Source organism: Sanguibacter sp. TS_SC_8 (assembly GCF_055361235.1).
The window spans coordinates 288,358-344,106 of sequence record NZ_CM143955.1 but is presented as its reverse complement, the minus strand read 5'-3'; the positions used below and the strand labels follow the sequence as shown (position 1 = coordinate 344,106).

Annotated in this window: 55 protein-coding genes, 1 pseudogene and 1 riboswitch (1 of these 57 only partly in view); of the genes and pseudogenes, 25 read left to right on the top strand and 31 right to left on the bottom strand. The window is 71.4% G+C overall.

The window, feature by feature from the left end; genetic code table 11:
* Positions 1–134: 134 nt before the first annotated feature.
* Positions 135–1,127 (top strand): annotated as a pseudogene (locus ACWA15_RS01520) (RNA polymerase sigma factor); the annotation flags it as partial.
* Here ACWA15_RS01520 and yccX read toward each other — a convergent pair.
* From yccX to ACWA15_RS01485, 7 genes are read right to left on the bottom strand one after another with little or no spacing between them, the layout of a single operon-like run.
* Entirely contained in the window at positions 1,115–1,435 is a 321-nt protein-coding gene (gene yccX, locus ACWA15_RS01515; protein ID WP_464057572.1) for an acylphosphatase, read from the bottom strand. The pseudogene ACWA15_RS01520 and the gene yccX sit on opposite strands and share 13 nt — an antisense overlap.
* A gap of 46 nt (positions 1,436–1,481) precedes the next feature.
* Positions 1,482–2,042 carry an Asp23/Gls24 family envelope stress response protein gene (locus tag ACWA15_RS01510; protein ID WP_464057570.1) on the bottom strand — a complete coding sequence of 187 codons (561 nt, stop codon included), beginning with the start codon at positions 2,040–2,042 and terminating at the stop codon, positions 1,482–1,484.
* 8 nt (positions 2,043–2,050) lie between these two features.
* A complete protein-coding gene (locus ACWA15_RS01505) occupies positions 2,051–2,584 on the bottom strand; it encodes a DUF6286 domain-containing protein (protein ID WP_464059366.1) in 534 nt (177 codons plus the stop codon).
* A 5-nt stretch (positions 2,585–2,589) separates the two neighbouring features.
* Positions 2,590–3,006 (bottom strand): Asp23/Gls24 family envelope stress response protein, encoded by a 417-nt coding sequence (locus ACWA15_RS01500; protein WP_464057568.1) that lies wholly within the window; start codon positions 3,004–3,006, stop codon positions 2,590–2,592.
* Positions 3,003–3,191 carry a hypothetical protein gene (locus ACWA15_RS01495; protein ID WP_464057566.1) on the bottom strand — a complete coding sequence of 63 codons (189 nt, stop codon included), beginning with the start codon at positions 3,189–3,191 and terminating at the stop codon, positions 3,003–3,005. Before ACWA15_RS01495 ends, ACWA15_RS01500 begins: the two co-directional genes overlap by 4 nt.
* Before the next feature lie 43 nt (positions 3,192–3,234).
* Positions 3,235–3,591 carry a hypothetical protein gene (locus tag ACWA15_RS01490; protein ID WP_464057564.1) on the bottom strand — a complete coding sequence of 119 codons (357 nt, stop codon included), beginning with the start codon at positions 3,589–3,591 and terminating at the stop codon, positions 3,235–3,237.
* A complete protein-coding gene (locus tag ACWA15_RS01485; protein WP_464057562.1) occupies positions 3,588–4,052 on the bottom strand; it encodes an Asp23/Gls24 family envelope stress response protein in 465 nt (154 codons plus the stop codon). The genes ACWA15_RS01490 and ACWA15_RS01485 overlap by 4 nt, the downstream gene beginning before the upstream one ends.
* 143 nt (positions 4,053–4,195) lie before the next feature.
* On the opposite strand from ACWA15_RS01485, the gene ACWA15_RS01480 reads away from it, so the two are divergent.
* Positions 4,196–4,759, top strand: coding sequence for an RNA polymerase sigma factor (locus tag ACWA15_RS01480; RefSeq protein ID WP_464057560.1), 564 nt, complete (start codon positions 4,196–4,198; stop codon positions 4,757–4,759).
* A 19-nt stretch (positions 4,760–4,778) separates the two neighbouring features.
* Here the strand turns inward: ACWA15_RS01480 and ACWA15_RS01475 are convergent, their stop codons facing one another.
* A complete protein-coding gene (locus tag ACWA15_RS01475; RefSeq protein WP_464057558.1) occupies positions 4,779–5,714 on the bottom strand; it encodes a Gfo/Idh/MocA family protein in 936 nt (311 codons plus the stop codon).
* A gap of 339 nt (positions 5,715–6,053) precedes the next feature.
* Here ACWA15_RS01475 and ACWA15_RS01470 point away from each other — a divergent pair, with 339 nt between their 5' ends.
* From ACWA15_RS01470 to ACWA15_RS01455, 4 genes are all read left to right on the top strand, one after another.
* Positions 6,054–8,033 carry an immunoglobulin domain-containing protein gene (locus ACWA15_RS01470; protein ID WP_464057557.1) on the top strand — a complete coding sequence of 660 codons (1,980 nt, stop codon included), beginning with the start codon at positions 6,054–6,056 and terminating at the stop codon, positions 8,031–8,033.
* A gap of 150 nt (positions 8,034–8,183) precedes the next feature.
* Positions 8,184–8,558, top strand: coding sequence for a MerR family transcriptional regulator (locus tag ACWA15_RS01465; protein WP_464057555.1), 375 nt, complete (start codon positions 8,184–8,186; stop codon positions 8,556–8,558).
* 29 nt (positions 8,559–8,587) lie between these two features.
* A complete protein-coding gene (locus ACWA15_RS01460; RefSeq protein WP_464057554.1) occupies positions 8,588–9,607 on the top strand; it encodes an aldo/keto reductase in 1,020 nt (339 codons plus the stop codon).
* 129 nt (positions 9,608–9,736) lie between these two features.
* Positions 9,737–10,180 (top strand): DoxX family protein, encoded by a 444-nt coding sequence (locus ACWA15_RS01455; protein ID WP_464057553.1) that lies wholly within the window; start codon positions 9,737–9,739, stop codon positions 10,178–10,180.
* A gap of 75 nt (positions 10,181–10,255) precedes the next feature.
* Here ACWA15_RS01455 and ACWA15_RS01450 read toward each other — a convergent pair whose 3' ends face one another.
* From ACWA15_RS01450 to ACWA15_RS01440, 3 genes are all read right to left on the bottom strand, one after another.
* Entirely contained in the window at positions 10,256–11,491 is a 1,236-nt protein-coding gene (locus ACWA15_RS01450; protein WP_464057552.1) for an ABC transporter ATP-binding protein, read from the bottom strand.
* Complete coding sequence (locus ACWA15_RS01445) at positions 11,491–13,110, bottom strand: ABC transporter permease (RefSeq protein WP_464059364.1); 1,620 nt, start codon at positions 13,108–13,110, stop codon at positions 11,491–11,493. Before ACWA15_RS01445 ends, ACWA15_RS01450 begins: the two co-directional genes overlap by 1 nt.
* A 297-nt stretch (positions 13,111–13,407) precedes the next feature.
* Positions 13,408–14,493, bottom strand: a complete 1,086-nt coding sequence (locus tag ACWA15_RS01440; protein ID WP_464057551.1) for a thiamine ABC transporter substrate-binding protein — start codon at positions 14,491–14,493, stop codon at positions 13,408–13,410.
* Positions 14,494–14,544: 51 nt separating this feature from the next.
* A riboswitch (TPP riboswitch) is annotated at positions 14,545–14,649 on the bottom strand.
* A 95-nt stretch (positions 14,650–14,744) separates the two neighbouring features.
* Here ACWA15_RS01440 and ACWA15_RS01435 point away from each other — a divergent pair.
* The 5 genes from ACWA15_RS01435 (at position 14,745) to ACWA15_RS01415 (ending at position 17,229) form a co-directional block, all read left to right on the top strand.
* Entirely contained in the window at positions 14,745–15,008 is a 264-nt protein-coding gene (locus ACWA15_RS01435) for a DUF4235 domain-containing protein (RefSeq protein ID WP_464057549.1), read from the top strand.
* 169 nt (positions 15,009–15,177) lie between these two features.
* Positions 15,178–15,549, top strand: coding sequence for a YbaB/EbfC family nucleoid-associated protein (locus ACWA15_RS01430; protein WP_464057547.1), 372 nt, complete (start codon positions 15,178–15,180; stop codon positions 15,547–15,549).
* A complete protein-coding gene (locus ACWA15_RS01425) occupies positions 15,546–15,935 on the top strand; it encodes a type VII secretion target (RefSeq protein ID WP_464057546.1) in 390 nt (129 codons plus the stop codon). Before ACWA15_RS01430 ends, ACWA15_RS01425 begins: the two co-directional genes overlap by 4 nt.
* Complete coding sequence (locus tag ACWA15_RS01420; RefSeq protein ID WP_464057544.1) at positions 15,932–16,822, top strand: WXG100 family type VII secretion target; 891 nt, start codon at positions 15,932–15,934, stop codon at positions 16,820–16,822. Before ACWA15_RS01425 ends, ACWA15_RS01420 begins: the two co-directional genes overlap by 4 nt.
* Positions 16,819–17,229 carry a YbaB/EbfC family nucleoid-associated protein gene (locus ACWA15_RS01415; protein ID WP_464057542.1) on the top strand — a complete coding sequence of 137 codons (411 nt, stop codon included), beginning with the start codon at positions 16,819–16,821 and terminating at the stop codon, positions 17,227–17,229. The genes ACWA15_RS01420 and ACWA15_RS01415 overlap by 4 nt, the downstream gene beginning before the upstream one ends.
* Positions 17,230–17,267: 38 nt before the next feature.
* Here the strand turns inward: ACWA15_RS01415 and ACWA15_RS01410 are convergent, their stop codons facing one another.
* Positions 17,268–17,882 carry a hypothetical protein gene (locus ACWA15_RS01410; RefSeq protein ID WP_464057540.1) on the bottom strand — a complete coding sequence of 205 codons (615 nt, stop codon included), beginning with the start codon at positions 17,880–17,882 and terminating at the stop codon, positions 17,268–17,270.
* A 109-nt stretch (positions 17,883–17,991) separates the two neighbouring features.
* Positions 17,992–18,849 carry a VOC family protein gene (locus tag ACWA15_RS01405; protein ID WP_464059362.1) on the bottom strand — a complete coding sequence of 286 codons (858 nt, stop codon included), beginning with the start codon at positions 18,847–18,849 and terminating at the stop codon, positions 17,992–17,994.
* Positions 18,850–19,216: 367 nt separating this feature from the next.
* On the opposite strand from ACWA15_RS01405, the gene ACWA15_RS01400 reads away from it, so the two are divergent.
* Together ACWA15_RS01400 and surE are read left to right on the top strand one after the other, a co-directional pair.
* A complete protein-coding gene (locus tag ACWA15_RS01400; RefSeq protein ID WP_464057538.1) occupies positions 19,217–20,248 on the top strand; it encodes a PfkB family carbohydrate kinase in 1,032 nt (343 codons plus the stop codon).
* A gap of 40 nt (positions 20,249–20,288) precedes the next feature.
* A complete protein-coding gene (gene surE / locus ACWA15_RS01395; protein ID WP_464057537.1) occupies positions 20,289–21,053 on the top strand; it encodes a 5'/3'-nucleotidase SurE in 765 nt (254 codons plus the stop codon).
* Positions 21,054–21,111: 58 nt separating this feature from the next.
* On the opposite strand, the gene ACWA15_RS01390 is transcribed toward surE, so the two are convergent.
* The 4 genes from ACWA15_RS01390 to ACWA15_RS01375 form a co-directional block, all read right to left on the bottom strand.
* Positions 21,112–22,896: an alpha/beta hydrolase gene (locus ACWA15_RS01390; RefSeq protein ID WP_464057535.1), complete on the bottom strand. Its 1,785-nt coding sequence runs from the start codon at positions 22,894–22,896 to the stop codon at positions 21,112–21,114.
* Between the two features lie 73 nt (positions 22,897–22,969).
* Complete coding sequence (locus ACWA15_RS01385) at positions 22,970–23,122, bottom strand: hypothetical protein (RefSeq protein ID WP_464057533.1); 153 nt, start codon at positions 23,120–23,122, stop codon at positions 22,970–22,972.
* Positions 23,112–23,825 carry a DsbA family oxidoreductase gene (locus ACWA15_RS01380; protein WP_464057531.1) on the bottom strand — a complete coding sequence of 238 codons (714 nt, stop codon included), beginning with the start codon at positions 23,823–23,825 and terminating at the stop codon, positions 23,112–23,114. Before ACWA15_RS01380 ends, ACWA15_RS01385 begins: the two co-directional genes overlap by 11 nt.
* 99 nt (positions 23,826–23,924) lie before the next feature.
* Positions 23,925–24,716, bottom strand: coding sequence for a DUF2510 domain-containing protein (locus tag ACWA15_RS01375; protein ID WP_464057529.1), 792 nt, complete (start codon positions 24,714–24,716; stop codon positions 23,925–23,927).
* A 199-nt stretch (positions 24,717–24,915) separates the two neighbouring features.
* Between ACWA15_RS01375 and ACWA15_RS01370 the strand changes: the two genes are divergently transcribed.
* The 4 genes from ACWA15_RS01370 (at position 24,916) to ACWA15_RS01355 (ending at position 28,376) form a co-directional block, all read left to right on the top strand.
* The gene (locus tag ACWA15_RS01370) at positions 24,916–25,539 is read left to right on the top strand and encodes an AIM24 family protein (RefSeq protein WP_464057528.1); all 624 of its coding nucleotides are present in this window, start codon (positions 24,916–24,918) and stop codon (positions 25,537–25,539) included.
* Position 25,540: 1 nt separating this feature from the next.
* Positions 25,541–26,209 (top strand): AIM24 family protein, encoded by a 669-nt coding sequence (locus ACWA15_RS01365; protein ID WP_464057526.1) that lies wholly within the window; start codon positions 25,541–25,543, stop codon positions 26,207–26,209.
* A gap of 10 nt (positions 26,210–26,219) precedes the next feature.
* Complete coding sequence (locus tag ACWA15_RS01360; protein WP_464057524.1) at positions 26,220–26,963, top strand: AIM24 family protein; 744 nt, start codon at positions 26,220–26,222, stop codon at positions 26,961–26,963.
* A gap of 567 nt (positions 26,964–27,530) precedes the next feature.
* Complete coding sequence (locus tag ACWA15_RS01355) at positions 27,531–28,376, top strand: glycosyltransferase family 2 protein (RefSeq protein WP_464057523.1); 846 nt, start codon at positions 27,531–27,533, stop codon at positions 28,374–28,376.
* Between the two features lie 450 nt (positions 28,377–28,826).
* Here the strand turns inward: ACWA15_RS01355 and ACWA15_RS01350 are convergent, their stop codons facing one another.
* The 4 genes from ACWA15_RS01350 to ACWA15_RS01335 are packed head-to-tail and all read right to left on the bottom strand — an operon-like array spanning position 28,827 to position 34,661.
* Positions 28,827–32,288 carry an ATP-binding protein gene (locus tag ACWA15_RS01350; protein WP_464057522.1) on the bottom strand — a complete coding sequence of 1,154 codons (3,462 nt, stop codon included), beginning with the start codon at positions 32,286–32,288 and terminating at the stop codon, positions 28,827–28,829.
* Positions 32,289–32,915 carry a DUF4194 domain-containing protein gene (locus ACWA15_RS01345; RefSeq protein ID WP_464057521.1) on the bottom strand — a complete coding sequence of 209 codons (627 nt, stop codon included), beginning with the start codon at positions 32,913–32,915 and terminating at the stop codon, positions 32,289–32,291. It lies immediately after the preceding gene.
* On the bottom strand, positions 32,912–34,423 hold the full coding sequence (locus tag ACWA15_RS01340; RefSeq protein WP_464057520.1) for a DUF3375 domain-containing protein: 1,512 nt from the start codon (positions 34,421–34,423) through the stop codon (positions 32,912–32,914). Before ACWA15_RS01340 ends, ACWA15_RS01345 begins: the two co-directional genes overlap by 4 nt.
* A gap of 58 nt (positions 34,424–34,481) precedes the next feature.
* Complete coding sequence (locus ACWA15_RS01335; RefSeq protein WP_464057519.1) at positions 34,482–34,661, bottom strand: hypothetical protein; 180 nt, start codon at positions 34,659–34,661, stop codon at positions 34,482–34,484.
* A gap of 85 nt (positions 34,662–34,746) precedes the next feature.
* Here ACWA15_RS01335 and ACWA15_RS01330 point away from each other — a divergent pair, with 85 nt between their 5' ends.
* From ACWA15_RS01330 to ACWA15_RS01320, 3 genes are all read left to right on the top strand, one after another.
* On the top strand, positions 34,747–36,033 hold the full coding sequence (locus tag ACWA15_RS01330; protein ID WP_464057518.1) for an ADP-ribosylglycohydrolase family protein: 1,287 nt from the start codon (positions 34,747–34,749) through the stop codon (positions 36,031–36,033).
* A 76-nt stretch (positions 36,034–36,109) separates the two neighbouring features.
* A complete protein-coding gene (locus ACWA15_RS01325) occupies positions 36,110–37,366 on the top strand; it encodes a zinc-dependent alcohol dehydrogenase (RefSeq protein WP_464057516.1) in 1,257 nt (418 codons plus the stop codon).
* Positions 37,367–37,571: 205 nt separating this feature from the next.
* A complete protein-coding gene (locus ACWA15_RS01320; protein ID WP_464059361.1) occupies positions 37,572–38,006 on the top strand; it encodes an Hsp20/alpha crystallin family protein in 435 nt (144 codons plus the stop codon).
* A gap of 203 nt (positions 38,007–38,209) precedes the next feature.
* On the opposite strand, the gene ACWA15_RS01315 is transcribed toward ACWA15_RS01320, so the two are convergent.
* Entirely contained in the window at positions 38,210–41,323 is a 3,114-nt protein-coding gene (locus ACWA15_RS01315; protein ID WP_464057515.1) for an efflux RND transporter permease subunit, read from the bottom strand.
* A 149-nt stretch (positions 41,324–41,472) separates the two neighbouring features.
* On the opposite strand from ACWA15_RS01315, the gene ACWA15_RS01310 reads away from it, so the two are divergent.
* From ACWA15_RS01310 to ACWA15_RS01300, 3 genes are all read left to right on the top strand, one after another.
* Positions 41,473–41,964, top strand: a complete 492-nt coding sequence (locus ACWA15_RS01310) for a MarR family winged helix-turn-helix transcriptional regulator (protein WP_464057513.1) — start codon at positions 41,473–41,475, stop codon at positions 41,962–41,964.
* A gap of 62 nt (positions 41,965–42,026) precedes the next feature.
* Positions 42,027–42,410 carry a hypothetical protein gene (locus tag ACWA15_RS01305; protein WP_464057512.1) on the top strand — a complete coding sequence of 128 codons (384 nt, stop codon included), beginning with the start codon at positions 42,027–42,029 and terminating at the stop codon, positions 42,408–42,410.
* Positions 42,410–42,628: a helix-turn-helix transcriptional regulator gene (locus tag ACWA15_RS01300; protein WP_464057511.1), complete on the top strand. Its 219-nt coding sequence runs from the start codon at positions 42,410–42,412 to the stop codon at positions 42,626–42,628. The genes ACWA15_RS01305 and ACWA15_RS01300 overlap by 1 nt, the downstream gene beginning before the upstream one ends.
* 148 nt (positions 42,629–42,776) lie before the next feature.
* Here the strand turns inward: ACWA15_RS01300 and ACWA15_RS01295 are convergent, their stop codons facing one another.
* The 8 genes from ACWA15_RS01295 to ACWA15_RS01260 all read right to left on the bottom strand — a co-directional run bounded on the left by ACWA15_RS01295 (position 42,777) and on the right by ACWA15_RS01260 (position 52,921).
* On the bottom strand, positions 42,777–44,159 hold the full coding sequence (locus ACWA15_RS01295; RefSeq protein ID WP_464057510.1) for a family 43 glycosylhydrolase: 1,383 nt from the start codon (positions 44,157–44,159) through the stop codon (positions 42,777–42,779).
* Positions 44,156–45,793: a glycoside hydrolase family 32 protein gene (locus ACWA15_RS01290; protein ID WP_464057508.1), complete on the bottom strand. Its 1,638-nt coding sequence runs from the start codon at positions 45,791–45,793 to the stop codon at positions 44,156–44,158. The genes ACWA15_RS01295 and ACWA15_RS01290 overlap by 4 nt, the downstream gene beginning before the upstream one ends.
* On the bottom strand, positions 45,790–46,878 hold the full coding sequence (locus tag ACWA15_RS01285) for an ABC transporter ATP-binding protein (protein WP_464057506.1): 1,089 nt from the start codon (positions 46,876–46,878) through the stop codon (positions 45,790–45,792). The genes ACWA15_RS01290 and ACWA15_RS01285 overlap by 4 nt, the downstream gene beginning before the upstream one ends.
* Complete coding sequence (locus ACWA15_RS01280) at positions 46,875–47,984, bottom strand: ABC transporter ATP-binding protein (RefSeq protein WP_464057505.1); 1,110 nt, start codon at positions 47,982–47,984, stop codon at positions 46,875–46,877. Before ACWA15_RS01280 ends, ACWA15_RS01285 begins: the two co-directional genes overlap by 4 nt.
* Before the next feature lie 3 nt (positions 47,985–47,987).
* Positions 47,988–49,028 (bottom strand): ABC transporter permease, encoded by a 1,041-nt coding sequence (locus ACWA15_RS01275; protein ID WP_464057503.1) that lies wholly within the window; start codon positions 49,026–49,028, stop codon positions 47,988–47,990.
* An 11-nt stretch (positions 49,029–49,039) separates the two neighbouring features.
* On the bottom strand, positions 49,040–50,017 hold the full coding sequence (locus ACWA15_RS01270) for an ABC transporter permease (RefSeq protein WP_464057501.1): 978 nt from the start codon (positions 50,015–50,017) through the stop codon (positions 49,040–49,042).
* A gap of 150 nt (positions 50,018–50,167) precedes the next feature.
* Positions 50,168–51,841 (bottom strand): ABC transporter substrate-binding protein, encoded by a 1,674-nt coding sequence (locus ACWA15_RS01265; RefSeq protein ID WP_464057500.1) that lies wholly within the window; start codon positions 51,839–51,841, stop codon positions 50,168–50,170.
* 66 nt (positions 51,842–51,907) lie between these two features.
* Positions 51,908–52,921, bottom strand: a complete 1,014-nt coding sequence (locus ACWA15_RS01260; protein WP_464057499.1) for a LacI family DNA-binding transcriptional regulator — start codon at positions 52,919–52,921, stop codon at positions 51,908–51,910.
* 394 nt (positions 52,922–53,315) lie between these two features.
* On the opposite strand from ACWA15_RS01260, the gene ACWA15_RS01255 reads away from it, so the two are divergent.
* Positions 53,316–54,266 (top strand): aldo/keto reductase, encoded by a 951-nt coding sequence (locus ACWA15_RS01255; protein WP_464057497.1) that lies wholly within the window; start codon positions 53,316–53,318, stop codon positions 54,264–54,266.
* Positions 54,267–54,465: 199 nt separating this feature from the next.
* On the opposite strand, the gene ACWA15_RS01250 is transcribed toward ACWA15_RS01255, so the two are convergent.
* A complete protein-coding gene (locus ACWA15_RS01250) occupies positions 54,466–54,804 on the bottom strand; it encodes a winged helix-turn-helix transcriptional regulator (RefSeq protein ID WP_464057495.1) in 339 nt (112 codons plus the stop codon).
* Between the two features lie 133 nt (positions 54,805–54,937).
* Between ACWA15_RS01250 and ACWA15_RS01245 the strand changes: the two genes are divergently transcribed.
* Positions 54,938–55,749, top strand: the 5' portion of a protein-coding gene (locus ACWA15_RS01245) for an NADP-dependent oxidoreductase (protein ID WP_464057492.1). It continues 94 nt past the right edge of the window; only the first 812 of its 906 coding nucleotides appear in the window; its start codon is at positions 54,938–54,940; its stop codon lies beyond the right edge, outside the window.

Below are 55,749 nucleotides of genomic sequence, written 5' to 3'. Positions count from 1 at the left end.
TCCACTGGTTCGTCAGGGCCCATTATCCCTGGTGGTAGACGCGCGCACGATTACGTTGGCCCAGATCGGCCAGCACACCAGAGGGGCACGTTTCGATGACCACCACGCACACGCTCACGACCGAGACCACACCGGCGGAGGCCACCCCGGACGAGGAATCGTTCCTCCTCTCCCAGGACGACGAGGACGCTCCCGCGCCCGTCGTCCTCTCAGCGGGTGCGACCAACGACCCGGTCAAGGACTACCTCAAGCTCATCGGACGGGTCGGCCTGCTCTCCGCCGACCAGGAGGTCGACATCGCCCGGCGGATCGAGGCCGGGCTCCTCGCCCAGCACTACCTCTCCGGCGCACCGAGCCACAAGCGGATCTCCAAGCGCGAGCTCGACCTGCTCGCCGCGGACGGGCTCGCCGCGAAGCGGCACCTCATCGAGGCCAACCTGCGCCTGGTCGTCTCGATCGCGAAGAAGTACACCGGTCGCGGGCTGCAGTTCCTCGACCTCATCCAGGAGGGCAACACCGGCCTCATCCGCGCGGTCGAGAAGTTCGACTACGCCAAGGGGTTCAAGTTCTCCACCTACGCCACCTGGTGGATCCGCCAGGCGATCACCCGCGGGATGGCCGACCAGTCCCGGACCATCCGGATCCCGGTGCACATGGTCGAGGTCATCAACAAGCTCGCCCGGATGCAGCGTCAGATGCTCCAGGACCTGGGCCGCGAACCCACCCCCGAGGAGCTCGCCGAGGCGCTCGACCTCACCCCGGAGAAGGTCGTCGAGGTGCAGAAGTACAGCCGCGAGCCGATCTCTCTGGAGACCCCGCTCGGCGAGGACGGCGGCAGCAGCTTCGGCGACCTCATCGAGGACTCCGAGGCGGTCTCCCCGCTCACCGCGGTGAGCTTCACCCTCCTGCAGGACCAGCTCCTGAAGGTCCTCGACACCCTGTCCGAGCGCGAGTCCGGGGTGGTCTCGATGCGGTTCGGCCTCGTCGACGGCCAGCCCAAGACCCTCGAGCAGGTCGGCGTGACCTTCGGCGTCACGCGGGAGCGAATCCGTCAGATCGAGGCCAAGACCATGTCGAAGCTGCGTCACCCCAGCCGGTCCCAGGCCCTGCGCGACTACCTCGACTGACCGCCGGGGCGTTCGTCGGGGCGACGGTCGGGCCTGCCGTCCGGTGCCACCTCGAAGTCGGCGGCGCCCTGTGGCTCGCGGTCACTGACGAGCACCTGGCGCACCCGCGCGTGCGCGGGTCCGTCCTCGAGCCACGTCAGGAGCTGCCCGACGACGTCCGGGTCACCCTCGGCCTCCACCTCGACGCTGCCGTCGGTCAGGTTGCGCACGAACCCGGCCAGGCCCAGCCGCCGGGCCTCCCGGTAGGTGGAGTACCGGAACCCGACGCCCTGGACGGTCCCGGCCACGACGGCGCGCACGCGGATCATCTGACCATCGTCGTCGCGTCGTGGCACCCGATCAAGGGTGGTCTCGTCAGCTGAGGTTTCGGCTGGTGTTCCGGCCCGGGCGGAGCTGGATGACCACGGGCAGGTCCGGATCGTCCAGGGCCTGGCGCAGGTGCGGGACGACCTGGGTCTCCAGCTGGCTGCGGATCTCGGCGACGTCTGCCCGCCGGGTCAGGTCCACGACCAGATCGAACCGAGGTCCACCGCGATCGCGGAGGCGACCGGAGGCGCTCACCACCCCGAGCAGGCCCTCGACCTCTCCGGACAGCGCACGCGTGATCGCCGAGGCGTCCAGGGTCGTGATCCCGTCTCGCGAGTTGTCGGTGAGGTCCACCTCCCGCAGGTGGTCGGTGCGCATCTGGAGCAGCAGCCACTTCAGTCCCACCAGAGCGATCAGGAGCGACACCACCGCCAGCGCGGGCCAGAACCACCACGAGTCCGCGGCCAGGTCCCGCAGCGACTCGGGAAAGACCTCGTCGGCCGCGGTGTCGGAGCCGAAGCCGCCAAAGCTCGCCACGAGCCCGACGGCGCCACAGGCGACCAGGACCAGACCCACCACCGTCAGGCCGGCGCGGTTGGCGGAACTCACCTGAGGACTCATCGCTTCTCCCTGGAGGTGACGCGGACCCTGGTCGACAGCGTGTCGGCCAGCCCGAGGTCGGTCAGCTGGTCGGCGACCGCGGTCTCGATCCCGGCCTGCAGGTCCTGGGGAGCCCGTGTGCTGCTGGTCGCATCGATGGTGGCGCGGCGTCGGGACACCGTCGCCTGGGCCGAGGCGACGCCGTCAGACTCGCGGGCGACCTGGGCCAGAGCGTGCTCCATGCCACGCCTCGAGACGGTGACCGTGACTGCCGCGGGTCCGTCGGGGTGGGAGGCCAGGGTGAAGGCGGCGGGTCGGCCGCGCTTGAGGGCGAGCACGAGCAGCCCGAGGCCGACCAGCACCGCCACGACGAGGATCGCGCGGATCGTGGTGGACTCCCACGTCTCCAGGAACTGGTCCGTCCAGTCAGGGGGCAGCAGCCAGGGATCCCGCTCCAGCAGTGCCAGCACGATCTCAATCGCGCCGAGGAGGCCGCCCAGCAACAGGACCAGGGCCAGCAGGACCGACCCGGCGCGGCGCAGCAGTGTCATCTCGATCACCGGACCCGGGCCTGGTGGGAGGTGTCAGGGGGGAGGTCGACCACGTCGATGTCGACGTGGTCGACCGTGACCTGGGTGATCTCGGCGAGGTCAGCACGGATGCGGATGCGGACCTGCTCGGCGACCGCCCGCACCGAGGCAGGCCACCGGACCCCGATCGTCGCGTGCACGGTGGCGATGCCTCCATGCACCTGGGCTCGGACCTTCGCCTCGTCGTCAGTGTCGCGCTGACCCATGGAGACACCGAGCACCTTGCGCGGGGCGGCGATCGCATCGGGCACCCAGGTGACCGCGTACCCCGCCACCCGCTGAACGACACGGTCGGAGATGTGCAGCTGCCCGCGTGTCTCAGGTTCACCGTCCGTCTCAGGAGCTCTGTGGCCGCTCGGCTGCACTCCGCTCACGGTGCTCATCTCGATGAGCCGCGGCCGCGGCCGCCCAGATACTGGGTCAGATCGATCTCACCTGCAGAGACCTTCCCGACGAAGAAGCCGATGGCACCCAGCAGCGCGGTTCCGACGAACGCGTCGAATCCTCCGATGACCCAGGCCAGACCGAGCAGCAGTCCGGTGAACAAACCGACGATGGTCGGTGACATGGCAACCTCCAGAAGAGCTCGTGGGACCGTGCGAAGGCGGGGCTCAACGCTCGAGCCCGTGGTGGACGTGGGCAGACCCGACCGCGGTGGCTGGTTGGATGTCCGCGACATGCACGTCGACAGGGCGACCGAGTGCGTAGGGGGCGACGGCCCTGCGGACCTGAGCGTCCAGCTCCATCACCGGGACACCCATCACGCCCACCACAGCGATCCGTATCGCGTGGTCGTCCACGTGCACTCCCGACACCAGACGCCCAGGCAGATACGTGGCCACCGGCCGATGCCCGCCAGGGTGCAGCGCCACGACCGCAGGACACCGGAGAACTGCCGCGGCGATGAGGTCGGCGGGCTCGATGGTGAGGGCATCGGCCGAGGGGTCGGACGCGGATGACGCGGTCACTGGACTCGCGCCTCCGGCTGGTTGTCGTCATCGCTGGGGAGGTGGATGTCGTTGACCGAGATGTTGACCTCGGTGACCTCCAGCCCGGTCATCCCTTCGACCGCCGAGATGACGTTGCGGCGCACGGCCCGGGCGAGGTCGGAGATGGACACGCCGTACTCGGTGACGAGGTCGAGGTCGACCGCCGCCTGCGTCTCGCCGACCTCGACGGACACGCCCTGGCTGGCGGACTGCTGGGCGCCGGGGATCCGCTCGCGGAGCGTGCCGATCGCCCGCGCTGCGCCCCCGCCGAGCGCATGCACCCCGGACACCTCGCGGGCGGCGAGGCCGGCGATCTTCTGCACCACACCGTTGGCGATCGAGGTGCGGCCCTGCGCGGTCTGGAGCGGTTCGTGGTTCGACGTCTTCGCCAGGCTCGAGGTGGTGCTGGGAACGGGGCTGGAAGAAATGGGTGTGCTCACGGTGGATCGTCTCCTTGAACAGTGGTCTGCGGGCCGCCCACCGCGCCGGTTCTCCGGCGTCGGTCGATGATGGTGACCAACGCCTAGTTAGACACCGCTGACTGCGAAGGGTTACACCCACATGCTGTTCGACCGGGTCCGTCATGAACGCCATCGGTTCAACGCCGTCTGAGGACTCCGGTCGGCACAGTGCGCTGGTCGCTCAAGCCCGCGTCGGTGACGACGACGCGTTCGAGACGCTCGTCCGTCTCCATCAGGATGTCGCCTACCGGGTCGCGCTGCGCATGACGGGCAGTCCGCAAGACGCCCAAGACGTCGTCCAGGATGCTCTGCTGGCCGCGTGGCGAAGCCTTCCCGCCTTCCGCGGCGACTCGATGTTCGGCACGTGGCTCGTGCGCATCGTCATCAACCGGTGTCACAACCTCAGCCGATCCGGGCATCCGACCCAGCCCCTGAGAGACGAAGAACCCGATACCCGCGGTCCGGCGACCGAGACCGTGGTCGTCAACCAGCACCACCACGACGCGGCCGTCCGAGCGGTGATGGGCCTGCCGTTCGACCAGCGTGCGGCCATGGTCCTCCACACCTTCAGCGGTCACACCTACGCGCAGGTGGGTGACATCCTGGGCATCAGCGAGAGCGCGGCGAAGGTACGCGTGCACCGCGCCCGCCGCGCCCTGGTCGCCCGACTCCAGGAGTGGAGGTGACCGCAGCTCAGGTCCGCGCTCAGATCCGGCGCAGCTGCTCCACCACGTCCTCGCACAGCTGGTGCGTGCGGACGGCGTCGGCGGCGTCGAGCACCCGGCCCGCGGACACCGCGTCGACGAAGGCGCCCACCGCGCCGGCGAACCCACGCTGCACGGCGACCGGCACCCACTCCTGACGGTGGCGGACCGTCGTCGTGCCGCCGGAGGAGTGCGAGACCTCGGCAAGGTCGCGCACCCGGGCGCGGCGGCCGGGGGCGAAGACGTCGAGCTCCTCGGTGGTCGCCCCGCTGTCGCGGTCCATGAACCCGGTGGCGCGCCGCGCGCCGTCGCGCAGGACGACGTGGATGCGGCGCAGCTGGCCGTGCTCGCGGCGTGCGCTGACGTCCACGCCGTCGGCGCCCTCGGCCCCGAGGAAGCGCAGGGTGTCCAGGACGTGGATGAAGTCGTCGAAGACGAGGGACCTGTCGTCGTCGGTGCGCCCGGCCGCGACCTCGGAGACGCGCGGGGAGGGGGCGGCGTAGCGGTGCTTGCCGAGGACGATCGTGTCGCGGTCCGCCCACGTGGCCAGGGCTGCGTACTCGGGGGCGAAGCGGCGGTTGAACCCGACGGCGAGGCTCACCCCGGCGCTGCGCGCCGCCTCGGCGAGGCGGGCGGCTCCCCCGGCGGAGTCGTCGATCGGCTTGTCGACGTAGACGTGCACCCCGGCGGCGATGAGCTCGTCGAGGATCTCGGCGTGCGCCACGGTCGCCGCGTGCACGAACGCGACGTCAAGGCCGGCCGCGACCGCCTCGGTGACCGAGGCGAAGGCGCCCTCGATCCGGTGCGCGCGAGCGACGTCGTCGCGCACCTGGGCGGAACGGGTGACGAGCACGGGGGTCAGTCGGGGGTCCGCGCAGAGCACGGGCAGGTAGGCCTTGCGGGCGATGTCGCCCACGCCGATGATCGCGGCACGCACGGGGTCGGTCCTCCTCCGCGCCGGGGTGGGACGGTCGGCGCTGCGAGGGACCCTACGCCACGACGACATCAAATCGTCAAACATATCCCTTGACCAGCGCTGATCTGACGATTAGCGGCGACTTTTGTCCCTAGCGCGAGACTTGTCTGGGGTGTAGATTGCAGCCCGCCGAACTTCCCACCTCCTGAGCGACCCTCGCGGATCCTGGTTTCTTTCGGCACAACCACCCCCCGGCTGTCCTGGCGACAGCACTCGAGAGGACAGTCCTTGATCTCCCTTCCTTGGAGGGGCGCCCGCAGAAGCGCCCCCACCTCTTCGCTCACCAGGGGGATCGCGGCCGTGCTGGCCGCCGGTCTCGCCGCCAGCTTCGCCGTCGTCGTCGTCGCGTCTCCGGCCTCGGCCGTGACGGGCTCGTACACGAGCGGCAGCTTCACCGTCGGGGACAGCGGTCCCTCCAACCCCAACCCGGTGACCGTCACGGTCCCCGCGGGTCTGGGGTCCCTGGAGTCCCTGTCGCTGACCCTCATCAGTCCGGAGCACGCCCACGACTCCGACATGAACTTCGATCTGCGCTCACCTTCTGGCGTCGTGGTGCGGATCGGGTGCCAGGACGGCCGGACGGCCTTCAGCAACACCCAGACCTGCCAGCCCCTCACGCCGTTCTACGGCACGGACCCGGCCGGGACCTGGCAGCTGTTCCCGAACGACAGCGTCGCGGCCAACGACGACTTCTACACGAACTACGGCGGCTTCACGCTGACGCTCGTGGCCGGCACCGCGCCGGCGATCACCGCGTCTCCGGAGAACGTCACGACCCAGTCGGGCACACCGACCACTCTGACCTCCACCGCCACGGGTGACCCTGCCCCCACAGTCCAGTGGCAGGTCGACTCCGGTGCCGGGTTCGTCGACCTGCCCGGTGCGTCGACCAGCGAGGACTACACCTTCACCCCGGCGTTCGCCGACTCCGGCAACCGCTACCAGGCGGTGTACACGAACGCGTCAGGCTTTGACACGTCGGAAGCCGCGACCGTCACGGTCTTCGCACTCGCGCCGTCGATCACCCTGGACCCGAGCGACACCACGGTCGACTCGGGCACCACGGCGGAGTTCTTCTCCGACGCCACCGGCGACCCGGTCCCCACCATTCAGTGGGAGCGCGCAGCGCCGGGGACCAGCACCTACCTCCCCGTGCCCGGAGCGACCGCGAAGACCCTCACGTTGACTGCCGTTGCGTTTGCTGACGACGGAGCCCAGTACCGCGCCGTCTACACCAACATCGACGGTACGGCCGTCACCGAATCGGCGACCCTCTCCGTCGACCTCCTTGCCCCGACGGTGACCCAGAACCCCGCCGACGCCACAGTGGCCAGCGGCGACGACGTGACCTTCGAGGCCGATGCCGACTCCGAGGTGCCCCAGACGGTGCAGTGGCAGCGGGCGGCCCCCGACGAGCCGTTCACCGACATCCCGGGGGAGACCAGCACGACGCTGACCTTCGCCACCTCGTTCGCGCAGAACGGTGACACCTTCCGGGCCGTCTTCACCAACCCGGCCGGCGCCAGCGCGACCACTGCCGCGACCCTGACGGTCGCGCCCGAGTGGTCCCAGGTGGCCACTGACCCGACCGACGTGACCGTGGTCGAGGGTGAGTCCGCCAGCTTCTCCGCCGACGCGACCGGCGACCCGACCCCCACCATCCAGTGGCGTCTGAGCACCGACGGTGGGGTGACCTTCACCGACATCGAGGGCGCCACCGACCTCACGTACTCGTTCACCGCCTCCGCGGGCGACGACGGCAACCAGTACCTCGCCGTCTTCGACAATGCCGGCGGGACGGACATCACGAGCGCCGCGACCCTCACGGTCAACATCGTTCCGGTCGTGACACAGTCCCCCGCTGCGCAGACCGTCGCGGTGAACACCCAGGCCACGTTCACCTCCGCGGCCACGGGGCGACCCGCCCCCTCCGTCCGGTGGCAGGTGAGCACCGATGCTGGTGCGACCTACTCGGACATCGCCGGGGCGACCGGCCCGAGCCTCTCGGTCCTCGCCGAGGCGAGCACCAACGGCAACCTCTACCGGGCGATCTACACCAACGCCGGCGGGATCGGCGTCACGTCGGCGGCCACGCTGGCGGTGCTGGTGCCCGCACCGGCGGTCGCCACCCCGGCCCCGCTCGCGGTGACAGCCACGAGCCCGGCCCCGCTCGCGGTGACCGGTGCGGACAGCTGGATCCTGGCGCTGGCGGCAGCGCTGATGGTCGCAGCGGGCGCTGCGGTCGTCATGACCCGTCGCCGGATGCGCACCACCTCGTAGTACCGACGCACCGACGCATCGCATGAGCAGCCCCCTGGTGATCCAGGGGGCTGCTCGTGCGTGGGGACGCCCTCGATCCGCCGTCCGACCTGACGGAAAGACGGTCACCGGCGAGCGACTTCGAGGCAACTCACGGTGTTGAATGGGCCGATGAGCCTGACGACCGCCCAAGCCGCCGCGCAGACCGGGCTGACCGTGCACACGCTGCGCTACTACGAACGCGACGGGCTGCTCCTGCGGGACGTGGACCGCTCCGCCACCGGGCACCGCCGCTACACCGACGACGACATCGCCTGGATCGTGCTGCTCACCCGGCTGCGCGCTACCGGCATGCCGATCCGTGAGGTCAGCCGGTACGCCGAGCTGGTGCGCGCGGGGACCGGCAACGAGCAGGAACGCCTGGACCTCCTGCAGTCCCACCGCAAGAACGTGCTCGCCCAGCTCGCCGAGGTGACCGCGCACCTGGGGGCGATCGACCGGAAGATCGGGATCTACGCCGACCGGATCGAGAACCCCTTGACCTAGAGCGCGCTCGAAGGAGTTGGCTGAGTCCCATGACACGTACCGATGCCCCACGACCCACCCACCTTCACACCCGGACCCTCGGCACCTCCTCCCCGCTCACCGTCTCCACCCTGGGCCTGGGCTGCATGGGGATGTCGGAGTTCTACGGCACCGGCGACGAGGCCAGCGCGGTCGCCACCATCCACCGCGCGCTCGATCTCGGCGTCACCTTCCTCGACACGGCCGACATGTACGGGCCCTTCACCAACGAGCGGCTCGTCGGGTCCGCGATCGCAGGTCGCCGCGGGGAGGTCCAGCTCGCCACGAAGTTCGGCAACGAGCGCCTCCCCGACGGCACCCGCGTGGGCATCAACGGCCGTCCCGAGTACGTCCGCGCGGCGTGCGACGCCTCGCTCGCCCGGCTCGGCGTCGACCACATCGACCTCTACTACCAGCACCGGGTCGACCCGGACGTGCCGATCGAGGACACCGTCGGGGCGATGGCCGAGCTGGTGGCGGCCGGCAAGGTCCGTCACCTCGGCCTCTCGGAGGCCTCCCCCGAGACGATTCGCCGGGCGCACGCCACGCACCCGATCACCGCTCTGCAGACGGAGTACTCGCTCTTCACCCGGGACGTCGAGGACACGATCCTGCCGGTGCTGCGCGAGCTCGGCATCGGTCTGGTCCCCTACTCCCCGCTCGGTCGCGGGATCCTCACCGGCTCGCTCACCGCGACGTCCCTCGAACCGGGCGACTCCCGCCTGACGGCCTACTTCCCGCGGTTCCACGGCGCCGCGCTCGAGGCGAACCTCGCGCTCGTGGGGCGGGTGGGCGAGCTAGCCGCAGCGAAGTCGGTGACATCCGGGCAGCTCGCGCTGGCCTGGGTGCTCGCCCAGGGCGACGACGTCGTCCCGATCCCGGGGACCAAGCAGGTGCGCTACCTGGAGGAGAACGTCGGCGCCGCAGCCCTCACCCTCACTCCCGCCGACCTGGCCGCGCTCGAGCAGGCCGTCCCCCGCGGCGCCGTCGCCGGCGCCCGCTACGGTGACATGTCCTCGATCAACACCTGACCGCCCACCCCGGGGCCCGCCCACCCACCCACTGCCGCTGCTGCCGCTGAGCGCACGATCTTGTCCGCGACACGCGCACTTTCGTACACTCAGCGGGCTGCGGCGGCCTGGACGGGCGACGATGGGGGCATGTCTGCAGACCGCACCGCCATCACCCCGCCCTCCTCAGCGCCCCGGACGGTCGGGCGGCTCGCGCTCGGCGCCTTCCTCGTCTTCGCCGGGATCACCCACCTGACGGTCGCCCGCACGGAGTTCCTGGCTCAGGTGCCCCGTTGGGTCCCGATCAACGCGGACACCGTGGTCCTCGTCTCGGGGGTCATGGAGATCTCCCTCGGTGGTGCGCTGCTCGTGCTCCCGGGGCGGCGGGTCCAGGTCGGTTGGCTCGTCGCGGCGTTCTTCGTGGCGATCTTCCCCGGCAACATCTCCCAGCTCGTGACACACACCGACGCCTTCGGCCTCGACTCCGACCGGGCGCGCGCCGTCCGGCTGCTCTTCCAGCCGCTGCTCGTGGTGTGGGCCCTCTGGTCGACCGGCGCCTGGGCCGCCCACAAGGCCCACCAGACGCGCCCCTAGCACCCACCCCCATCCCCCCGCTGAGTGCTGGGTCTTACGGCGACACGCCGGGCGTGTCGCCGTATCTTCCAGCACTCAGCGGGCTGGGGCGGCGGGATGGGCGGGGACGAAGACCGGCGTCTGCTCGGCGACGGCCAGCCTCACCGGGGTTCCCGGCGTCCACGGGGCCGGGGCGTGGGCGACCGCGACGCAGCGCTGGACGCCGTCGCCCAGGTCGGCGTCGACGACCACCTCGGTGTACCCGCGGCGGAAGGCCGAGCTCACCACGACCCCGGTGAAGTCGCGGACGGGCGCCGCATCGTCCGCTCCGGCAGGTATCGAATCCGCCCCGGCGCTCCTGCCCGACGGCGCACTCTCGCCTCCCGCGCCGGCGTCGCCGCCCGCCTCGTCGACCGACGCGACCAGCCCCTGCGGCCCGATGGCGAGCCACCCGCCGTCGGCCGGGATGAACGCCTGGTACCCGAGGAACTCCGCGACCTCACGGCTCGCCGGGGCGGCCCACAGCCGGGACGGTTCGTCGACCTGCAGCAGCCGCCCCCCAGACATGACGGCGACCCGGTCGGCGACCGTGAACGCCTCGTCGTGGTCGTGCGTGACGAACAGCGCCGTCGTCCCGGTGGCGACGAGCGCGGCGCGCAGGTCACCCGCAAGGCGCTCGCGCAGCGCACGGTCGAGGGCCGAGAGCGGCTCGTCGAGGAGCAGCAGCTGCGGCTGCGGGGCCAGCGCCCGCGCGAGCGCGACCCGTTGCCGCTCCCCACCCGACATGGTCGCTACCGACCGGTCCTCGCTCCCCGGGAGCCCGACGACGTCGAGCAGCTCGGCCACGCGGGCGCGCCGGGCTGCCTTGGGCACGCCGTGCATACGCAGCCCGTACTCGACGTTGCCGGCGACGTTGCGGTGGGCGAAGAGCTGACCGTCCTGGAACATCAGGCCGAAGCCGCGCAGGTGCACCGGCACGTGCCCGACGTCGGCGCCGTCCCACAGCACCCGCCCGCCGGCCACCGGCTCGAGGCCGGCGACGGCGCGCAGCAGACTCGACTTGCCGCACCCGGACGGCCCGAGCAGCGCCACGACCTCCCCGGGCGCGATGGTGAGGGTGACGTGGTCGACCGCTGTCACGGCCCCGGCCGACTCGCGGCGGCGGGTCTGCGTGGCCGGGTAGGTCACCACGACGTCGTCGATCCGCAGCCCGGCGACACGTTCTTGCCCGCGGTCCTGCCCAGCCGCCGCGTCCTGCGCGGGGCGGGCACCGGCGTCGGGCAGCGAGGAGCCTGCGCCGGGAACTGCGGCGACGTGATCGATGGCAACCATCAGAACTCTCCTGTTCGTTCTCCGCGCAGCCGCTCCGCGAGGAGCATGACGGTCGCGGTGATGAGGGCGAGGACGACCGAGGCCGCGAGCGCCATGCCGTAGTTCTCGGCGCCCGGACGGCCGATGAGGCGGAAGATGACGATCGGCAGGGTCGCGGTCTCGGGGCGGGCGAGGAAGGACGTCGCGCCGAACTCCCCGAGGGAGACGGCGAAGGCGAAGCCGATGGCCAGGCCGAGGGAGCGGGCGGCGATCGGCCAGTCGACCGTGGCGAGCACCTTCCTGGGCGGCGCGCCGAGGGTGGCGGCGGCCTCGCGCTGGCGCGGGTCGATGGCGCGCAGCACCGGCAGCACCGTGCGGACCACGAGCGGCGTCGCGACAACCGCCTGCGCGATCGGCACGAGCAGCCCGGAGGTGCGCAGGTCGATGTCCAGCCCGAGCGGCTTGTCCAAGGTGATGAGGAAGCCGAACCCGACGGTCACCGCGGACACCCCGAGCGGCAGCATGAAGACGGAGTCCATGGCCGAGATCGCGCGGCGGGCGCGCGGTGCGCGCGGGCGCCGGCTCACCACGAGCGCGACGAGGCCGCCGACGACGAGCGCGATCGCGGTCGCCCCGGCCGCGGTCCGCAGCGACGTGGCCGCCGCTTCCCACACGGTCACGGTGAGCGCGTTCCGGCCTCCGGTGGTCCCGAGCGCCGCGTAGTTCCCCAGCCCCCAGCCCGACGGCGTGCGCAGCGACTTCGCGACGAGGTTGGCCAGCGGCCAGACGAGCAGCACCCCCACCACGACGACGGTCACCGCGGTCGGCAGCGCGTCGGCGCCGAGGCGACCACGGGGTCCGCGCAGCCGCAGCGGGTGGGTGGACCGGGTGGTCGCGGAGAGGTTGAGCGCGTGCTCGCGGCGCGAGCGCGCCCGGGAGGCCACCCACAGTGCGATCGAGACGATGACGAGCTGGGCGACGGAGAGCACCGCGGCGGTGCGCAGGTCGAGGAACTGCACGGTCTGCATCCAGATCTCGGTCTCGATCGTCCCGTACCGCTGCCCGCCCAGGACGAGGACCACCCCGAAGGCCGTCGCACAGAAGAGGAACACCACGGCCGCGGCGGAGGCGATCGCCGGGGCGAGCGCCGGCAGGGTCACCGTCCGGAACGCCCGGGCCGGTGAGGCACCGAGCGCCCGGGCGGCCTGCTCGGCCCGCGGGTCCAGGTGCTCCCACAGCCCCCCGACCGTGCGCACCACGACGGAGTAGTTGAAGAAGACGAGCGCCGCGATGATCGCCGCGAACGTCCCGTCCCACCCGAGCCACCCCAGCGGCCCCGACTCGCTCAGCAGCGCCCGAAACGCCACCCCCACGACCACGGTCGGCAGCACGAACGGCACCGTCACCAGCGCCCGAACCACCCCCTGCCCCCGGAACGAGCACCGGTACAGCACATAGGCCCCCGGCACCCCCAACCCCACAGACAGCACCGTCCCCAGCACCCCCTGCCCCACCGTCAACCCCACGATCCGCCACGTCCGCCGCTCCGAGAACACCTCAGCAAACCCGCTCAGATCGAGCGTCCCGTCCACCCAGAACCCGCGCCCCACCAGCGAAGACACCGGCCACACGAAGAACATCGCGAGGAAGGCGACCGGCACCGCAACGGCAACCGCCCAGGCAACGACCCGCCCCCAGGTACGCGATGGCGAAGCCGAGCCCGTACGCGACGGCGAAGCCGAGCCCCCCGTAAGCGATGCCGCAGGCGAGCCCACCCCAGCCCACTCCCCACTCCCCCGAGGTGAGCCTTCTACGAAGGGAGGAGGCGGGGCGCCCGTCCCGGTGTGGTGGGCGTCAAGGCGCGACGAAGGAGCGCCCGGGCAGGACGGGCGCCCCGCCTCCTCCCGCCCGACCCCAACCACAGGCAAACCCACAAGCTACCCAATCACCGAAGCAGTCCAGTCCTTGATCCACGAGTCCCGGTTCTCAGAGATCAAGGCAGCATCCACCGCAATAGGCGCCTCAGGCACCGGCGCGAACGAAGCCCACTCAGCCGGCACCGCCACATCCGGGTTCACCGGGTACATGTACATCGCCCCCGGCACCTCAGCCTGGAACGTCTCCCCCAGCAGGAAGTCGATGAACTCCTGCGCACCGTCCGGGTTCGACCCGTTGGCCAGCACCCCCGCGTACTCCACCTGCCGGAAGCACGTCCCCAGCAGCGCCGCCGTCGTGGTGGAGGCCCCGTCCTCGCTCACCGTGAACGCCGGGGAGGAGGCGTAGGACAGCACGATCGGTCGGGCGCCCTCCCCTCCGCCACCGGTGAAGTCGGTGTAGTACGCGTCCTCCCAGCCTTCGACGACCTTGAGGCCGTTGTCGGTGAGCTGGGTCCAGTAATCGAGGTACCCGTCTTCGCCGAACTCCCCGATGGTGGCGAAGAGGAAGGACAGCCCCGGGCTCGAGGTGGCCGGGTTGGTCACGACCGTGAGGTCCTTGTAGGCCGGCGTCGTGAGGTCTGCCAGGGTCGCGGGCACGGTCACGCCGTTGTCGGCGAACCATGCGGTGTCGATGTTCAGGCAGACGTCGCCGTAGTCGATCGGGGTGAGTGACCCTTCGTCGACGAGGAGGTCGCTCGCGGAGTCGGGCAGCGCCGGGGAGGTGTAGGGCGTGAAGACACCTGCGTCGACGGCGCGGGAGGCGAAGGAGTTGTCGATCCCGAAGGCGACGTCTCCGAGCGGTGCGTCGGTCGTGAGCACGAGCTTGTTGGCGAGCGCCCCGCCGTCCCCGGTCGTGATGAGGTTGAGGGTGAGCCCGCTCTCCTGCTCGAAGGCCGCCTTGGCCTCGTCGCTGATGGAGAAGGAGTCGTGGACGACGACGTCGAGCGTCGTGGGCGCCCCGTCCGACCCGTCCGCTTTGGCCGCGTCGGGGTCTTCGGCGCAGGCGCCGAGGGTGAGAGCCAGCCCGCCCGCGAGGGCGGTGGCGGTGAGACGGGTGAAACGGCGTCGTGCATGGATGGTGTTCATCGTGCTGCGTCCTCCTGGACTGTTCGCCACAGAAGGGGTACCACGCTGGGCGTGGCGAGATTCCCGACTCCCTACACCGGTGCTAACCGGATCAGGTTCGAGGGTCTGCGGTAGTCCGCACTCTCAGCGCTGAATCGCGCTCCCCTGTCGTTCTCGACGAGTTTACCTCCGCTGGGTGGTGTGCGGGGCCGCGCTGTGCCGACTAGCGTTAGGTGATCAGGGAAGACAGTGATCAAACCTTCGGAGGAACCGTGGCACAGGACCAGTCGATGTCCGTCAAGTTCGCAGCGCTCGTCGTGTCGGTCGGCGCCGGGTGGCTGGCTCAGAGGGCCGTCACAGCCCTGTGGACCAAGGCCACCGGACACAACCCGGCATCCGTGGACGACGACGACGCCACGATGGTCAGCATCGTCACCTTCGCCGCAGTCACCGGCGCGACGGCGGCCCTCACCCGGGTCCTCGCCGCGCGCGGGACCGCGCGGGTCGCGAACCGGATGGCTGACCGCAAGGCCTGACCGCCCGCGCCACCAGAGCGCCCCCACCGGACCGCCGCAGCGCGGGTCTGGTGGGGGCGCTCTCCGCTGCGCACCACGTCCCACCTCGCGGGGGACTTCTCCCCATCTTTTTCCCGGCCGACATTGGGTACTCTCTGGTGCGGAATTCATGCAGGCGGAGGGTGGGGGCGTGACCGAGGAAGATCTCGCGGACCAGGTCCAGGACGCTCTGGCGACCGCCCACCGGCACGCCGCACGGGCGCGCCGCGCGGCCGTGGAGATCGCCGAGCTGCGCGGGTCGGGGCATTCTCGCGGGGGCGAGGTCACCGCGCTCGTGGACCACCGCGGGCTGGTCCAGGACGTGACGCTCAGCGCTGCGGCGATGCGGTTGGACGCCTCGGGGCTCCGCGCTGCCGTGCTCGCGAGCATCGCTGACGCGGGCGCACACCTGCGGGTCCAGGCCGCCGAGGCGACCGAGGGGCTGAGCATCGACCCGCGCCCGTTGGCGGACCAGACCGAGCTCTTCGACCTCGCCGACCGCCTGCTGCGCGGCGCCCGGTGAGCGACGTCTTTGTCGACCTGGGTGCGCTGCGCGCGCACCGCGACACCGTCCGCGGGCTGGTCGCGAGCCTCGACGCGGCGGTCCTGGCGATCTCCCGGGTCACCGAGCCCAGCGGGGCGTACGGAGTCCTGTGCTCACCGCTCCTGGCGCTCCCCCTGCACCTCGTGCAGACCGACGCGAGCGACGGCGTCACCCGGATGCGCGACCTCATGGACGCCACGGCCGACAACCTGGAGACCACGGCGGCGACCTACGAGAGGACCGACACCGACATCGAGACCGCCCTGCGTCGCACCGGAGCAGGCACCGGCGCGGGCGCCGGCGCCGATGTTGGCATCGGCCCTAGTGCGGGCGCGGGCCCGGGCGCGGGCTGGGCGGCGCGGTGACCGACCTGGTGGCCACCCCGCCGACCGTCACGATGCAGGCGGGCCTGCGGGTCCTCGACTTCGGGATCGCGGCCGGCGCGGCCGCGCGCAACGGCGACTGGATCGGGGCGAGCCTGGCCGGGGTCGGCGCGGGGGTCGAGGCCGCCGCGTTCATCACCGACCCGATCGGCGAGCTGCTCGCCAGCGGCGCCGCGTTCCTCATGGAGCACCTCGACCCCCTGCCGGCCATGCTCGACTCCATCGCCGGCAGCCCGGGTGAGATCGACGCCTTCGCCCGGACCTGGACCGCGGTCGCCGACCAGCTCGAGACCGTCGCGGACAGCTACGCGACCGCCCAGCGCAGCGCGGCCGGTGACTGGTCGGGGGCGACGGCCCTGCAGTACCAGTGCTTCGGGGACACCTTCGCCGAGTCGCTGCGCGGGACGGCGGCGTCGTGCGACGGGACGGCCTCGGCCCTCGCCGTGGCCAGCGGGATCGTCGCGGCGGTGCGCTCCGTCGTCCGCGACCTCATCGCCGACCTGGTGGCCAAGCTCATCAAGTGGGTGGCGCAGATCGCCTGCACGGCCGGGCTGGGGGCCACCTGGGTGATCCCGGACGCGTGCGCCGCGGTGGCCGAGTGGGTCCTCCACATCAGCCGGTGGTTGCAGGACCTGGTCGCCTCGATCGGTCGCCTCGGCAAGCTGGTCACCGAGGTGGGCGGGGGCCTCAAGGGGATGTCGGGGGCCGTCGACGACGTCGTGCTGCGCTTCCGCACGAAGCCCGTGCTGGCCGACGTCGGGCTGGCGACGTGGTCGTCGGGCTCCGCGGTCCCTGCCTCGCTCAACACCTTCGGCGTCGGCGCGAACGCGATCAACCAGCGGGAACAGGCTGAAGGGAACCGCCCATGATCTCCGAGAAGGCTCAGCAGACGGCGGCCGCGCAGATCGACGCGTGGGTCGCCCAGGCCCAGCACAAGGCCCGCTCCGCCCGGTCCCTGCAGGCCTGCGTCGAGGCGCTCGAGGTGACCCGGCGGTCGCCGAGAGGTGAGGTGCGCGTCGTCGTCGACCATGCCGGGCTGCTGCGGGACATCGAGTTCTCCGACGACGCGCTGGACCTCGCGCCCACGGACCTGTCCCGGCTCATCATGGTCACCGTCCGCGAGGCCCGCGCCCAGCTGCGCGAGGCCGCCACCCAGGTGGCCGCCGAGCACGGCGGGTCGGACGACTCCCTCGCGCGCTCGCTCACCACGGAGTACCGGACGATCTTCGCCGCCGACGGCGCCCCGCCCGAGGACGAGGCCGGTCGGCGGGCCTGAGCCTCGGGTCGCCGATCAGGCGGCTCAGGTTCGTCGGGTCAGCGGTATGGGTGCTTGACGAGCTCGCCGGCGATGAACCGTTCGTAGGTGGTGAAGAACCGCGCGGTCTGCTGCTCCTGGATGAGGGCGGGGTTCTCGAGCACCCAGTCGAGCAGGACCGGCAGGAGCACGTCCGCCTCCGCCTCGTTCTGGGAGGACACGACGGCGCGCCCGTCGGGGCGGTAGACGGTGATGGTCGGCGGGAGGCGTCGGTCGTCGAAGCGTGCCTCGTTGGTGCTCGGGGTGACCGAGATGCGCCGGCACCCCTGCCGGGTGACCGAGACCGCCCGCCGGAGGCCGCGCGCCCGGGTGATGCGGCTCCAGCCGACGGCAAGCCGGCTGCGCACCATCGAGACGAGGATGGCGAGGGCACCGACCGAGAAGGCGATCGTGACCACCCACTGGAAGGTCACCGAGCTGCCGTTGCCGGCGAAGACCTCGGGGTCATCCAGCGCTCGCTTCGCCAGCAGGAGCGGGCCGAGGAGGATCGGCCCGAACAGCAGGAAGCTGAGGAACGGGAGCCGGAGCACCCTGCGGCGCACGTGCGGCGGGGGGGTGACCACGGGCTGCGCACCGAAAGGCTGCACCTGGGCCTTGCGCAGCGCGTCGTCCATCCGCCCAGACTAGCGGCGCGGGAGGTCCCACCCACCGGACGTCCGGCGGCGGGGCGGCCGGGCGTGAAGCGGGGCCGGGCGTCCGGCCGGGCGCCCGGCGCCGCGTGGGTCAGGCCGCGGAGACGGAGATGCGGTTCCGCCACGGGTCGGCGAAGGTCAGCGCAGCGCCGTCGTGCGCGGAGGCGATCTGGTGGTGGGTGAGGCGGTCCGCGAGGGCCGTGACGTCGTCGGGCGTGGGGACGACGATGGAGACCTCGCCGAGGCCGAGGGTGACCGCGCGTGGTCCGGCGCCCATGGACGCCCACGTGTTCATCGCCATGTGGTGGTGGTAGCCGCCGGCCGAGATGAACAGCGCGCTGGGCATTTCCACGGTGACCTCGAAGCCGACCGTGTCGACGTAGAAGCTGCGCGCCTGCGCGACGTCGCCCACCTGGAGGTGGACGTGCCCGACGACGGCGTTCTCGGCTTCCGGCGTCGCCGCCGCTGTCTCGGTGAGGTGCTCGCTGATGAAGGCGTTCGGGTCGAGGGCGAGGGTGTCCATCGCGACCCGGCCGCCGGACCAGGTCCACTGGTCGCGCGGGCGGTCGACGTAGAGCTCGATGCCGTTGCCCTCGGGGTCGTCGAGGTAGAAGGCTTCGGAGACGAGGTGGTCGGCGCTGCCGGTGTAGAGCTGGGGGGCGACCTCGGCGACGCGCAGGACCGTCGCGGCGAGCGCGGCACGGCTGTCGAAGAGGATGGCCGTGTGGAAGAGGCCGGCCGAGCCGCGCGCCGAGCGCGGCAGGTCCGGGGCGTGGCGCAGCACGATGAGCGGGACGGTGCCGCGGCCCAGGGTGACGACGCCGGCGCGGCGGTCGGCGGCCGCGGAGTCCGCTCCGGGGCCCTGGTCGATGACCTCGAGCGCGATGGCCCGGGTGTAGAAGTCGACCATGGCGTCGATGTCCTGGACGTAGAGGGTCACGGCGTCCATCGAGGTGCTCGCGGCCAGCAGGTCACCGGGGGCGAGCACGTGGTCGGGGGTGGTCGGCGTGCGCGTGGCGGCTGCCGGGTTGATCATGTCGCGGCTCATCGTGCTCTCCTTCGGTGCGGAACAACTAGTTGACCATTCATTAGTTGAACTGTCAACTACCGCCCCGCCCCGCCCCCAACCCACCCCCACCCTCCGCTGAGTGCTGGGTTCTACACGCCTCCGTCGGCGTGTCGCGTGTAACGACCCAGCACTCAGCGGGAACGGGGGCGGGGCGGGGCGGGGCGGGGCGGGGCGGGGCGGGGCGGGGCGGGAGCGAGGCGGGCGGGGTCGGCGGGTGGAGGGGGCGCGGGCGTTCTAGGCTCGGGGGGTGGAGGACGGCTCCGTCGAGCAGCCGCGGGTGTGCGTGCTCGCGCCGATGCCGCTGCTGACCGTGACGATCGAACCCGCGGCGGCGCCCGGCCCCGCCGCGGCGGTGGCCCACGCGCCGGACCCCACGGCTGGCGTCGCGCCCGAGCCCTCGGCCGGGCCCTCGCCCGGCCACCCGCCCGACCACCCCGAGATCCACGTCCACGCCGGCGGCCAGGGACTGTGGATCGCTCGGATGGCCGCCGCCCTGGGCGCCGCCGTCACGGTCTGCGGCCCCTTCGGCGGGGAGAGCGGGGACGTCATCGCGCACCTGGCCCGCGGGGAGCACCTCACGCTGCGGACCAGTTCGGCGCACGGGAACGGCACCTACATCCACGACCGCCGCGCGGGGGAGCGCCGGGAGGTGGCTGTCATGGCAGCGCAGGCGCTCAACCGGCACGAGCAGGACGACCTCTACGGCACGGTGCTCACCGAGGCCCTCGACGCCGACGTGTGCATCCTCACCGGCGCCGGCGCCGCCACGGGTCTGCCGGCGGCGTTCTTCCACCGCCTCGCGGCTGACCTGCGCACCGCCGGCTGCCTCATCGTCGCCGACCTCTCCGGTGACCAGGCCCGCGCGGTCGCCGACGTCGGCGGGGCCGTCATGAAGCTGAGCCACACCGAGCTCGTCGAGGCCGGCTACGCCGCCTCGGACACCTTCCCCGCGATCCGCACCGGGGCGCAGACCCTGCTCGACGCCGGCGCCCGCGCCGTCGTCATCTCCCGCGCGGCCGAGGCCTCCCTGCTGGCCATCCCCGGCGCCCACCTCGAGGTCATCACCCCCCGGGTGCGGACCGTGGACCACCGCGGCGCGGGCGACTCGATGACCGCCGGGATCGCCGTCGCCCTGGCCCGTGGCGCCTCGATGCACGACGCCGTGCGGCTCGGCTCCGCCGCCGGCGCGCTCAACGCGACGCGCCGCGGCCTCGGCACCGGCCGCCGCGACGCGATCGAGCGCCTCGCCCAGCACGTCCTCGTGCGCCAGATCCAGTGACCACCCGCCCCGTACCCGCCCACCACCACCGAGGATCACCATGCGTGCACTCATCACCAACGACGACGGCATCGAGTCCTTCGGCCTGACCGTGCTCGCCGGCGTCGCCCGCGACGCGGGCTTCGAGGTCACGGTCGCCGCCCCGGCACGGGAGTCCTCCGGCGCGGGCGCGTCGCTGATCAGCGCCGAGCGCGACGGTCGGCTCATCTTCTCCGAGGTCAGCCCCCCGGGCCTGCCCGACGACGTGCCCTCCTTCGCGGTCAAGGCCACCCCGGCGTACATCACCTTCGTCGCCTCCCACGACGGGTTCGGCCCCCGACCCGACATCGTGCTCTCGGGCATCAACCGCGGCGCGAACACCGGCAACGCGATCCTGCACTCCGGGACCGTGGGGGCGGTCCTGTCGGCGATGGCCCACGGGATCCGCGGGATCGCGGTCTCCCTCGACTCCCCCGACCCGGTGCACTGGGAGACCGCCGCTGCGGTCACCGCCCGGGCCGTCACCTGGGTGGCGACCCTCCCGGACGTCGCACCGGGGTGGGTCACCGGGGTGCTCAACCTCAACGTGCCCGACTGCGCGCTGGAGGACCTGCGCGGGCTGCGCCGGGCGACCCTGGCCACCTTCGGCCAGGTCCAGGGCACGATGTACCAGCTCGACAAGGGCAAGGTGAAGCTGCAGTACGAGGCGGTCGAGGGCGCCGAAGGCCCGGGCACGGACGCGGCGCTGCTGCGCGCCGGCTGGGCGACCGCGACCTTCGTGCGGGCACCGTGCTACGACCCGGAACTGTCGATGCCCGAGTTCTGAGGGGCCGGCGTTCTGAGGGCGGGGCGTTCTGAGGGGCCGGCGTCCCGAGCCGGCCCGGTCAGCCCTCCTCGTGCTCGGCGACCCAGTCGCGCAGCCGTGCGGAGTCCTCAGGCGTCCAGCCGTCGGGTTCGAGGATCGCCGCCCACGCGTCGATGGTGCCCAGCGCGTAGTTGTGGCCGTAGCCGTCGGGCATGTCGATCGAGAACACCATGTCCACCGTGACCTGCCAGAACGTCACGAAGGGGAACCATCGCATCTCGTGGTTCACGGTCGGTGAGAGCTCTTCGGTGAGCCAGTCCGGCTGGCGCAGCAGCAGGTCGGGGGACCACCACACGATCGGGTCGGTCGCGTGCTGGAGGTAGACCACGCGCCGCTCCTCCCACACGCCCAGCCCCTCCAGTCCCTCGAGGTCCGCTGTGGTGTCGGCGAAGCGCACGTGCTCGCCGTCCTCGACCACGGGGAGGCGCTCGCTCGACCCGGCGTCGCGCCTCTGCGTGATGCGGCCCCACGGCTCGGCGAAGTTCGGGGTGCCGATCCACAGCGCCCCGTCGCTGCGGGCGACCATGTCGTCCGCGCCGCTGAACGCCGACTGGCCCCCGTAGGAGCCGAGACTCTCCCCGAACACGACGAGCCGGGGCCGGTCGTCCTCGGGGAGCTCGGACCAGACGTCGTACACGGCGTCGAAGAGCTCGCGCCCGGCCAGCTGGGGGGTCTCGCGGTCGGCGATGAAGGCGAGCGGGCTGGGCAGGTAGGAGTACTGCATGCCCGCGACGGCGGTGTCGCCGTTGTAGAGGTACTCCAGCGCCATCGTCGTGGACTCGTTCACCCAGCCGCTGCCGGTGCTCGTGGACACGGCGAGGACCGCGCGGTCGAAGGCGCCGGTGCGCTCGAGCTCGGCGACGACGACCGCGGCGATGTCGTGGATCTCGGTGGCCGAGCCGAGGCCCGCGTAGGCGCGGATCGGGGTGAGCGCCGGTTCGCCGCTGAACGCCTCGAGCTCGGCCGCGGTGGGCCCGTCGGAGACGAAGACGCGACCGTTGCGGCCCAGGTCAGCCCACTCGACGGGCGAGGCGGGCGATCCCGAGCGTTCCGCGGCATCGGGCGGGGTCACTCCGGCGACCTCGGCGCGGTCGGTCGAGGCGGCCAGGTTCCCACCGACCGCGAGCACCCCGGCCAGCACGCCGTCCTGGACGAGGATCAGGGTGAGCGTGAGCGCCAATCCCGCGCCGATGATCTTGGCGGGCAGCGCCGGGACGAAGCGGGACCCGAAGCGGGCGATGCGCTTGCCCACCCAGATGACCAGCCGTCCGGCGCCGACGAGGGCGAGAGCCACCCCGGCGGCCAGCGGGACGATGAGCACCCACAGCCAACCGCTGTCCGCGGGCATGTGGACGAGCTCGCGGGTGATGGTCTGCCACCGGCCACCCAGGATCAAGAAGGTGGGGACCTCGACCACCGTCAGGGCCGCCAGCGCGACCCAGCCCCAGCGGCGGCTGCGCTCCGACCAGTCCGGGGAGAAGCCCAGCCGGCGCAGCCCCGCGGCCACGCTCACCCCGACGCCGTAGCCGAGCGCCACGCAGATCCCGGTCGCGACGGCCTGCAGGTACCACGGCCGGGGCAGCAGCGACGGGGTCATCGACCAGGTGAAGAACACCACCGCGAACCAGGCGCCGACGCCGTGCAGCGACCACCACCGCGGGATCCGGGGCACCGGCGGCAGGGCCGGGTCGTGGACCAGCCGGGACCACCAGGGAGTCGGGGTCGGCGTCGGCGTCGCGGTGCCGGTCGCCGGAGGGATGTCCGTCGCGGCGGGCGGGACGGACTCGACGGTCTCGTTGCTCACACGCAGAGCCTAGAGGGTCGAGGTCAGCGCGCGCCGGTGGTCGTGCAGATGGTCGTGCCGACGACGCAGCCGGTCACGGCGTGGCGGGTCCGGGCGGTAGGGCGCACACCCCGTCGACGCAGGCACCGGCGTCGTCGGCCCCGACCATGACGAACGGCGGCGCCACGACCGGCGTTACCACCGCGGACGGCGCAGCGGCCGCCTCGGCGGCCCGCTCAGCGGGCACCGGGGACCGCCTCGGGTGCGGCGTCGTCGCGAGCCGGTGCCGCGGCGTCGGCCACGACCTGCTCGAGGACCTGCAGGAACGCCGCCGGCTCCTGCGCACCGGAGACGCCGTAGCGGGAGTCGACGACGAAGAACGGGACGCCCTGGATGCCGTAGGCGATCGCCTGGGCGATGTCGGCCTCGACGTCGCCGGCGAACTCGCCGCTCTCGAGGGCGTGGCGGGTCTCGTCCCGGTCCAGGCCGATCTCGGCGGCGAGGTCGACGAGCTCGTCGACGCGGCCCACGTGCTTACCCTCCTCGAAGTACGCCCCGAGCAGGCGTTCCTTCATGTCGAGCTGGCGCCCCTGCGACTTCGCGAAGTGCAGCAGCTCGTGCGCCTTGAGCGTCTTGGTGTGCTGGAGCGCAGCAAAGTCGTAGTGCAGCCCGACCGTCTCGGCGATCTCGGTGACCTGGGTGAGCATCTGCTGCACGCGCTCGGGCGGCAGGCCCTTGTGCTTGGCGAGGAAGTCGATCTCGGAGCCTTCGAAGTCCACCGGGGTGTCCGGGGCCAGCTCGAAGGAGTGGTATTCGACCTCGACCGTGGCATCGGCGCCGGTGGCCTCGAACTGGGCCAGCGCCTCCTCGAAGCGGCGCTTGCCGATGTAGCACCACGGGCAGGCGATGTCGGACCAGATGTCGACCTTGATGTTCTTGGTTTCGTTCACGCCGGTGCTAACCACGCGTCACGCCCGAGCATTCCGGGGGTGACGCGTGGCGTCGGCTGGTGCTGATTGGTGCCGACTGGTGCTGGCGGCGTCGGGCGGTCAGAACTCGCCGTACTCGACGTACAGCTCGCTCGCGGGGTCGACCGTGAGGTGGAGCGTGATGGACGTCTCGGAGCCGTCGCCCCAGATCGCGTCGCCCTCGCAGGCCAGGACAAGGTTCCTGTCCGAGTCCTCGTCCGGGATGACGACCTTGCCGAAGTTGTTCGTCGACTCCGACAGGCCCGACGTCGAGATCACCTGGCTGGACGCGATGTCCGACGCGGACAGGGCGATGGCCTCGCTCGCGAGGTCGTCGCAGCCGAAGTCGGAGGGCAGGCCGAGGTCGCTGGCGTCGAGCCCGTTCTCGACGGAGTCGTCGCTCAGCGCCATGCCGATCCCCATGAACGCCACGACGCCCACCGCGGCGCCGGCGATGGCCAGCTTCACCCCGCGCGGGGTTCCGGTGGTCGGCTGGTCCGCGGTCGGGATCTGCTGGCCGCCGCCGAACTGGAAGCCGCCGGCCTGCTGCGCGGGCTGGCGGGTGGGCTGGGCAGGCTGGTAGGCCTGCTGGGCGGGCTGACCGTAGCCCGCCGCCTGACCCGGCTGCTCCTGAGCGGGGGACGTGCGGCCGGGGTGCTGGTAGGACAGGCCGGCGCCGTTCTGGCCCTGCTGGTTCCGGGCCTGCCCCTGCCAGCCCTGCTGCGGCGTCGGGCCCTGGGAAGCCCCCGCGGTGGACGCCGCGGGCGCCGCCTGCGCTGCCGGCCGAGTCTGCGTGGTCCAGTTCTCACCGTCGAAGTGACGCATCAGCTGCGGGTTCTGCGGGTCGGCATACCAGCCTGCGGGGGCGGCCATGGGGCTCCTTGTCTGATGCATCCCGATCGGTGTACTGCGCCGCGACGCGTGGGAAGTGCGCGATGAGGCCATGTGGAGCCTATGGGGACCTCTCCCCGTGACGCAACATCCCTCTCTCGTGCCATCATCGACCGACACCACACCACCTGCGGCGCGCGCATGGACGCGGGTATGGACGCGGGTAAACAGGAGGAGCTTCGTGGCACAGCTGAGGATGCAAGGTCACCGCGTGCTCGTGGCCGACCTGGCGAACGAGACGATCCGGGCGATCACCGGATCGATGATCGCCTACGACGGCCCCGTGACGTTCAAGAACGCCGGCATGGGCGGAGGGGACGGCTTCAAGGCCGCCTTCAAACGCAAGATGACCGGTGAGTCCCTCTCGCTCATGGAGGTGACCGGGAGCGGCACCGTGTACTTCGCCGTGGACGCCCAGGACATCACCATCCTCGACCTCACCAACGACACCATGCATGTCGAGGCCTCCCAGCTGCTGGCCCTCGTCGGGCAGCTGCGCACGGACGTGAAGTTCTCCGGGCTGCGCGGGGCGACGTCGGGGCAGGGGCTGTTCACCACGACCGTCACCGGGACCGGGACGATCGCGCTGCTCTCGGCCGGTGGGCCGATCATCGCCCTCGAGGTCTCCCCGCAGTACCCGCTCGTGGTCGACCCAGACGCGTTCGTCGCCTTCCACGGCCAGCTCAACCAGACCTTCGTCACCGACGTGACCTGGCGCTCGGCGATCGGCGGCGGGAACGGCGAGGCCTTCTCCCTGCGGTTCGACGGCCAGGGCCTCGTCTACATCCAGCCAGAGGAGCGCTGACATGGCCATGGAGCTCGAGAACTACAAGGTCCTCAAGACGACGATCCAGCCCGGGCAGCGCGTCTTCGCCCGCCAAGGGTCGATGCTCTACTACTCCGGCGACGTGACCTTCGCGCCGCACTCGATGGGCGGCGGCATGCCGGGCGCCGGGGCGATCGCCGGGGCAGCCGGGCGGATGATGCAGGGCGAGCACGTCTCCCTCATGGTCGCCGAAGGCTCCGGGACCGTGTACTTCGGTCGCAACGGCCTGTACGTCGAGGTCATCGAGCTGGACGGGACGAACGTGCTCACGGTCGAGGCGGACCGGATGCTCGCCTACGAGGGCAACCTGCAGACCTCGATCGTGTCGTTGTCCTCCCAGGGCGGTGTACGCGGGGCGGTCCGCGGCGCGGTCACCGGCCAGGGGATGTTCACCACCCAGGTCACCGGCTACGGCACGGTCGCGGTGCTCTCCCACGGCGGGGCGATCGCCCTGGCCGTGGGCGGGGCGAAGCCGCAGGTCGTCGTCGACCCGCAGGCCTATGTCGGCCACCTCGGCCAGATCACCGTGGACCTGTCTGCGCAGGTCGGCTTCCGGGACGTCGTCGGGCGTGGGTCGGGAGAAGCGATGCAGCTCAAGCTGAGCGGCCAGGGCACCGTCTGGGTGCAGGCATCCGAGCAGAAGTTCTAGGGGAGACGCGATGACCATCCAGATTCACAACCCCGGGACACTCCCGGTCAACGACAACATCCCGGGCAACGACTACGCCTTCTGCGTCGAGCTCGCCGGCACGCCCTGGTTCACCTCCAAGGGCGCGATGATCGCCTACTACGGCAACGTGCAGTTCGAGCCGCTCTCGCGGACGAACCTCACCGCCATGGTCGCCTCGCAGTTCTCCTCCCCGCTCTACGCCGACGACTGGGTCGTCGCCCAAGGCCAGGGCAAGCTGATCCTCGGCGACCGCGGGTACAACATCAACTCCTTCGACCTCGACGACGGCAACCTCACGATCCGCGCGTCCAACCTGCTGGCCTTCGAGCCGGGGCTGAGCCTCAAGCAGTCGATCGTCCCGGGCTTCCTCACGCTGCTGGGCACCGGGAAGTTCCTGGCGTCCTCGAACGGACCGGTCATGTTCGCCGAGCCGCCGCTGCGGGTGGACCCCCAGGCCCTCGTCGGCTGGGCTGACTGCCCCTCCCCGTCGCACCACTTCGACGCGGCGTGGATGCACAGCTTCCTGTCCGTGGTCGGCGGGTTCTTCGGCATGGACTCCGACGAGGAGCGCCAGTTCGACTTCACCGGCGGGGGCACCGTCCTCGTCCAGTCGAGCGAGAAGATGCTCGACGACGGCCATGTCCTGCGCCAGCTCGAGTCCCAGACGGTCCAGCTCAGCCAGGCCAGCCTGCTCCAGCTGCACCGCTCGATCGGCGCCCGCATCCAGAACTGACCCGGGCGCCGGCGGGCGTCCGGCCCCGCCGGCACCCGCCGGGGCCCGCCGGCACCCGCTTGCCGCTGCTGGCAGCCGCTGGCAGCCGCCAGCAGCACCTGCCGGCATGCACCTGCACCCACCCGTACCTCTCTGCACCCGCGGGGTCGTCTGTTTCGCCCGAGGTCGTCTGTCTGGATAGACGACCTCCCGCGAAACAGACGACCCCGTCGCCGTACCCGAACCCCCACGCGAATGCCCGACGCCGCGGCGCGCCACCACAGGCAGACGCGGGACCGCGGCGCCCACCACGTGACTCCGTCGCCGAACTCGTGAGCCACCCGGGTTCGACCACCCGAAACGGCGCTCGCTCACGAGTTCGGCGGACGGGGCGGGCGGGACAACCCGCGGGGAGCAGGCCACGGGACAGGACGGGACGTCGCGCGGCGGGGGGCGGGGGGCGGGGCGCGGGCCCGTCGGTGGTAGACATGGCAGGTCGAAGGAGCCCTCGGGTCGGACCGGGGCCACAGCAGGCCCGCGCGCGGGCCGTCAGCGAAGACCGGAGTGAGTGTGCCGTCAGTAGGTGTCGTGATCACGGCGTTCGACCAGGGCCAGATGGTCGCTGAGGCGGTCGCCTCGGTCCTCGCCCAGACCCGCCCCGTCGACCAGATCGTCGTCGTCGACGACGGATCCACCGATCCTGCGAGCCTCGTCGCCCTGAGCCTGCTCGACGCCGTCGTCCACCTCCACCGGCAGCCGAATGCGGGGGTCTCGGCCGCCCGCAACACTGGAATCTCGCTGCTGACCAGCGACTATGTTGCTGTCCTGGACGGAGACGACACCTGGGCCCCCCGGTTCGTCGAGGGGACGACCGCCCTGCTCGACGAGTCCCCACCGACCGTCGCCGCGTCGAGCTGGCTGGAGATGTTCGGCGTCGCGAACGGCGTCGTGCAGCCCACCGGCGGGACGCTGGCCGACTTCCTGCCGCGCAACGCGTGCCCGGCCTCGGCCGTCTTCCGGCGCGCGGACTGGTCGCGGGTGGGCGGTTACGACGAGACGATGACGATGGGCTTCGAGGACTGGGACTTCTTCCTCCGACTGCTGCGGCACGCGGGCAGCCCGGACGGCGCCCTCGAAGCCCAGGTGGCCATCGTCCCTGAACCGCTGCTGCGCTACCGCACGCACCCGAGCTCGCTCAACATCCGCAGCATGGAGGACCGTCTGGCCCGCTACCGCCAGATCATCGACAACCACCACGAGGCCTTCGCCGCTCACCTCACCGAGGCACTGCTCGGCCTTGAGGCGACGTCGATGGCACGGCTGGCCGCCTGGGAGGAGCTCCTCCTCGAGGATCCGACGCTTCCCGTCGGGACCGCGACCTTCGGCGACGGCGGCATGGCCGCGGCGGTCCGCATCGCGACGCACCGCGCCTAAGGCCGGGCGCAGATCACCGGCCCTTCCCCCGGTGGGCCCCTGCCACCTGCCTGCCCACCGGCCGCCCGGATCCGCCGGCGGGGTCGTCTATTCCGCTTGGTTTCGTCCATCCAGATAGACGACCCCGCGCGAAACAGACGACCCCGCCGCGGGGAACCCGGCCCCGGAGTTCCGCGGAGAACCGGGGCCGGGACCTCAGGGACCTCAGGGACCTCAGGGACCCGACGCAACCCGGCACCGCAGCCAAGCCCGACGCCGCAGCCAGGCGCGGGACCGCGGCGCCCACCACGTGACTCCGTCGCCGAACTCGTGAGCCACCCGGGTTCGACCACCCGAAACGGCGCTCGCTCACGAGTTCGGCGGGGTTCGCCGACGAACGGGACCGGGGGCTGTCACCGCCGGCCACCTGCCGCAGGACCCCGCAGCCTGGACCCGCCGCACCGGCCCCGGCTACTCCGCGCCCAGCGCCCCCACCAGGTGCGCGGCGCGCTTGGACCGGTACTGGTTGATCGTCAGCGTCTGCAGCCGGGACCCGCGTCCGCTCGGGTTGTCCACGTACCCCACGGCCGAGATGAACGGCTCGATCACGTGGATCTTCTGCAGCGGCGTGACGATGAGCAGCTGCAGCCCGAGGTTGCGGAACAGCTGGAGCGCGAACCGCGTCGACTCGTCCGACCCACGCCCGAACGCCTCGTCGATGACGACGAACCGGAACGCCTTGGACCGCACCGCGCCCCAGTCCAGCCGGAACTGGTACGCCAGGGACGCCGCGAGGATCGTGTACGCGAGCTTCTCCTTCTGCCCACCGGACTTCCCGCCGGAGTCGGAGTAGTGCTCGAACTCGACGTCGTCGACCTTGGACCGCTCGGAGGCGGAGAGCACGAACCAGTTGCGCACGTCGGTCACCCGCCGGGTCCACGCCTGGTCGGCCTCGGTCTGCCCCTCGCGCCCGCGGAACCGCTCGATGATCTCCTTGACCCGCAGGAACCGCTGCTCGGAGTACTGCTCGAGGTCGTCGCCGAGCACGTTGTCGGTGCACGCGCGCAGCTGCGAGCGGAAGTCGCGGACCTCGGTGTTGGGCGTGCCGGCCATCTCCAGGCGGATGTACGTCCCGGGGTTGTAGTCGATCGCGCGCAGCGAGTCGTTGATGACCTCGATGCGGTCGCTCATGAGCTCGGACTGCTTCTTGAGGTCGGCCGCGAACTGCGCCACGTCGCGGATCGTGTTCGTGTTGAGGTACTCCTTGAAGCTCTCCTCGAACCGCGGCAGGTCGTCTCGCTCGAGCCGCTCCAGCAGGGACCGGTACTCCCCGGCCGCCCGCACGTCGTTGTCCATCTCGGACGTCTCGACCGGGAACTTCACCGCGAAGGCCGCCATCGCCCGCGCGACGTTCGTGGCCAGCAGCCCCTGCTCCTTGTGCCGCGCCTCCACGACCGCGGTGAGCTGGGTCCGCAGCGCCGCCTCCGCAGCATCCAGCCCGCCAGCATCCAGCCCGCCCCCGTCCACGCCCCCCGAAGAGGAACCAGACGAAGAACCAGACGCCGCCGCCCCGCTCCCCCGCACCTGCTCGAACAGCGCACCCAACGCGTCCTGCTGGTCCAGCACACCCCCGCTGCCACCCTCCGCAAGGAGCGCAGCACTCGTCGCGCGCTGGCGCCGGAACGTCTCGACGGCGTGGCGTTCCCCGCCGTTGGCGGTGATCAGCGCGTCCCGCTCGACGCGCAGCTCGTCCGAGCGCGAGGCCAGCGCCGTGAGCGTCACCGCGAGGGAGGCGAGCTCGGCGGAGTTCGCCTCGATCCGGCGCTTCTCCGCGGTGAGCACCGCGACGTCGTTGACGATCTGCTCCCAGTCGAGTTCGGTGTACGACCGGAACATCTCCAGCCGGTTGAGCGCGTGCCCCTGGTCGACGAGCGTCTCCTTGCTCGCGATGAGTACGTCGCGGCGGTCACCGAGGTCGGCGAGGCGGTGGCTGACCGTCCCCGCCTTCGCCAGCAGCGTGTCGACCTTGGCGCGGTTGGACCAGCCGAGGACGTAGGTCGACCGGTCGTCGATCCGGCTGCGGTCGTTCTTCACGTGGTGGCTCGCGGAGTGCTTGATCTGCCCCTCGCGGGTGATCGCGCGGGTCGCCGAGCGGAAGTCGGCGAGGGTGTCCACGCAGTCCAGCCCGGCGCGCCGGGCCAGCTCCTGCTCGAGCCACCCGGACAGCGGGGACTCCCGCACCGACAGCATCTCGGACAGCTGGGGCCACGGCCCGCGGCTGGGCGACTCCACGCGGCCGCGCTGGCCGGCGGGCACCCGGTAGTACTCGAGCTTCTGGCCCAGGTGGTTGGCGTTGATCCACCCCGACACCGCGTCGTAGTGCTCGGCCGGCACCAGCAGCGACAGTGCGAAGTTGCGCAGCACCCGCTCGGCGGCGCCCTCCCAGTCCTGGTGGTCGTCGCGGACGGCGATGAGCTCCCCGGCGAAGGGCAGGTCGTCCTCGGACAGGCCGAGCTCGCCGGCGACCTGGGCGCGCAGCTGCAGCGACCGGTTGGGCAGGCTCGACGTACGCCCCTGCAGCGACGTGATCTCCTCGTTGATCTCGCCGGCGTCGACCTTGAGCGAGCGCAGGTCGACGTCGAGCTCACCGATCGCGGTCTCGACCTGACGCAGCTCGGTCTTCTCCGCGCTCACCTGGGCCAGGATCTGCGTGCGGCGGGCGTCGAAGTCGCCCGCGTCGGCCACCGGGTCCAGGCCCGCGGCGGCGAGGTTGGACCGGTACTCCGCGGCCTTGCGCTCACGCTCGGCGCGCGCCACGCCCAGCCGGGCGACCTCGCCCTCGATCTGGGTGAGGCGGTCCCCGCCGTGCCCGGCGCGCTCGAGCTCGAGCCGGCGCCGCTCGGCCTCGACCGTGGCCGTCTCGGCGTCGACGGCGACGATCCGCGCCTCCCGGGCCGTGATCGCGGCGTCGTACGCGTCGATCTGGGAGGTGAGCAGCTCGACCTTGCGGGCGGCGGTGAAGTAGCGCAGCGCGTCGCGCTGGGCGGCGGCGGCGGTCGCGGCGGCGACCGCGGCGGCGTGCTTGTCGCAGTCGGCGACGAGCGGGGTGAGCTGGAGGATTTGGGCCCGGGCGCGGGTGACGGCGTCGTGCGCGCGGGTGAGGTCGTCGAAGTGGGCGACGAGGCGCTCGGTCCACTGCGCGGAGTCGAAGGGCTCGAGCATGTGCTGGCGGACGAACTCGTTGAGGTCGCCGACCGACTTCATCGACACGGTCTGGTGGAACAGGTCCATCGCCTGGTCGGACTCGATGCCCAGGAGCCGGCGGAAGTCCTTGCCGTACTCGGGGAAGGTGTCGCGGATCTGCGCGCCGGACTCGCGCAGCCGCCGGCGCAGGGCGTTGATGTCGCCGTCGAAGTTGGCGAAGTGCTCGGCGATGGTCATCGCCGTCGTCGAGGTGACGAAGAAGCGGCTGGGCTGGCCCTGGTCGCCGTCCTTGAGCCAGAACACCTGCGCGAGGACCCCGCGCGCGTCGAAGCCGCGGTTCGCGAACTCCCCGAGGATCACCGAGTACGTCGAGCCCTCACGCAGGCCCACCGGCCGGGACGTGCCGGTGGCCTCGTTGCGCTCGGACTTGTAGTAGCCCGCGACGTAGGAGCGCAGGGTCCGCTCGCGGGCCTCCGCGCCGGCGGCCTTGTTGTAGCTGATCCGGTTGGCGGGCAGCAGCAGCGTGGTGATCGCGTCGACGATGGTCGACTTCCCGGACCCGATGTCCCCGGTCAGGAGTGCGTTGCGGCCCTCGAGCTCGAAGGCCCAGGTGTGCTTGTCGAAGGTGCCCCAGTTGAGCACCTCGAGGCGGTCCAGGCGGAACCCCGCCCGCTGGTCGACGTCGGCGTCGGCGTCGTGCAGCTCGACGGCGCTGAACAGGCCTTCCATTTAGGAGTCCATTTCTGAGTAAGAAAGTGCAGACACAGTGCCCGACGCCGCCCCGTGCGCCGCGTACTCGGCGAGCCGCGCGTCGAACTCGGCCAGCCACTGCGCGTCGACGAAGGCCTTGAGGATGCGGCGGACCTCGAAGGAGCCGTCCGGGACGGCTCGCAGGAACCCGAGCTCGACCGCGCGGTGGACACTCGCCTCAACTTTCGAGACGGTGCGGACGTCGTTGCTCGAGGACGGCAGGAACACCCGCAGCATCTCCACGATCTCGTCCCGGCTGAGGATGAGCCGGGTCTCCCCGCCCTCGGAGTCGAACTGCGCGAGCCGCTTGCGCAGCAGCGCGAGCAGCAGGCTCACGTCGAAGGGCAGCGAGCGCCGGGCCACCAGGCGCAGCGCGGTGTCGCGCTCCTCGTCGTCCTCGGGCAGGGCCTGCAGGTAGGCGTACCCCTCGGACTCGTCGACGACGACGGTCAGCGCGATCGTCGCGACGTAGTCGCGGATCTGGGGGACGAGCGTGACGAGGTCGGCGAAGAGCTGGGCGTGGGTGTCGCGGTAGACGACGCCCTTCATGAGCGCGGTCACCACGTGGGAGAGCTCGGACTCGGTGCGCACCGAGGGCTGGGTCATGGGGTCTCCAGAGCAGAGTCGGACGGGTGGGGCGGGGGCGCCGGGGTCGCCGCGCCGCCCTTGCGGACGAAGGTCACCCGCGGCACGGTGGCGACCCGCTCGGTGTCCCCCACCTCCCAGCGCACCTCGTCGGTGTGGGCCGAGTCGAGCACGACCGCGAACCGCGGATCGTCGAGGGAGAGATAGGTGACGAGCTCGGCGAGGCCCTGGTCGAGGGGCTGGGCGGCGACGACGTCGGGCAGGGAGACCTGGCTCGCGTGGGCCAGGGCCGAGCGCACCCCCGCGGCGAGCCGCTCCGGGTCGACGTGCACCTGGTCGAAGAGCCGGCTGGTGTCGAAGTCGACCTCCCCGGCCACCACCTCGGAGTCGATTCGGGTCACGGTGTGCGGGCGGAACAGCGGCCGCTCCATCGGCAGCACGATGTCCAGGCTCACCCCGCCGATCTGGGTGGTGAGCTCGGCCAGGGTCGACGCCGGGAGGTCACGCACCGCGAGCGCGTGCCCTTCGATGCTGCGCAGCAGGTCCATGACCCGCCGGTTCTCCAGCCACACCTGGTCGTCGAGGAAGCGGCGCAGCTGCTCCGAGAGCACCCGCACGGTCGCCTGGGTGCGCTCCCCGGCCTCGAGCCAGTCGTAGTGGATCCGGCGCATCCGCCGGTCACCGCCGCTCAGCGCGCTGACCGCCTCGAGGGACTGCACCTTGGTGATGAGCTCGGTGAACTCCTCCTGCCGCTGGCGGGAGAGCAGGAAGTCGTAGAAGGCGTGGAAGCTGCGGCCCTGGTCGGACTCCGCGATCGAGTCGCGGCTGCCCACCACCTGGTCGAGCAGCTCCCCCTTGGCACCGTCCCAGCCGGTGATCCGCTCGCGCATCTCCCGGTCGAGGCGGCGGAAGTTGTCCTCCACCTCGCGGAAGTCCGAGAGCAGCTCGGCGGCCATCGCCGCGAACTGCTGGTACCGGTCGCGCTGGGCACCGGGATCAAGGACCTGCACGACGCCGTCGCGCACCCGGGTGATCTCGGCGTCGAGCTGGGCGCGGCGCGCCTCGAGCTCGGCCAGGCGGACGTCGGGGTCGGTCTCGGTGCCCACGGCGAGCTGGCGGAGCAGCTCGAAGACGGTGTTGAGGCGCGACTCGGTGCCGACGAAGGTCCGCCCGCTGAGCGAGGCCACGAACCCGACGGCCTTCTCCACCGCCGGGGTCGCGTCGTAGTGCGGCTCGTCCGAGCCGGGGCGGTAGTACTTGCGCAACCACGCGGCGTCGGGCGCGGCCCAGGTGTCCAGGTAGGCCTTGGGGGTGCGCGGGTAGGGGGACTCCCCCGGTGGCGCGTCGAGATTGAGGTCGTAGAGCGCGTCGTCGAGCAGGGAGATCAGCTCGGTCTCGCCGATGGAGCGGACGTTCTGCTCGATGAACACCCGTCCGAGGAAGCTCAGGACGAGCGGAGCGGTGTCGGCACGCAGGAGCCGCCAGGCGGCGTTGTCGCGGCGCAGCGCCTCGACGTCGTCGTGATTCATGGCTCTCTTTCGGTCCGGCGGGCGAAGAGAAGCCTATGCCTCTTCTGCGGCGGCCGGCTCAGCCCCAGGAACCGCCGGCCCAGGAGTACCACACGAGGGCGACGACGATGGCGACCTCGACCGCGAACAGCACGAGGGACCACCGGCGGGCCCCGCGTCGGCGCCGCTGCGGGGTGGTACGCGGCTGCGTCCCGAGGGTGATGGTCGGGTCGACGAGCGGGTCTGTGTCGTGTGCCACATTCTCAGTATCGACCCGAGTGCGGCAAAGATGAGAATTTGGCGCGCGTCCCGGATGCACCGTCACCGTTCTGTAATCTTCATCCATGAGCTCAGACCCGTACCAGTTCGCCCTGCTCGACCGTGCTTCCGGGGTGCTGCTCGGGCAGGCCTGCGGGGACGCGCTCGGGGTGCCGTACGAGTTCTCCTGGCCGCCCCCCGGGGAGGCCACGATGGTCGGCGGCGGGCTCGGTCCCTACGCGCCCGGCGAGTGGAGCGACGACACCCAGATGGCGGTCTGCATCGCGCGGGTGAGCGAGCGCGGCGGCGGGCTGCGCACCACGGCCGAGCTCGACGAGATCGCCGCGGCCTTCGAGGACTGGTTCGCCGGCGGTGCGTCCGACGTCGGCGCGCAGACAGCGTCGGTGCTGAGCGCGGCCGCGCAGCTCACCGGGTCGCCGTCCCAGCGGCTGACCGCCGCCTCCCGCGACCTGCACGCCGCGACCGGGCGCACGGCCGGCAACGGCGCCCTCATGCGCACCGGCGTCGTCGCCCTGGTGGCCCTGGACGACCGCGAGGCGACCGCGCGGGCCGCGACCGCCGTCGCGCAGCTCACCCACGCGGACCCGCTCGCGGCGGAGTCGTGCGTGCTGTGGTCGGAGGCCATCCGGGTGGCCGTGACGGAGGCGCGCCTCGACGTGCGCACCGGCCTCGACCTGCTCCCGGCGGAACGCCGCGGCGCGTGGGAGGCGTGGATCGCCGACGCCGAGCAGGAGCAGCCCCAGGCCGACCTGCGCACCAACGGCTTCACCGTCACCGCGCTCCAGGCCGCCTGGCACGCGATCTACCTGTCGCCGTACTTCTCCTCCGGCGCCACGACCGAGTACGACCACATGGTCTCCCACCTGCCCGACGCCCTGCACCGCGCGGTGCGGATCGGCGGAGACACCGACACGGTCGCGGCGATCGCCGGGGCGCTGCTGGGCGCCCGGCACGGGACCCAGTACATCCCCCCGGAGTGGGCCCGCGCGGTCCACGGGTGGCCGGGGCTGACCGGCCTCGACCTGTCCCAGCTGGGCCGGCTGACCGCCCAGCACGGGCTCGGGGCGACCCCGACCGGGCAGGCCTGCCCGGTGTGCGGCGTGCACGGCAAGCACATCGAGCGCTACCCGGACTTCGTGTGCAGCTGGTGCGCCGCTTGGGTGGCCGACGAGGACGGGCGCCCGGTGTGGCTGTCCAACACGAGCTTCTCCGGCGGGTACGACGCCCACTACGCCGACGGCAAGCCGGCGTCGGCGCTGGCCCGCTCCGGTCAGGTGTTCATCGCCGGGCGCCCGTACCGGGCCAGCGGGGCCCAGTTCGGCGGGGTGGTTGTGGAGGCTGTTGCAGGGTAGGTGGGCGCTTCTCCTGAGGTGCGCCCCGCTGTGGCCGTTCCTATCCTGGGGAGAACCCCGGGACCAGGAGGCAGCGATGCGTGCAGTGACGTGGCAGGGCAAGGAAGACGTGCGTGTGGAGGACGTCCCCGACCCCCAGCTCATCGAGCCCACTGACGCGATCATCAAGGTCACATCGACCGCGATCTGCGGATCTGACCTGCACCTCTACACCGTGCTCGGGGCGTTCCTGGACCCCGGCGACGTGCTCGGCCACGAACCGATGGGCATCGTGGAGGAGGTGGGCGCCGAGGTCAACCACGTCGCGGTGGGTGACCGCGTCGTCGTGCCCTTCAACATCTCCTGCGGCTCGTGCTGGATGTGCCAGCGGGGGTTGCAGTCCCAGTGCGAGACGACGCAGGTGCACTCCCAGGGCAAGGGCGCGGCCCTGCTGGGCTACACCAAGCTCTATGGTCAGGTCCCCGGCGGCCAGGCCGAGTACCTGCGGGTCCCCCAGGCCCACTACGGTCTCGTCCGCGTGCCCGACGACGGGTCCCCGGACGAGCGCTACCTGTACCTCTCCGACGTGGTCCCCACCGCGTGGCAGGCGGTCGTCTACGCCGACGTCCCTGCCGGCGGTTCGGTCGCCGTGCTCGGTCTGGGGCCGATCGGGCAGATGAGCGCACGGATCGCCCGCCATCGCGGGGCCGGTCAGGTGATCGGGGTGGACCTGGTGCCCGAGCGCCTCGCGATGGCCCGCCGGCACGGCATCGAGGTGATCGACCTGCTCGGCACCGACGACCTCCCCGGAGCGCTCCAGGATCTCACCGCCGGGCGGGGCCCGGACTCCGTCATCGACGCGGTCGGCATGGAGGCCCACGGGTCCCGCGCGGCCGAGCTCGTGCAGAAGGGCGCGAGCATGCTGCCCGGCCCGATCGCGCGCCCGCTGATCGAGAAGGCCGGGATCGACCGGCTGGCCGCCCTGCACGCCGCGATCAGCGCCGTGCGCCGCGGCGGCACGGTGTCGATGTCGGGGGTGTACGGGGGTGCCGTGGACCCGATGCCGCTCATGGAGATGTTCGACAAGCAGCTCACGATGCGGATGGGGCAGGCCAACGTCCGCCGCTGGACCGACGACGTGCTGCCGCTGGTCGCCGACCCCGCCGACCCCCTCGGCGTGCTCGACCTGCGCACCCACCGGGCGTCCCTCGAGGACGCACCGGCGATGTACTCGATGTTCCAGAAGAAGGAGGACGGCTGCATCAAGGTGGTCCTCGACCCCACGATGCCCGCCGCGCCGGAGGCAGAGGCGCCCGTGCCGGAGGCGCCGGAGACGCTGGCCCCGCCGGTGTGAGTGCAGGTGGGGGCTGCGTTCGCGGAGAGCGATCACGTTTCTTTTCCCAGGGGGTAGAAAACCGCCGCCGCGCCGACGCAAGATGGCGGTGTAGCCACCATGCGTGGTGAACCACGGATGGCGCTCGAAGAACCCCGGAAGGTCCGGGGATACCGAGGAGGTGGTGACGTTGGCTACGACATCACGATGGGACCCGTTCCGGGAGATGGAGCGGTTGTTCGGGGCGATGACGTCGAGCACGATGAGCTCGGCAGCGATGCCGCTGGACCTGTTCAAGACCGGTGACCACTACATGCTGACGATGGACCTGCCAGGAGTCGACCCCGGCACCATCGACTGCTCGGTCGACGACCGGACGCTGACCATCCGCGCAGAGCGCACCGCCCGCAGCGACGGCGACGCGCAGTGGCTGGTCCGCGAACGGCCTTCCGGGACCTTCGCCCGACAGTTGACCGTCGGCCACGGTCTCGCACTCGACCAGATCTCCGCGTCCTATCAGGACGGCGTCCTGGTCCTGACCATCCCGGTCGCCGAGGAGTCCAAGCCACGGCGCATCGAGGTCAGCCACCAGAGGGCAGAGCACACAGTGATCGACTCCGGAGCAGACAAGACCATCGACGCTGGTCCCGCACGTGAGTGACCAGCTCCGATAGACGGACGGGGCGGCCGCGTCAGGTCGTGGCGAGAGCACGACCACCTGGTGGGACCCGACGTCACGCTTAGTGCAGGCGAGGCGAGGCGACGCACCGCAGAACCGTCCGGAACCTGAGAGGACCTACGGGCACCCGCCCGTAGGTCCTCCGCCGTCTGCCCGGGCCCCGGCCGCCGTCGGCCGGTCCGGCCCTAGCCGACCGGGACCAGGTCCGGGTCGTCGGCCTCGACCTCGAGCAGCTCCTCATCGGCCGGACGCGCCTTGCGGCGGCCTTCGATCAGCCGGTACAGCACCGGCACGAGCACCAACGTCAGCGCCGTCGAGGAGATCAGGCCACCGATGACGACGATCGCGAGGTCCTGGGAGATGAACCCGGCGGACCCGGTCACCCCCAGGGCCATCGGCACCAGCGCGAAGATCGTCGCCAGTGCGGTCATGACGATCGGGCGCAGGCGCTGGCGGGCACCGTTGAACACGGCGTCCTCCACGCTCTGGCCCTGGCGCCGGTACTGGTTGACCAGGTCGATGAGCACGATCGCGTTGGTCACCACGATGCCGATGAGCATGAGCATCCCGATCAGCGCCGAGATCCCCAGCGGCTTGCCGGTCAGCAGCAGCAGGGCGATCGCCCCGGTCGCGGCGAACGGGATCGAGACGAGCAGGATCAGCGGCTGCACGAGCGACCGGAACGTCGCGACCATGAGCAGGTAGACGATCGCGATGGCGATGAGCATCGCGAGCCCGAGCTGGCGGAAGGAGTCGCCCTGCAGCTCGGCGAGCCCGCCGATCGTCGCGGTCGCCCCACCGTCCAGGTCGAGGTCGGCCAGACGCTCGGTGACCTGCGTGGTCACCTGGCCCAGCTCGCCCTCGTCCGGGGTGATGGACAACGTCGCCACGAGCGTGCCGTCCTGGCGGGTGATCGTCGTCGGCACGGTCACCCGGTCGATGCTCGCGACGTCGGAGAGCGGCACCAGGCCGGTCGGCGTCGGCAGCAGGATCCCAGAGATCTCCGCGGTGGTCTGCGGGGTGGCGCCGGTCTCGACGAAGATCTTGTAGTCGTTGTTCTCGATCCGCAGCGCCCCGATGCTCTGCGGGGACACCGTCCCGGCGACGATCCCGACGACCTGGATCTCGGTCAGCCCGCGCTCGAGCGCGGCCACCCGGTCGACGACGATCTGCAGCGTGGGCTGCGCCGCGGCGCGGTCGGACTCGAGCCCGGAGGTGTGCTCCAGGTCCGCGAGCGCCGTCGTGACCGTGGAGGCCGCGGCGTCGAGCGCGGTCTCGTCGGGTGCCTCGACGATGACGTCGACCGTGGAGGAGAAGCCCATCCCGCCGCCCTCGGGCACCGTGATGGTCCCGGCGTCGGTGATCTGGGCGAGGCGGTTCTCGACCGTCTCCTTGAGCGCGGCCTGGTCGGCGTCGGCGTCCGTGGTGATGATGTACGACGCCGTCCCACCGCCGCCGCCCATCAGCGCGGACATGCCGTCGCTGCCGGACCCGGCGGTCATCATGACGTCGCCGACGCCGTCGATCTCGGCGAGCGCGTCCTCGACCTGGGTGGCGCCCTCCCCGACCGCGTCGAGGTCGGTCCCGGGGGTGAACTCCTGGGTGACCATGAGCATGTTCTGCCCGCTGGACCCGAGGAAGTCGACCTTGAGGAGGGGCACGAGGGAGACGGTGAGGACGAGCAGCAGCACCGAGGAGACCACGGTGATGACGGGGTGGCGCTGGGTCGAGCGCAGGATCGGCTTGTAGGCGCGCTGCAGCGGGCCGCGGTGCTCCTTCTCCTCGGCCTCGACGCGCGCGGCGGCCCCGTCCACGACGCCCTCGGGGCTCTTGAGGAACCAGTAGGACAGCACCGGGACGATGGTCAGCGCGACGAGCAGCGAGGACACCATGGCGATCGCGACGGTCAGCGCGAAGGGCCGGAAGAGCTCCCCGACCATGCCGCCGACGAGCGCGATCGGCAGGAACACCGCGACGGTGGTCAGCGTCGAGGCGGTGATCGCCGCGGACACCTCGCGCACGCCGGTGAGGATCGAGGCGAGCTTCGGTTCGCCGTAGCTGAGGTGCCGCTTGATGTTCTCAATGACGACGATCGAGTCGTCGACCACCCGGCCGATCGCGATGGTCAGCGCACCGAGGGTGAGCATGTTGAGGGTGTAGCCGCCCAGGTACAGCCCGGTGAACGTGACCAGGACCGAGAGCGGGATGGAGATCGCGGTGACCAGCGTGGAGCGCACCGAGAGCAGGAAGACGAGGATCACGAGGATCGCGAACACCAGCCCGAGCAGGCCCTCGATGGCCAGGTGCGAGATGGAGTCTTCGATGAACGGCGCCTGGCTGAACAGCGTGGTCAGCGCGACGTCGTCGCCCAGCTCGGTGCGCAGCGTCTCGAGGGTGTCCTCGACGGCGTGGGAGGTGGAGACGACGTCGGCGTCGGCCGTGGCGGTGATCGACAGGGACAGGCTCGGCACACTGTTGGTGCGGGTGATGGAGGTCAGCGCCTCCGGGACCAGCGCGACGTCGGCCACGGAACCGAGGGTGACGACCGGGCCGGGCTGCATCGCGGAGGTGAGCGGCAGGCCCTTGAGGTCGTCGAGGCTGGTCAGCGCAGTGCCGGCCTGGACGGAGAGCATCTCCCCGTTCTCGGCGATGGACCCGACCGGGAGGGTGAGGCCGTTGGCGTCGAGCACGGCCGTGAGGTCCATGACGGACAGGCCGGCGGCGGCCAGGGCGACCGGGTCGGGGGTGATGGTGATGCGCTCGCCCTGCGCGCCGCTGACCACGGCGGCGCGGACGCCGTCGATGCTCTCCAGCTCGGGGACGGCGATCTGGGCCAGGGCCGCGGACAGCTCGCTGACCGGCCGGTCGGAGGACGCTGTGACGAACATGATCGGGAAGTCCGCGATGGAGCCGGAGATGATCTCGGGGGTCGCGCCGTCGGGCAGGGTGGTGACGGTGTCGAGGGCGCTCTCCAGGGCGCGCTTGAACTCGGTCGCGTCCGTGCCGAAGGCGTAGGAGACCGCGAGCATCGACGTCGAGCTCGCGGACGTCGCGACGACCTGCTCGACGTCGGCCACCGAGGCGATCGCCTTGGACAGCGGCAGGGAGACCTGCTCGTCGAGGACCTCCGGGCTGGCGCCCGGCAGGACGGTGACCACGACGGTCTGCGGCAGGGAGATCGAGGGGATGAGCTCTTGCTTGAGGCTCGCCATCGAGAAGACGCCGACCCCCGCGATGAGGATGGTGATGAGGGCCACGAGCGCTCTGTTGGCGAGGCTCAGCCGGGTCAGTCGAAACATGGGGGCCGCCGGGAGTTTGGGGGTAGGCTGGATGCTTAGCGTCACACGAACGTTAGTGTCAGGCTAAGCATGTGTCAACGTGCGACGATGCACGTTCATCCGTCTGGTCCCCTCCCCGCCCGCCCGAGCCACCGCTGGAGCCCGCCGCCATGTCCCACTCCCCCCACCCGAGCGAAGCCGCCGAGCGTGAAGCGCTCGCGCGCCAGCTCATCGAGGCCCAGCAGGTGTGGGAGACGACGGTCACCCCGCGGGTGATCGAGGAGCTGCTCACCTTCCCGCTGACCATCCAGCAGCTCAAGGTGCTGGCCCTGCTGGTCACGGACACGAGCGGCAACACCGTCCAGGGCCTGGCCACGACGGTCGGGGTGTCGCTGGCGACGATGTCGGGCATCCTCGACCGCCTCGGCAACCAGGGCATGCTCACCCGCACCGAGGACCCCGACGACCACCGCGTGCGCCGTGTCGTGGCGACCCCGCAGGGCCGCGAGACGGTCCAGCGCCTGTTCACCACGCAGCCCCAGATGGACTGCGCGCCGTTCGACCACATGGCGCTGGACGACCTGCGCGCACTCTCCCAAGGCCTCCAGGCGCTGTTCCGCGCCATCGCCGAGACGCCGACGCAGGATGTCAACGTTCCTTGACTTTTCGCACCGCACGCCTCTACCGTGGACGTCAAGGAACATTGACATCTCCAGGGGGACACATGCGCGCACGGTGGGGGCTGATCGCGGGGGCCGCGACCGCGATCATCGCGGTCGGGGCGATCGACAGGGCCACAGACAACACCGTTCTGGTCTCCGTGCTCTACGGGACCGTCATCGTTGCCTCCGGGCTCGCCACGAACCTCCTCCGCCGGCGCCGAGACCGCCGAGACCGCACCGCCGCCGAGGGCAGCATCGAGCGTGAGCTCGCCGAGAAGGCTGCCGCGTGGTCGTTCCAGGTGGCCCTCGTCGCCATCGCCGGGTTGGCCCTCTTGTTGCTGGTCACCGACCAGATCCGGGACGGCCTCATCGCCTTCGCCCTGCTCGGCGCCGTCACCGCGGCGTACTGGATCCGCTATGCGGTCATCCGCGCCCGCCTCACCTGATGCAGAACTCTCTGCGCGACCTGCGCCGCGCCCGCGGCCTGTCCCAGGATGCCCTCGCCCAGACCGCCGGCGTGTCCCGCCAGACCATCATCTCGATCGAGCAGGGCCGCTACGCCCCCAGCCTGGCCCTCGCGTTCACCCTCGCCCAGATCTTCGGCACCACCATCGAGGCCATGTTCACCCCTGAAGCGCCCGACGCCGCGCCGCACCAGCGCTGAGCTCGTCCGGTCCTCTGGTCCCGACCGGTCCTGCCCTGCCCTGTGCGGTCCTGTCCGGTCCTGTCCGGACCACCTGGCGACGGGGTCGTCCATTATGCGCCAGGTCGTCTATCCGGATGGACGATCCCGCGTGAAACAGACGACCCCGTCACCTCAGCAGCGGCTCCAGAACCGCCGCGCCCTCGCTGACGAACACGCCGAGCTCGCCGCCGGTGTGGTCCAGGCAGCGGGCGGTGAGGACCACGTCGCCCACCTGCGCGACAACCATGGGCCCGTCCCACACGACGCGGACGGTCAGCGCCGAGTCGCCGTCCCAGACGAGCGGCCGGGAGTGCAGGGGGCGACCGGTCGCGGGGCGCGGTGTGCGGTCGAGCACCATCTCGCCGAGCAGGAGGTCGATCGCCAACGAGTACCCCTCGCCGCCGCAGCCAGTGTGGAGGAGCACCCCGACCCGGCTCGTCCCGGCGTCGGGCAGGACGCTCAGCCCCAGGGTGCCCGACGCCGCCATCGCCCCGAGCGGGACGGCCGCGTAGGCGGACGGGCTGGTGATGCGCAACGGCCAGGGCACCGGCTGAGCAGCCGACCCATCCTCCACCAGGTGGTCCGGCACCGCCGCGACCACCTCGACCGGGACCTGCACCCCGAGGTCGCCGTCGACCCGCTGGACGACCTCGTGGACGACGAGCGAGCCGCCCCACGTCCAGGCCCCGGCGTCGGTCGCAGGGGTGCGATCGGGGCACCAGCCGACGAGGACTCGCCGTTCCCCGAAGACCGCCGTCTTCGCGGCGTAGAGGCCGTCGTCGTCGAGCGCGTCGTCGGCCGGCACGAGCCAGGGCCCCTGCGGGCTGCGGGCCTTGCGGTACCGGGTGATCTGGCGCTCGGTGAACGTCGAGTAGATCAGGTACCACCACGGACCGATCTGGAACAGGTCGGGGCACTCGTGCATCGTGGTGAGCGCCGGCTCCCACAGCGGTTCGACCAGCTCCCAGGTGTCGAGGTCCGCGGACTCGAGCCGCACGACGACGCCCGCGCGGGCGATCGGCGCATCCGCGCGTCGCCCGGCGAGCAGCATCTCGTAGCGACCGTCGGGCCGCTGCCAGACGAAGGGGTCGCGCCAGTCGTTGCGCTCGTAGGACTCCTCGTCCGCGAGCAAGGTGGTGAAGGTCGAGTCCTTGGTCCACGCGAGCAGGTCGGTGCTGGTGGCGCGCAGCACACCCTGGCTGCGCCCGCCGCCCGCCTGGAAGGCCGCCGCAGAGAAGCCCGTGTAGAAGGCGTGGTGCACACCGTCGCGCTCGACGATCGAACCGGTCGCGACCGAGGAGTCCTGGGCCGTGAGAGGTCCGCGCCCGATCGCCTCCCCGTGCTCCGTCCACGTCACCAGGTCGCGGGTCGAGACGTGGTACCAGGCCGTGGTGTTCTCCGTCTCGTCCGCCACCGGGGTGCGCAGGTAGAACACGTGCACGACGCCGTCATGGGCATAGGGGATCACGTCACCCGCGCGCCCCGCGAGCGGGGTGTAGTGAACGCTCACACCCGTTCGTCGCTCTGGTCGTCGCCTTGGTCGTCGCCCTGGTCTGCGGGCCAGAGCGGGCGCGGCCCGTCCCAGACCGAGTTCATCGACCAGGCCTCGAGGGCCTCGACGCTCGCCGCCACGACGCCGTTGTCAGCGCCGCCAGCGCTGTCAGCAGCATCGTCCCGGGCCGGAGCGTGGACCCAGACGCCGAGGGCATCCTCGCGTGAGGGGTAGATGCGAGCCGTCAACGAACGCCCACCGGCGAAGATCTCGAGCGCGGAGTGGTCGATGATCACCCGCAGCTCAACCCTGTCATCGGCGCCGACGGGGACGGGTCCGCCGAGGTCGATGCAGTCCGTCCCGGTCAGGAGGGTCGAGGCCGACCGGTCCAGAGACAGCCACGCCGTCCGGGCACCCGCCTCAGCACCCGCCTGCAACTCCGCCGCGCGGTCGAGCACGACGACGGTCCGTTCGGCGTCATCTGCGGTGGCGCGGACGGCCACCTCGACCCGAGACCCGGCCGGCACCCGGAGCCGGAGAACAAGGTCGAGCTGGTCACCGTGCACGGCCTCGAGCCAGGTCCGCTCACCGGCAGCTACGGCTCCGGTGTGCAGCTGGGCACCGCGCAGCGAGTCCACCTCGGCCGTGGGGGCGAGCACGAGGTCCCCGGCGGCGTCGAGGGTGATCTCACGCGGCAAGGACATGACCCCGGACCAGCCGGCCTCGATGCATGCCTCGTCGCTGCGGGCCTCCTGCAGCCAGCCGAACATGATGCGGCGACCTGCGTCGTCGGGCATGGACTGGGGGGCGTAGAAGTGGCGCAGGCCGTAGTCGAGGTGGCGGACGGGGCCGTCGGGCACGAACCGACCACCCTCGCGCCGCCCGGTGAGGTAGGCCGGGTAGAGGGTGGCGCCGTCGTCCCATGCGGAGAAGACCAGGACGTCGGTCTCACCGATGCGGAACAGGTCGACACACTCCCACATGGTCCCCGACCACACCGGGTCGGTGCTCGAGGCGTCCCCGACGACGAGCGGACCCTCGTAGGTCCAGGAGCGCAGGTCGGGTGAGGTGTAGTGGAGCGCCGCACCGCCGACGCCGCGGATGCCGGACCCGATGAGCTGGTGCCACTGACCGTCCTCGCGCCACAGGCAGTGGTCGCGGAAGGCCGTGACGTCCAGACCGTCCGGGGGGCCGGCGATGACCGGGTTCGCGGAGTCCTTGGTCCAGGTGACCAGGTCGTCCGAGCCGGTGGCCAGGCAGGCGCTCTCGAACTCGGCGCTGCGCCCGGAGTAGACGAGGGTGGGAACCCCGCCGTCGTCGACGAGCACACCGGACCAGCAGCCTTCCGCGTCGGGCCCGGCGGAGGGGACGAGGGCCACCGGGAGGTCCTGCCAGTGCACGAGGTCGGTGCTGGTCACGTGCCCCCAGTGGATGAGGCTGTGCACCGGGGCGTAGGGGTTGTACTGGTAGAAGAGGTGGAAGGTCCCCTTCCACTGGGAGAAGCCGTTGGCGTCGTTGAGCCAGCCACCCGGGGGGACGAGGTGGAACCCGGGGCGTTGAGGGTCACCCCAGGCGACCATGCCAAGGTCTGCTCGGTCTTCGGTCGTGAGGGTGGGCTCGGTGCCCACGCCGTCCTGTGCCTGCGCGGTCACGCGTCGTCCCTGCTCTCATCGGTCGTGCTGGTATCGGTCGTGCCGGACTGGGTCGTTCCCGTCTGAGCCGCGCCGGACTGGGGCCCGCCGCCTACGTCTGCGACGCGCACCCGCGTGCGCACCCAGTGCCCGTGGCCGTCGTCCCGCTGGACGACGCGGGTGGCCGGGTCGGGTGCGGCCGCGGTGCCGCGGGGGCCGTACATGGCTACCTGCACGGCGGCGCGCAGCTCGGACCGCTCGTCGGGGCCCAGCACGGACCGCCGGGTCGGGTCGGGGACCGCGGAGACGAGCAGGCGGGTGTAGGGGTGCAGGGGGTGGCCCATGACCTCGATGCTGTCGCCGCCCTCGACCACCTCCCCCGCGAAGAGCACGAGGGTGCGGTCGGCCACGTACCGGGCCGAGGCGAGGTCGTGGGTGATGTACAGGATCGAGATGCCCCGCTCGTCGCACAGGCGGCGCATGAGGTTGAGCACGCCGATGCGGACCGAGACGTCGAGCATCGACGTCGGCTCGTCGGCGAGGATGACCGACGGTTCGACCGCGAGCGCCCGGGCGATCGCGACGCGCTGACGCTGGCCGCCGGAGAGCTGGTGCGGGTAGCTCTCGAGCATGTCCTCGGTCAGCCCGACCGTCTCCATGAGTTCCACGAGCTGGCCGCGCAGGGCGTCCCCGGCGCGGGCCTTACCGTGCACGACGAGCGCGCGGGTGAGGAAGTGCTCGACCTGGTGGATGGGGTTGAGCGAGCCGAACGGGTCCTGGAAGACCATCTGGACCGACCCGCGGTAGGCCTTCGAGACGCGGCGCGCCTGGGTGGCGAGCACGTTCTCGCCGTCGACCTCGAGGGTGCCGGCGGTGGGACGCTCGAGGCGGGCCAGGATCCGGGCGATCGTCGACTTCCCGCTCCCGGACTCCCCCACGAGGGCGACGACCTCGCCGCGACCGAGGTCGAAGCTCACGTCGTGCAGCGCGCGGACGCTGCGGCGGGAGAACAACCCGCCCTGGGAGAAGGTCTTGGTCAGCCCGCGGACCTTGAGGATCGGTTCGCCGGAGGTGACCGTCGCGGCGCGTTCGGGGGCGAGCGTCATGAGGAGGCTCCTTGGGTGGGCGGTGGGACGGGGCCGTCCTGGTCAGGGGTGCCAGGGGCACCGAGGGAGTCGAGGGCATCCAGCGCGTCCAGGGCGACGGTGGCTGCGGCTGCGACCGCGACAGCAGCGGCCTGGACCGGGGGCGAGTCGCCCACGGCGGGTGAGACCCAGTGGCCTGGGACGACCTCGACGAGGTCGCCGATGGCGAGCGGGTCGAAGCCCATCCGGGCAGGGCTGCCGTCGGCCTCGGCCGGGGCGTCGGAGAGCCCCGTGAGATGGGTGCGCGGCCCGGTCAGCGGCGGGAACGCGTTCATCAGCGCCCGCGTGTAGGGGTGGCGGGGCTCGGCGAAGACGGCCGTGGCCGGTGCCATCTCGACCAGGCGCCCGCCGTACATGACGGCCATCCGGTGGGAGAGCTCGACCATGAGGGAGATGTCGTGCGTGATGAACAGGACCGCGAAGCCCAGCTCGCTCTGCAGCGCCTGAATCTGCTGCATGATCTCTTGCTGGACGACCACGTCGAGGGCCGTCGTCGGCTCGTCCATGATGAGCAGCGCGGGGTTGAGCGCCAGGGCGATGGCGATGACCACCCGCTGGCGCATGCCGCCGGAGAGCTGGTGGGGGTAGGAGCCGAGGCGGTCCCCGGGGATACCGACGAGCTCGAGCAGCTCCCCGGCACGTTCGCGGGCCTTGCGGCGGTTCTTCTGACCGTGCGCCGGGAAGACGTCCATGATCTGCTCCCCGATCGTGATGACCGGGTTGAGGGCGTTCATCGCGCTCTGGAAGACCATGGCGACCTCCCGCCACCGGAAGTCGCGCAGCGCCTCGCCCTGCAGCGCGAGCACGTCCTGCCCGCGGAAGTACACCGATCCGGAGGTGATCTCCGCCGGGTCGCGCAGCAGCTGCATGATCGCGTTGGCCACGGTGGACTTGCCGCAGCCGGACTCGCCCGCGAGCCCGAAGACCTCGCCGGCGCCGATCTGGAAGCTCACGTCGTTCGCGGCGACGACGGTGCGGGCGTCGCCGCGGTACTCGACCGTGAGGTGCTCGACGCTCAGCAGCGGTTCGCTGCGCGGCAGTTCGAGGGAGGACGGAGTGGTCACCATCGGTCAGCCTTTCGTCGTGGTGGGGGTGGGGCGGGCGGCGGGCAGGGCCGCGCCGGAACGGCGGTCCGTGCTCGCCCGGCGGGCGGTGCCGGCGGGGCGGCGCTTGGTCGCCCGCAGCCGCGGGTTGGTGACCTCGTCGACGGCGTAGTTGACCATCGCGAGGGCGAAGGCGACGAGGGCGATGCACACACCCGAGGGGGCGAAGGCCCACCAGGCGCCGGTCATGAGGGCACCATCGTTGCTCGCCCAGTAGAGGTTGGTGCCCCACGAGACGACCGAGACGTCACCGAGCCCGAGGAACTCCAGGCCGGCCTGGGCGCCGATCGCACCGATCACGCAGGCGAGGAAGGTGCTCATGACGATCGAAGCCATGTTCGGCAGGATCTCGCGGAACATGATGCGCAGCGGACGTTCACCGGTGACGACGGCGGCCGCCACGAAGTCCTTGGACCGGATGGACAGCGCCTGCGAGCGCAGCACGCGGGCGGACCCCGCCCACCCGGTGATGATGAGCACGAGCACCACGGTCCCCGAGCCCGGCGGCAGGAAGGCCGCGAGGATGACGAGCAGCGGGAGGCTGGGCATCAGCAGGAAGATGTTCGTGAGCAGCGAGAGGCCGTCGTCCACCCGGCGTCCGAAGTAGGCCGAGGCCAGCCCCACGAGCACCCCGATCAGGGTGGCCGCGGAGCCGACGACGAAGCCCACCGCGAGCGAGCTGCGCGATCCCCAGAGGGTGAGGGCGAGGACGTCCTGCCCCTTGGCGGTCGTGCCCAGGAGGTGCTCGAGGCTCGGCGGCTGGGAGGCAAGGTCGGTGATCCGTGACGGGTCGCCGGGCGAGAGCACCGGCGCCAGCAGCGCCAGCGCCGCGAAGAGCACCAGGAGCACCAGCCCGACGACGGCCTTGCGGTTGGCGAGGAGCCGGCGTGCCAGGTTTGCGCGGGCGGTCGCGCCGCGGGAGCGACGTTGACCGGGGCGGGACGGCGCGGTGGGCGCGGTGGACGGCGCGGGCGGCGCGGCTGTGACTGTGGGGTCGATGACTGACATGGGTGGCCTCCTCAGCTCACGCGCACGCGCGGGTCGAGCCGGACGTAGACGATGTCGACCAGGAAGTTGGCCAGCAGCACGGCTCCGGTGATGGTCAGGAAGATGCCCTGCATGAGCGGGTAGTCCAGGGCCTGCACGGCCGTGAGCAGCTGGTAGCCCACACCGGGGTAGGCGAAGACGACCTCGGTGAGCAGCGCCCCGCCGACGACGAACCCGAGCGACATGCCGAAGGAGGTGACCGAGGGCAGCAGCGCGTTGCGGGAGGCGTAGCGGAACATGATCCGTCCCGGGCGCAGCCCCTTCGCCTCGGCCATCGTGATGTAGTCCTCGGCCGTGGTGGCGATCATGGTGTTGCGCATGCCGAGCATCCAGCCTCCGACGGAGACGAGGACGATGGTCAGCGCGGGGAGCACGAGGTGCGTGGCGACGTCGCCCACGAACTCCAGGCTCCAGGCCGGGGAGCTGCCCACGGAGAACGCGTGCCGGAGCGGGAACCAGCCGAGGTTGACCCCGAACATGTACAGCGCGCCCATCGCGAGCCAGAAGTAGGGGAAGGACCCGACGAAGACGAGGACCGGGGGGAAGACCGAGTCGAGGAATCCTCCGCGGCGCCACGCCGCGAGGATGCCGAGGAGGTTCCCCAGGATCACCGCGATGAGCAATGCCGTCCCGCCGAGCAGGAGGGTCCAGCCGATCTGGGCGCCGATGACCTCCGAGACGGGGGTGGGGAACCGGGAGATGGACACTCCCATGTTCCCGGTGAAGATGTCACCGATGTAGGAGAAGTACTGCTGCCACAGCGGTCGCTCGTCGAGGCCGAAGAGCTTGCGCAGCTGCTCGATCTGCTCGGGCTGCATCTGGCTCTGGACCCGGGCGAACATCCGGGTGACCGGGTCTCCGGGCATGAAGCGCGGCAGCATGAAGTTCAGTGTGATCGAGGCCCAGAAGGCAACGAGGTAGTAGCCCAGTCGTCGCAGGATGAATGCCACGAGTGGCCTCCTCTCGGTTCAGTCGGTGGTGCGGGAACGGCGGGAGAGAGCGAGTGCGCGGCGCGCAGGGCGCGCGGGTGCGGAGCCGGGGTGGTGCGGACGGTGCTCGCACCACCCCGGTCCGGGGGCCTCGGGGGTGACCCCGGGTCGTCAGGAGACGACGGGCTCGAGCGTGGTCAGCACGAGGACCGTGGTCGGCGCACGCGTGTTGAGCGTCGCGTAGGGGTTGTCCTCGGTGGGCCAGCCGGTGAACCGCGTGTCGGTGAAAGCGCCCCACTCCGGGCCAGGGAACAGCGGGACAGCCGGGGCGTTGTCGGAGTAGAGGACCTGGAGCTGGTCGACGAGCTCGTGCTGAGTGGCTTCGTCGCCGGTCGCGGCGTACTCGGCGAGCAGGACGTCAGCCTCGGGGAGGCCGAAGCGGTGGTAGTTCTCGAAGGTCTGCTCACCGACCGGCTTGACGGTCTCGGTCGACATCATGCCGCGGAAGTACTGGTAGGGCGTGGGCGCATTGTTCGCCCAGACGATGCCGGTGTCGAAGGTGCCGTCCTCGTAGCCCGCGACGACCGAGGACCAGTCGGGGGCGTCGACCTTGGCCACGACGCCGATCTCCTGGAGGTTCTGGGAGATGATGTTGGCGACCGAGAGCCAGTCCGAAGACGCCGCGCCGACCGAGATGTTGAAGGTGAACGGCGAGCCGTCCGCGAGCGTGCGGTTGCCGTCCGCACCGCGCGGGTAGCCGGCCTCGTCGAGCAGCGTGTTCGCGCCCTCGACGTCGAGGGTGGTCCAGTCACAGGCGTCCGCGACGTCGGCGTTCTTCCAGGTGAGGTAGCCGTCGGTGAGGCCCGTGCAGTCGGCGGGGTGGGTGTACCCGGCCATGCCGATGTTCGTGACCTGCTCGCGGTCGACCGCCATGCTCAGCGCCTTGCGGACGTCGACGTCGTCGAAGGGCGCCTTCGTCGTGTTGAGCTGCCAGTTGATGGTCGAGCCCGTGGCCGGGAACCAGTAGAAGTTGTGCTCGGGGTTCTTGGAGATGAAGGTCTTCTCGATGTTGGGGATGAACTGGGGAGCCCAGTCGACCTCTCCGTTGGCCGCGGCCAGGTTCGCGCCGTCGTTGCCGGCGAAGGCGAGCATCCGCACGCCCGCGATCTTCTGCTTGTCGGCCTGCCAGTAGTGCGGGTTGGGCAGCAGGTCGAAGGACTGCGCCTGGAAGTTGTCGATCTCGGTGTAGGGACCGGTGCCGATCGGGTCGGCGTTGGTGTCCTTGGCCGGGTCGGCCACGGTCGACCAGACGTGGGAGGGGATGATGATCTGCTGGCCGATCTCGAACAGCGCGGGTGAGTAGGCGCGGTCGAAGGTGAACTGGACCGTCGACTCGTCGACTGCGGTCACCGCTGTCAGGTAGTCGTACCCGCCGAGCAGCTCCTTCTGCAGCTCGAAGGTCTCCACGACGTCCTGCGCGACGAGCGGTTCGCCGTCGGACCACTTCACACCCTCGCGGAGGGTGAAGGTCAGGCCGGTCCCGTCGGCCGCGGGGGTCCACTCGGAGGCGAGCCACGGCGTGGTGCTGCCGTCGGCGGGGTTGTAGATGAGCATCGACTCGTAGATCGCCTGCTGCGTCATCGGGGCGACGTTGGGCGAGAACGGGTTGAAGTTGCGGGTGAAGGTGCCCATGTCTTCCCGAGGGATGGTGAGCAGCTGCTTGCCGTCAGCCGAGGCGCCGGTCGAGCCGGCGTCGGAGGAGCAGGCACCCAGGGAGAGCACGGAGGCGGTGACGAGCGCGGTGAGCGCCAGCCAACGTCGGTTGCGGGGGGTGGTGGAACGCATGATGAGGTGGATCCTCTCTTCGTCATTGAACGGAGGTGCGACCGGGGCGGAAGCCCCGGCCGCGGGTCAGACGGAGGCCCGCTCGACGAGCGGGCAGGCGACCAGGTGGGTCTGGGGAACCAGCGGCGTCTCGACCGAGTGCTCGGTGAGCATGTCGACCGCGCGGGCCCCCATCTCCTGGAAGGGGAGGGCGACCGTGGTCAGGCCGGGTCGGAGGTAGCCGGCGATGATCTCCTGGTTGTCGAACCCGACGAGTGCCACGTCGCCGGGGATGCTGAGGCCGCGTTCCTTCACGGCGTCGTAGGCGCCCATCGCCATGCGGTCGGTGCCGCAGAAGATGGCGGTGGGCGGCTCGGTCAGGTCGAGCAGCTCGCGGGTGCGGTCGTAGCCGCCGTCCGCGGTGGCGTAGCCCGGGACGACGAGGGAGTCGTCGACGGCGATCCCGGCCTCGCGCAGTGCCTTCTCGTACCCGGCGCGGCGCCCGCGGGCGGCAGGGATGTCGGGGTCGAGGTTGATGAAGGCGATGCGACGGTGGCCGGCGCGGATGAGGCGCTCGGTGGCCAGGTAGCCGCCCTCGACCTCGTCGGGGACCAGGGCAGGCAGGGCGTTCTGGACGTCGAAGCAGTTGACCAGGACGGTGGGCACCTCGAGGGCGGTCTTGGGCAGCTGGACCGCGCGGTGCCACGTGGTGGCGTAGAGGATGCCCTCGACCTGACGCTCGAGCATCATCTCGAAGGCCGCGCCGTCCATGCCACCGTCGTCCTCGGAACTGACGATGAGCAGCAGCTTGCCGTTGCGCCACGCCCGCTCCTGGGCGCCCTTGATGATCTCTCCGGCGTAGGGCGCGGTCGCGATCTCGGTGACCAGCCCGATGAGGTTGGTGCGCTGGGAGGCCAGGGACTGCGCTGCGGCGTTGGGGCGATAGCCGAGGTGACGGACCGCCTCCCAGATGCGCTCCCGGGTGACGTCCGGGATCGAGGCGTCCGGGCGGCCGCTGAGGACGAAGGACACCGCGGTCCTGCTCAGTCCGACATGCTTCGCGACATCGCCCATCGTCACGCTCTGCGCCTTGCGGGTCATCGTCGACCTCTCTGCTGTCGCGCGTTAGTAACGCGCGTTAGTTGAGTACGGGATTGACACTATGCGCCGGCGGCCGATCGTGTCAACGTCTCGTTGCGAAGTCGTGACCCACCTACCTGCCAGACGGCGCCTCCGCCCTCTCCCGGAGTCCCGAGCCCGGGTCGTCCATTTCGCGCCAGGTCGTCTATCCAGATGGACGATCCCACGCCAGATAGACGACCCGGCGGCACCCAGCCCGGCCGACGCGGCCCAGCCCCGCCAGTCCCGTCCCGCCGGCGCCCCGCCCCACCGGAGTCTCCACCGGGATGGTTCCTCCCCGTCCCGCGGTTGCAGCAGTGGGTCGCCGACCAGGCGGGCCGCACCGTCGACACCGCCCGACCCCAGGGAGACCACCATGGCCCAGACCCCTCCGCGCACCCGCCTCGGCTCCTCCGACCTGGAGGTGTTCCCCCTCGTCCTGGGCGGGAACGTCTTCGGCTGGACCGCCGACGAGGCGACCTCCTTCGCCGTGCTCGATGCCTTCACCGCCGCCGGCGGCAACCTCGTCGACTCCGCCGACGGGTACTCAGCGTGGGCCCCGGGCCACACCGGAGGGGAGAGCGAGACGATCATCGGCGCCTGGATGGGTGCCCGCGGCAACCGCGACGACGTGCTCGTGGCGACCAAGGTCAGCACCCACCCGGAGTTCCCCGGCCTGTCCCCCGCGAACGTCCGCGCCGCCGCCGAGGCCTCCCTCAAGCGCCTGGGCACCGACCACATCGACCTCTACTACGCCCACTTCGACGACGCGTCGGTCCCGCTCGCCGACACCGTCGGCGCCTTCTCCCAGCTCGTCGACGACGGACTGGTCCGCGCGATCGCGATCTCCAACTACACCCCTGAGCGCATCGACGAGTGGTTCGCGGTGACCGCGGCGGACGGACTGCACCGCGCCGTCGCACTCCAGCCGCACTACAACCTCGTCGAGCGCGACTTCGAGGACGGCCTGCTCGCCCGGGCCGAGCGCGAGAACCTCGGCGTGCTGCCGTACTTCGCCCTCGCCAAGGGGTTCCTCACCGGCAAGTACCGCGACGGCATCGACGTCGACTCCCCGCGCGCCGCCGGGGCGTCCGCCTACCTCGACGACCGCGGCCGCGCCGTGCTCAGCGTGCTCGACGACGTCGCCGCGCAGCACCGCGCGACCGTCACCGCGGTGTCCCTGGCCTGGCTGCGCCAACAGCCCACCGTCGTCGGCCCGATCGCCAGCGCCCGCACGATCGACCAGCTCAGCGACCTGCTCGCCTCGGTCGCACTCACCCTGACCGACGACGACCTGGCCCGCCTGGACGCGGCGTCGCGCACCTGAGGGCGCCCCACCCGACCGGCACCAGACCCGAGCGCGAACCGGGCAAGAACCGAGCGCGAGGTCGTCCATTTTGCGTCAGGTCGTCTATCTGGACAGACGACCTGACGCAGAACAGACGACCTCGCCCCCGCTGGAGGGCGCACGGCTCCCGTGTCGGGCGCACGGCTCCCCGGTGTCGGGCGCAACCGGAGTCAGCGGCTCAGCCCTTCGTCACTCGCACGTGGATCCAGTCCAGCAGCGGCGTGAGCAGCGCGAACACCTCGGACCCGGCCTCCGTGAGGGAGTACTCCACGTGCGGGGGCACCACCGGCAGGGCGGTGCGCAGCACCAGGCCGTCGTCTTCGAGCGTGCGCAGCGTCTGGTTGAGCATCTTCTCGGTGATGCCGTCGATCGACCGGCGCAGCTCGCTCCAGCGCAGGGTGCGCCCATCCAGGGTAGCGAGGATGAGCATCGCCCACTTGCTCGTGATGTGGTCGAACAGGGCGCGGTCGACGCAGCTCACCGGGTCGGTGAAGGCGGGGGTCGGGACAGTCTCCATCCCCCTACCCTACTTTGAGGTGCGTACCCCACTTCAGAGTGCGTACCCACGATTGGGAAGGGTGCGGCCTCGGGCGTCGTTGTGCATGCAACGGCGCAGGTCGCCGCCGCCGACACCTACCGAAGGGCTTCCCATGCGCGCACTGCAGTTCACCGAGTACGGCTCCGCCGACGTCCTGACCGTCGCCGAGGCCCCCGAGCCGCACGCCGGACCGGGCCAGGTCCGCATCCGGGTCGCGGCCGCGTCCGTCAACCCGATCGACTGGAAGATCCGCGCCGGCTACCTCGCCGAGATGGCCCCGGTCACCTTCCCCGTCATCCCAGGATCCGACGCCGCAGGCATCGTCGACGAGGTCGGCGCGGGCGTGCACGGGGTGTCCGTGGGCGACGCGGTCTTCGGCTCCGGCACGTCCGCCACCGCCGAGTATGCGGTCCTCGACCACTTCGAGGCGAAGCCTGCGGCGCTGAGCTTCGTCGAGGCGTCCGGCCTGCCGATGGCCGTGGAGACGGCCGCGCGCGCTTTCGCCGACGTGCCGTTCACCGCGGGCGACACGGTGCTCATCGACGGCGCCGCGGGCGGCGTCGGCAGCGCAGCCGTCCAGCTCGCCGTGGCGCGCGGCGCCGTGGTGGTGGGCACCGCCTCCGAGGGCAACCACGACTACCTGCGGTCCCTCGGCGCCCTCCCGACCACCTACGGCCCCGGTCTGGCCGCGCGCGTCCGGGACCTGACTGACGCCCCGATCGCCGCGGCTGTGGACATCGCGGGCGGTGGGTCGATCCCGGAGCTCGTCGCGATCACCGGAGACACCGCACGGGTTGTCTCCATCGCGGACTTCAACGCCGGCGAACACGGCGTCCGGGTCAACGGCGGCAACGGTGCGCGCTACTTCGGGGCGCTGGCGGAGGCCGCCGCGCTCGTCGAGCAGGGCAGGTACGTCGTCGCGGT

Bases quoted from the DNA above. Each gene is read 5' to 3' on its own strand.
- yccX (WP_464057572.1), bottom strand. From the start codon at position 1,435: ATGATCCGCGTGCGCGCCGTCGTGGCCGGGACCGTCCAGGGCGTCGGG.
- ACWA15_RS01505 (WP_464059366.1), bottom strand. From the start codon at position 2,584: ATGACACTGCTGCGCCGCGCCGGGTCGGTCCTGCTGGCCCTGGTCCTG.
- ACWA15_RS01500 (WP_464057568.1), bottom strand. From the start codon at position 3,006: ATGAGCACCGTGAGCGGAGTGCAGCCGAGCGGCCACAGAGCTCCTGAG.
- ACWA15_RS01495 (WP_464057566.1), bottom strand. From the start codon at position 3,191: ATGTCACCGACCATCGTCGGTTTGTTCACCGGACTGCTGCTCGGTCTG.
- ACWA15_RS01480 (WP_464057560.1), top strand. From the start codon at position 4,196: ATGAACGCCATCGGTTCAACGCCGTCTGAGGACTCCGGTCGGCACAGT.
- ACWA15_RS01465 (WP_464057555.1), top strand. From the start codon at position 8,184: ATGAGCCTGACGACCGCCCAAGCCGCCGCGCAGACCGGGCTGACCGTG.
- ACWA15_RS01460 (WP_464057554.1), top strand. From the start codon at position 8,588: ATGACACGTACCGATGCCCCACGACCCACCCACCTTCACACCCGGACC.
- ACWA15_RS01455 (WP_464057553.1), top strand. From the start codon at position 9,737: ATGTCTGCAGACCGCACCGCCATCACCCCGCCCTCCTCAGCGCCCCGG.
- ACWA15_RS01450 (WP_464057552.1), bottom strand. From the start codon at position 11,491: ATGGTTGCCATCGATCACGTCGCCGCAGTTCCCGGCGCAGGCTCCTCG.
- ACWA15_RS01445 (WP_464059364.1), bottom strand. From the start codon at position 13,110: ATGTTCTTCGTGTGGCCGGTGTCTTCGCTGGTGGGGCGCGGGTTCTGG.
- ACWA15_RS01440 (WP_464057551.1), bottom strand. From the start codon at position 14,493: ATGAACACCATCCATGCACGACGCCGTTTCACCCGTCTCACCGCCACC.
- ACWA15_RS01415 (WP_464057542.1), top strand. From the start codon at position 16,819: ATGATCTCCGAGAAGGCTCAGCAGACGGCGGCCGCGCAGATCGACGCG.
- ACWA15_RS01410 (WP_464057540.1), bottom strand. From the start codon at position 17,882: ATGGACGACGCGCTGCGCAAGGCCCAGGTGCAGCCTTTCGGTGCGCAG.
- ACWA15_RS01405 (WP_464059362.1), bottom strand. From the start codon at position 18,849: ATGGACGCCGTGACCCTCTACGTCCAGGACATCGACGCCATGGTCGAC.
- surE (WP_464057537.1), top strand. From the start codon at position 20,289: ATGCGTGCACTCATCACCAACGACGACGGCATCGAGTCCTTCGGCCTG.
- ACWA15_RS01375 (WP_464057529.1), bottom strand. From the start codon at position 24,716: ATGGCCGCCCCCGCAGGCTGGTATGCCGACCCGCAGAACCCGCAGCTG.
- ACWA15_RS01365 (WP_464057526.1), top strand. From the start codon at position 25,541: ATGGCCATGGAGCTCGAGAACTACAAGGTCCTCAAGACGACGATCCAG.
- ACWA15_RS01360 (WP_464057524.1), top strand. From the start codon at position 26,220: ATGACCATCCAGATTCACAACCCCGGGACACTCCCGGTCAACGACAAC.
- ACWA15_RS01350 (WP_464057522.1), bottom strand. From the start codon at position 32,288: ATGGAAGGCCTGTTCAGCGCCGTCGAGCTGCACGACGCCGACGCCGAC.
- ACWA15_RS01345 (WP_464057521.1), bottom strand. From the start codon at position 32,915: ATGACCCAGCCCTCGGTGCGCACCGAGTCCGAGCTCTCCCACGTGGTG.
- ACWA15_RS01340 (WP_464057520.1), bottom strand. From the start codon at position 34,423: ATGAATCACGACGACGTCGAGGCGCTGCGCCGCGACAACGCCGCCTGG.
- ACWA15_RS01330 (WP_464057518.1), top strand. From the start codon at position 34,747: ATGAGCTCAGACCCGTACCAGTTCGCCCTGCTCGACCGTGCTTCCGGG.
- ACWA15_RS01325 (WP_464057516.1), top strand. From the start codon at position 36,110: ATGCGTGCAGTGACGTGGCAGGGCAAGGAAGACGTGCGTGTGGAGGAC.
- ACWA15_RS01320 (WP_464059361.1), top strand. From the start codon at position 37,572: ATGGAGCGGTTGTTCGGGGCGATGACGTCGAGCACGATGAGCTCGGCA.
- ACWA15_RS01315 (WP_464057515.1), bottom strand. From the start codon at position 41,323: ATGTTTCGACTGACCCGGCTGAGCCTCGCCAACAGAGCGCTCGTGGCC.
- ACWA15_RS01310 (WP_464057513.1), top strand. From the start codon at position 41,473: ATGTCCCACTCCCCCCACCCGAGCGAAGCCGCCGAGCGTGAAGCGCTC.
- ACWA15_RS01305 (WP_464057512.1), top strand. From the start codon at position 42,027: ATGCGCGCACGGTGGGGGCTGATCGCGGGGGCCGCGACCGCGATCATC.
- ACWA15_RS01300 (WP_464057511.1), top strand. From the start codon at position 42,410: ATGCAGAACTCTCTGCGCGACCTGCGCCGCGCCCGCGGCCTGTCCCAG.
- ACWA15_RS01285 (WP_464057506.1), bottom strand. From the start codon at position 46,878: ATGACGCTCGCCCCCGAACGCGCCGCGACGGTCACCTCCGGCGAACCG.
- ACWA15_RS01280 (WP_464057505.1), bottom strand. From the start codon at position 47,984: ATGGTGACCACTCCGTCCTCCCTCGAACTGCCGCGCAGCGAACCGCTG.
- ACWA15_RS01275 (WP_464057503.1), bottom strand. From the start codon at position 49,028: ATGTCAGTCATCGACCCCACAGTCACAGCCGCGCCGCCCGCGCCGTCC.
- ACWA15_RS01265 (WP_464057500.1), bottom strand. From the start codon at position 51,841: ATGCGTTCCACCACCCCCCGCAACCGACGTTGGCTGGCGCTCACCGCG.
- ACWA15_RS01260 (WP_464057499.1), bottom strand. From the start codon at position 52,921: ATGACCCGCAAGGCGCAGAGCGTGACGATGGGCGATGTCGCGAAGCAT.
- ACWA15_RS01255 (WP_464057497.1), top strand. From the start codon at position 53,316: ATGGCCCAGACCCCTCCGCGCACCCGCCTCGGCTCCTCCGACCTGGAG.
- ACWA15_RS01250 (WP_464057495.1), bottom strand. From the start codon at position 54,804: ATGGAGACTGTCCCGACCCCCGCCTTCACCGACCCGGTGAGCTGCGTC.